The 57,671-nt window shown below is 55.6% G+C and carries 48 protein-coding genes, 1 tRNA gene and 4 pseudogenes (1 of these 53 cut by a window edge); 18 read left to right on the top strand and 35 right to left on the bottom strand.

Annotated elements, in window-relative coordinates:
- Positions 1 to 318 precede the first annotated feature (318 nt).
- From imuA to LT85_RS09825, 3 genes are read left to right on the top strand one after another with little or no spacing between them, the layout of a single operon-like run.
- On the top strand, positions 319 to 1,104 hold the full coding sequence (gene imuA, locus LT85_RS09835) for a translesion DNA synthesis-associated protein ImuA (protein WP_052135003.1): 786 nt from the start codon (positions 319 to 321) through the stop codon (positions 1,102 to 1,104).
- Entirely contained in the window at positions 1,037 to 2,527 is a 1,491-nt protein-coding gene (locus tag LT85_RS09830) for a Y-family DNA polymerase (RefSeq protein ID WP_038488023.1), read from the top strand. The genes imuA and LT85_RS09830 overlap by 68 nt, the downstream gene beginning before the upstream one ends.
- A 23-nt stretch (positions 2,528 to 2,550) precedes the next feature.
- On the top strand, positions 2,551 to 5,730 hold the full coding sequence (locus LT85_RS09825) for an error-prone DNA polymerase (protein WP_052135001.1): 3,180 nt from the start codon (positions 2,551 to 2,553) through the stop codon (positions 5,728 to 5,730).
- Between the two features lie 2 nt (positions 5,731 to 5,732).
- Here the strand turns inward: LT85_RS09825 and LT85_RS09820 are convergent, their stop codons facing one another.
- From LT85_RS09820 to LT85_RS09810, 3 genes are all read right to left on the bottom strand, one after another.
- Complete coding sequence (locus LT85_RS09820) at positions 5,733 to 7,103, bottom strand: MFS transporter (protein WP_052134999.1); 1,371 nt, start codon at positions 7,101 to 7,103, stop codon at positions 5,733 to 5,735.
- Positions 7,104 to 7,223: 120 nt separating this feature from the next.
- On the bottom strand, positions 7,224 to 7,853 hold the full coding sequence (locus LT85_RS09815; RefSeq protein ID WP_038488018.1) for a glutathione S-transferase family protein: 630 nt from the start codon (positions 7,851 to 7,853) through the stop codon (positions 7,224 to 7,226).
- Between the two features lie 78 nt (positions 7,854 to 7,931).
- Positions 7,932 to 8,642, bottom strand: a complete 711-nt coding sequence (locus tag LT85_RS09810; RefSeq protein WP_038488015.1) for an HAD family hydrolase — start codon at positions 8,640 to 8,642, stop codon at positions 7,932 to 7,934.
- Between the two features lie 135 nt (positions 8,643 to 8,777).
- Here LT85_RS09810 and LT85_RS09805 point away from each other — a divergent pair, with 135 nt between their 5' ends.
- Positions 8,778 to 9,200, top strand: a complete 423-nt coding sequence (locus tag LT85_RS09805) for an ACT domain-containing protein (RefSeq protein WP_038488012.1) — start codon at positions 8,778 to 8,780, stop codon at positions 9,198 to 9,200.
- Positions 9,201 to 9,224: 24 nt separating this feature from the next.
- Here the strand turns inward: LT85_RS09805 and rarD are convergent, their stop codons facing one another.
- From rarD to LT85_RS25895, 4 genes and pseudogenes are all read right to left on the bottom strand, one after another.
- On the bottom strand, positions 9,225 to 10,145 hold the full coding sequence (gene rarD, locus LT85_RS09800; protein ID WP_038488009.1) for an EamA family transporter RarD: 921 nt from the start codon (positions 10,143 to 10,145) through the stop codon (positions 9,225 to 9,227).
- A gap of 27 nt (positions 10,146 to 10,172) precedes the next feature.
- Complete coding sequence (locus LT85_RS09795) at positions 10,173 to 10,373, bottom strand: hypothetical protein (protein WP_038488007.1); 201 nt, start codon at positions 10,371 to 10,373, stop codon at positions 10,173 to 10,175.
- Between the two features lie 244 nt (positions 10,374 to 10,617).
- A complete protein-coding gene (locus tag LT85_RS09790) occupies positions 10,618 to 11,496 on the bottom strand; it encodes a DUF7164 domain-containing protein (protein ID WP_038488004.1) in 879 nt (292 codons plus the stop codon).
- A gap of 109 nt (positions 11,497 to 11,605) precedes the next feature.
- Positions 11,606 to 12,086, bottom strand: a pseudogene (locus LT85_RS25895) (EamA family transporter); the annotation flags it as partial.
- A 226-nt stretch (positions 12,087 to 12,312) separates the two neighbouring features.
- Here LT85_RS25895 and LT85_RS09780 point away from each other — a divergent pair.
- Complete coding sequence (locus LT85_RS09780; protein WP_081992226.1) at positions 12,313 to 13,107, top strand: substrate-binding domain-containing protein; 795 nt, start codon at positions 12,313 to 12,315, stop codon at positions 13,105 to 13,107.
- A 31-nt stretch (positions 13,108 to 13,138) separates the two neighbouring features.
- Here LT85_RS09780 and LT85_RS09775 read toward each other — a convergent pair whose 3' ends face one another.
- The 9 genes from LT85_RS09775 to LT85_RS09735 form a co-directional block, all read right to left on the bottom strand.
- Positions 13,139 to 13,711: a carboxymuconolactone decarboxylase family protein gene (locus tag LT85_RS09775; RefSeq protein ID WP_038488001.1), complete on the bottom strand. Its 573-nt coding sequence runs from the start codon at positions 13,709 to 13,711 to the stop codon at positions 13,139 to 13,141.
- Between the two features lie 2 nt (positions 13,712 to 13,713).
- Positions 13,714 to 15,057 carry an aspartate aminotransferase family protein gene (locus LT85_RS09770; protein ID WP_038495704.1) on the bottom strand — a complete coding sequence of 448 codons (1,344 nt, stop codon included), beginning with the start codon at positions 15,055 to 15,057 and terminating at the stop codon, positions 13,714 to 13,716.
- Between the two features lie 55 nt (positions 15,058 to 15,112).
- On the bottom strand, positions 15,113 to 15,688 hold the full coding sequence (locus LT85_RS09765; RefSeq protein ID WP_038487998.1) for a GNAT family N-acetyltransferase: 576 nt from the start codon (positions 15,686 to 15,688) through the stop codon (positions 15,113 to 15,115).
- Positions 15,689 to 15,825: 137 nt separating this feature from the next.
- Positions 15,826 to 16,485: a methyltransferase family protein gene (locus LT85_RS09760; RefSeq protein WP_038495701.1), complete on the bottom strand. Its 660-nt coding sequence runs from the start codon at positions 16,483 to 16,485 to the stop codon at positions 15,826 to 15,828.
- Positions 16,486 to 16,756: 271 nt separating this feature from the next.
- The gene (gene gltS / locus LT85_RS09755; RefSeq protein ID WP_038487995.1) at positions 16,757 to 17,968 is read right to left on the bottom strand and encodes a sodium/glutamate symporter; all 1,212 of its coding nucleotides are present in this window, start codon (positions 17,966 to 17,968) and stop codon (positions 16,757 to 16,759) included.
- 394 nt (positions 17,969 to 18,362) lie between these two features.
- Positions 18,363 to 18,917 carry a TetR/AcrR family transcriptional regulator gene (locus LT85_RS09750; RefSeq protein ID WP_038487992.1) on the bottom strand — a complete coding sequence of 185 codons (555 nt, stop codon included), beginning with the start codon at positions 18,915 to 18,917 and terminating at the stop codon, positions 18,363 to 18,365.
- A 35-nt stretch (positions 18,918 to 18,952) separates the two neighbouring features.
- On the bottom strand, positions 18,953 to 19,423 hold the full coding sequence (locus LT85_RS09745; protein WP_038487989.1) for a DUF1348 family protein: 471 nt from the start codon (positions 19,421 to 19,423) through the stop codon (positions 18,953 to 18,955).
- A 172-nt stretch (positions 19,424 to 19,595) separates the two neighbouring features.
- Positions 19,596 to 20,120, bottom strand: a complete 525-nt coding sequence (locus LT85_RS09740; RefSeq protein WP_038487987.1) for a GNAT family N-acetyltransferase — start codon at positions 20,118 to 20,120, stop codon at positions 19,596 to 19,598.
- 133 nt (positions 20,121 to 20,253) lie between these two features.
- On the bottom strand, positions 20,254 to 21,171 hold the full coding sequence (locus LT85_RS09735; RefSeq protein ID WP_038487984.1) for a LysR family transcriptional regulator: 918 nt from the start codon (positions 21,169 to 21,171) through the stop codon (positions 20,254 to 20,256).
- 124 nt (positions 21,172 to 21,295) lie between these two features.
- Here LT85_RS09735 and LT85_RS09730 point away from each other — a divergent pair, with 124 nt between their 5' ends.
- A complete protein-coding gene (locus LT85_RS09730) occupies positions 21,296 to 22,513 on the top strand; it encodes an MFS transporter (RefSeq protein ID WP_038487981.1) in 1,218 nt (405 codons plus the stop codon).
- 77 nt (positions 22,514 to 22,590) lie between these two features.
- Here the strand turns inward: LT85_RS09730 and LT85_RS09725 are convergent, their stop codons facing one another.
- The gene (locus LT85_RS09725) at positions 22,591 to 23,925 is read right to left on the bottom strand and encodes a PLP-dependent aminotransferase family protein (RefSeq protein WP_038487978.1); all 1,335 of its coding nucleotides are present in this window, start codon (positions 23,923 to 23,925) and stop codon (positions 22,591 to 22,593) included.
- A gap of 91 nt (positions 23,926 to 24,016) precedes the next feature.
- Here LT85_RS09725 and LT85_RS09720 point away from each other — a divergent pair, with 91 nt between their 5' ends.
- The 3 genes from LT85_RS09720 (at position 24,017) to LT85_RS27115 (ending at position 25,631) form a co-directional block, all read left to right on the top strand.
- Positions 24,017 to 24,634 carry a DJ-1/PfpI family protein gene (locus LT85_RS09720; RefSeq protein ID WP_038487975.1) on the top strand — a complete coding sequence of 206 codons (618 nt, stop codon included), beginning with the start codon at positions 24,017 to 24,019 and terminating at the stop codon, positions 24,632 to 24,634.
- A gap of 228 nt (positions 24,635 to 24,862) precedes the next feature.
- Positions 24,863 to 25,189, top strand: a complete 327-nt coding sequence (locus LT85_RS09715; protein ID WP_038495698.1) for a hypothetical protein — start codon at positions 24,863 to 24,865, stop codon at positions 25,187 to 25,189.
- A 223-nt stretch (positions 25,190 to 25,412) separates the two neighbouring features.
- The gene (locus tag LT85_RS27115) at positions 25,413 to 25,631 is read left to right on the top strand and encodes a GDCCVxC domain-containing (seleno)protein (RefSeq protein WP_081992223.1); all 219 of its coding nucleotides are present in this window, start codon (positions 25,413 to 25,415) and stop codon (positions 25,629 to 25,631) included.
- 412 nt (positions 25,632 to 26,043) lie between these two features.
- On the opposite strand, the gene LT85_RS09710 is transcribed toward LT85_RS27115, so the two are convergent.
- Positions 26,044 to 26,826 carry an SDR family NAD(P)-dependent oxidoreductase gene (locus tag LT85_RS09710; protein WP_038487972.1) on the bottom strand — a complete coding sequence of 261 codons (783 nt, stop codon included), beginning with the start codon at positions 26,824 to 26,826 and terminating at the stop codon, positions 26,044 to 26,046.
- 252 nt (positions 26,827 to 27,078) lie between these two features.
- Here LT85_RS09710 and LT85_RS09705 point away from each other — a divergent pair, with 252 nt between their 5' ends.
- Complete coding sequence (locus tag LT85_RS09705; RefSeq protein WP_052134994.1) at positions 27,079 to 27,474, top strand: helix-turn-helix domain-containing protein; 396 nt, start codon at positions 27,079 to 27,081, stop codon at positions 27,472 to 27,474.
- Positions 27,475 to 27,506: 32 nt separating this feature from the next.
- On the opposite strand, the pseudogene LT85_RS26890 reads toward LT85_RS09705, so the two are convergent.
- Positions 27,507 to 27,626 (bottom strand): annotated as a pseudogene (locus tag LT85_RS26890) (IS3 family transposase); the annotation flags it as partial.
- 253 nt (positions 27,627 to 27,879) lie between these two features.
- On the opposite strand from LT85_RS26890, the gene LT85_RS09700 reads away from it, so the two are divergent.
- The gene (locus LT85_RS09700; RefSeq protein ID WP_052134992.1) at positions 27,880 to 28,968 is read left to right on the top strand and encodes a YeiH family protein; all 1,089 of its coding nucleotides are present in this window, start codon (positions 27,880 to 27,882) and stop codon (positions 28,966 to 28,968) included.
- Between the two features lie 129 nt (positions 28,969 to 29,097).
- Here the strand turns inward: LT85_RS09700 and LT85_RS09695 are convergent, their stop codons facing one another.
- Positions 29,098 to 30,864, bottom strand: a complete 1,767-nt coding sequence (locus tag LT85_RS09695; protein WP_038487969.1) for a hypothetical protein — start codon at positions 30,862 to 30,864, stop codon at positions 29,098 to 29,100.
- A gap of 278 nt (positions 30,865 to 31,142) precedes the next feature.
- On the opposite strand from LT85_RS09695, the gene LT85_RS25885 reads away from it, so the two are divergent.
- Both LT85_RS25885 and LT85_RS09690 read left to right on the top strand, forming a co-directional pair.
- Positions 31,143 to 31,439, top strand: coding sequence for a spore coat protein U domain-containing protein (locus tag LT85_RS25885; protein WP_367379803.1), 297 nt, complete (start codon positions 31,143 to 31,145; stop codon positions 31,437 to 31,439).
- Between the two features lie 280 nt (positions 31,440 to 31,719).
- Positions 31,720 to 32,286: a phasin family protein gene (locus LT85_RS09690; RefSeq protein ID WP_038487966.1), complete on the top strand. Its 567-nt coding sequence runs from the start codon at positions 31,720 to 31,722 to the stop codon at positions 32,284 to 32,286.
- A 312-nt stretch (positions 32,287 to 32,598) separates the two neighbouring features.
- Here the strand turns inward: LT85_RS09690 and LT85_RS25345 are convergent, their stop codons facing one another.
- A complete protein-coding gene (locus LT85_RS25345; protein WP_052134990.1) occupies positions 32,599 to 33,024 on the bottom strand; it encodes a transposase in 426 nt (141 codons plus the stop codon).
- Between the two features lie 175 nt (positions 33,025 to 33,199).
- Positions 33,200 to 34,042, bottom strand: a complete 843-nt coding sequence (locus LT85_RS27490) for a YadA family autotransporter adhesin (RefSeq protein WP_367379802.1) — start codon at positions 34,040 to 34,042, stop codon at positions 33,200 to 33,202.
- Here LT85_RS27490 and LT85_RS27485 point away from each other — a divergent pair.
- Positions 34,005 to 36,206, top strand: a complete 2,202-nt coding sequence (locus LT85_RS27485; RefSeq protein ID WP_052134989.1) for a hypothetical protein — start codon at positions 34,005 to 34,007, stop codon at positions 36,204 to 36,206. The two genes, LT85_RS27490 and LT85_RS27485, sit on opposite strands and share 38 nt — an antisense overlap.
- On the opposite strand, the pseudogene LT85_RS27480 reads toward LT85_RS27485, so the two are convergent.
- Positions 36,194 to 38,224: pseudogene (locus LT85_RS27480) on the bottom strand (beta strand repeat-containing protein); the annotation flags it as partial. The gene LT85_RS27485 and the pseudogene LT85_RS27480 overlap by 13 nt on opposite strands.
- Before the next feature lie 1,229 nt (positions 38,225 to 39,453).
- Here LT85_RS27480 and LT85_RS09670 point away from each other — a divergent pair.
- The 3 genes and pseudogenes from LT85_RS09670 (at position 39,454) to LT85_RS27475 (ending at position 42,567) form a co-directional block, all read left to right on the top strand.
- Positions 39,454 to 40,464, top strand: a complete 1,011-nt coding sequence (locus LT85_RS09670; RefSeq protein WP_038487963.1) for an AraC family transcriptional regulator — start codon at positions 39,454 to 39,456, stop codon at positions 40,462 to 40,464.
- Between the two features lie 692 nt (positions 40,465 to 41,156).
- Positions 41,157 to 42,199 (top strand): annotated as a pseudogene (locus LT85_RS09665) (IS481 family transposase).
- 104 nt (positions 42,200 to 42,303) lie between these two features.
- Positions 42,304 to 42,567: a tyrosine-type recombinase/integrase gene (locus tag LT85_RS27475; protein ID WP_081992220.1), complete on the top strand. Its 264-nt coding sequence runs from the start codon at positions 42,304 to 42,306 to the stop codon at positions 42,565 to 42,567.
- Between the two features lie 139 nt (positions 42,568 to 42,706).
- Here the strand turns inward: LT85_RS27475 and LT85_RS09660 are convergent.
- The 12 genes from LT85_RS09660 to LT85_RS09605 all read right to left on the bottom strand — a co-directional run bounded on the left by LT85_RS09660 (position 42,707) and on the right by LT85_RS09605 (position 55,538).
- Positions 42,707 to 42,796, bottom strand: a tRNA-Ser gene (locus tag LT85_RS09660).
- A gap of 148 nt (positions 42,797 to 42,944) precedes the next feature.
- The gene (serS, locus tag LT85_RS09655) at positions 42,945 to 44,246 is read right to left on the bottom strand and encodes a serine--tRNA ligase (protein ID WP_038487961.1); all 1,302 of its coding nucleotides are present in this window, start codon (positions 44,244 to 44,246) and stop codon (positions 42,945 to 42,947) included.
- 365 nt (positions 44,247 to 44,611) lie between these two features.
- Complete coding sequence (locus LT85_RS09650; RefSeq protein ID WP_038487958.1) at positions 44,612 to 46,243, bottom strand: ABC transporter substrate-binding protein; 1,632 nt, start codon at positions 46,241 to 46,243, stop codon at positions 44,612 to 44,614.
- Positions 46,240 to 47,244, bottom strand: a complete 1,005-nt coding sequence (locus LT85_RS09645; RefSeq protein WP_081992217.1) for a peptide ABC transporter ATP-binding protein — start codon at positions 47,242 to 47,244, stop codon at positions 46,240 to 46,242. Before LT85_RS09645 ends, LT85_RS09650 begins: the two co-directional genes overlap by 4 nt.
- Positions 47,241 to 48,278, bottom strand: coding sequence for a dipeptide ABC transporter ATP-binding protein (dppD, locus tag LT85_RS09640; protein WP_038487955.1), 1,038 nt, complete (start codon positions 48,276 to 48,278; stop codon positions 47,241 to 47,243). Before dppD ends, LT85_RS09645 begins: the two co-directional genes overlap by 4 nt.
- A 13-nt stretch (positions 48,279 to 48,291) precedes the next feature.
- Positions 48,292 to 49,212, bottom strand: a complete 921-nt coding sequence (locus tag LT85_RS09635; protein WP_038487952.1) for an ABC transporter permease subunit — start codon at positions 49,210 to 49,212, stop codon at positions 48,292 to 48,294.
- Positions 49,209 to 50,219 (bottom strand): ABC transporter permease subunit, encoded by a 1,011-nt coding sequence (locus tag LT85_RS09630; RefSeq protein WP_038487948.1) that lies wholly within the window; start codon positions 50,217 to 50,219, stop codon positions 49,209 to 49,211. The genes LT85_RS09635 and LT85_RS09630 overlap by 4 nt, the downstream gene beginning before the upstream one ends.
- Before the next feature lie 98 nt (positions 50,220 to 50,317).
- Positions 50,318 to 51,928, bottom strand: coding sequence for an ABC transporter substrate-binding protein (locus tag LT85_RS09625; protein WP_052134986.1), 1,611 nt, complete (start codon positions 51,926 to 51,928; stop codon positions 50,318 to 50,320).
- Between the two features lie 142 nt (positions 51,929 to 52,070).
- Positions 52,071 to 53,459, bottom strand: a complete 1,389-nt coding sequence (locus LT85_RS09620; RefSeq protein WP_038487942.1) for an aminopeptidase P family protein — start codon at positions 53,457 to 53,459, stop codon at positions 52,071 to 52,073.
- 243 nt (positions 53,460 to 53,702) lie between these two features.
- The gene (locus LT85_RS09615; RefSeq protein ID WP_052134983.1) at positions 53,703 to 54,317 is read right to left on the bottom strand and encodes a helix-turn-helix domain-containing protein; all 615 of its coding nucleotides are present in this window, start codon (positions 54,315 to 54,317) and stop codon (positions 53,703 to 53,705) included.
- A gap of 346 nt (positions 54,318 to 54,663) precedes the next feature.
- Complete coding sequence (locus tag LT85_RS25335) at positions 54,664 to 55,197, bottom strand: transposase (RefSeq protein WP_156117481.1); 534 nt, start codon at positions 55,195 to 55,197, stop codon at positions 54,664 to 54,666.
- Between the two features lie 125 nt (positions 55,198 to 55,322).
- On the bottom strand, positions 55,323 to 55,538 hold the full coding sequence (locus tag LT85_RS09605; protein ID WP_038487939.1) for a hypothetical protein: 216 nt from the start codon (positions 55,536 to 55,538) through the stop codon (positions 55,323 to 55,325).
- A 648-nt stretch (positions 55,539 to 56,186) separates the two neighbouring features.
- On the opposite strand from LT85_RS09605, the gene LT85_RS25330 reads away from it, so the two are divergent.
- A protein-coding gene (locus LT85_RS25330; protein WP_052134978.1) for a hypothetical protein crosses the window boundary here: on the top strand, positions 56,187 to 57,671 show its 5' portion. It continues 273 nt past the right edge of the window; 1,485 of the gene's 1,758 nt are visible here — the first part of the coding sequence; the start codon lies at positions 56,187 to 56,189; its stop codon lies beyond the right edge, outside the window.

Raw genomic sequence — 57,671 nt, 5'->3', positions numbered from 1 at the left:
CAGGGCGCGCCGGGCTTGCAAGCCCGGGCCGTTCCGCAGGCAGACGACAGTGTCGTCTGAAACCCCTGCTACACCCTCCTAGCCGTACTGTTCGTACTGTCTTCGTCGGCGCGCCTAGCCAGCTGTGTTTGCAACAGCCTCTAAGTAGTCGCCGATAGTAGTCGCCGATATTTACGCCTTTTCCATGCCAAACGTAATGGAATCTTTATCTGGCTAAGATTCGCTGCATGGATTGACTAAGTCAGGATTGAATTTATACTGTACATATATACAGTATAATTTATCATCCCTTAAGTCATCCATTGTTTCAATTTCGTCATGTCTTACTCTGCCAGCGCCTTCTCCAGCCATGCCGCTGCGGTTCAATCAGTCGTTTCGACCTTGCCGCATGCCTTGTGGCGCGCAAATCAGATGGGGTCTTACCAGGGCTTGGTCACGGCTTCCGGCCATGCATTGCTGGACCGGGAACTGCCAAACGGAGGCTGGCCACATGCGACGCTGATCGAACTGCTGCTGCACCAGGCCGGCTGCGGCGAAATGCGTCTGCTGCAACCGGCGCTGGCGCAGATTGCCCAACAGCGCCGGATCGTGCTGCTGCAACCGCCGCACCTGCCGCAGATCGCCGCCTGGAATAGCGCGGGGTTGCCCGGAGAGAAATTACTATGGATCAAGGCCGCGCGTAGCACTGATGCCCTGTGGTCGGCGGAACAGGTCTTGCGCAACGGCAGTTGCGGCGCACTGCTGGTATGGCAATCGCAGATTCGCAGTGAAGCTTTACGTCGCTTGCATCTGGCGGCGCAGGCCAGCGACACCATGCTGTGGATGATCCGCCCCTTGAACGCCGCGCACGAATCGTCACCCTCCCCTTTGCGCCTGTCATTGCAGCCGGCGCGAAATGGCGTCGAAATCCAGCTGCTCAAACGCAAAGGCCCCCAGCACGAACAGGCTTTTTACCTGCCCTTGCCTGCGATCATTCCTGAAATCACGCCGGTGGCGGCTCCGGTTATTTTTCTCAACCCTTCGGCATCACCTCACCATGGCTCTCTGGATAGGCATACATCTTCCACTGCTCGCGCTGGAAACCTTGCGCCCGCGCTGGGCTAAGCCCTGCATGCTCGCCGTCATGGAGCACGACCAGGTGCTGACCATGACAGCCAGCGCGGCTGCCGGCGGCATACGGCCGGGCATGCGCCGCGGCGGCGTGCTTGCGCTGGCGCCGGAGGCCTTGCTATGCGAACGCGAAGCGGCGCGAGAACAAGGCGCACGCGACGACATCGCACTGACGCTGTTGCAATACACGCCCGAAGTAACGCACGCTGAAGAGAATTCGCTGCTGCTTGACGTCAGCGCCAGCTTGAGCGCTTTCAGCGGGCGGCTTGCTCTGTGCCGCCGCATCCGCGACAGCATCCAGACGCTCGGCTTCACGCTTCAGTTAAGCATGGCGCCGACAGCCCAAGGCGCGTGGCTGCTGGCCCGTTACCGCTGCCAGCACCGCACTCCGCCGTTACCCAGGCAACGGCGCAGCCTGCACATCGCTGGCATGCAGCGGCGGCTGGATGCCTTACCGTTCATGATCTTGCCGGCAGTGCGTCCCTATCAGGATTGGCTGGCGGGCATCGGCTGCAAAACCTTGGCCGATCTGCGCAAATTACCGCGCGCCGGTTTGCAGCGACGCAGCGACAAACAGGTGCTGGAAAGCCTGGACCACGCCTACGGCGCGACGCCGGAAATATTTGAATGGGTACAAGCGCCGCTTTCCTTTTCCGCCTGGCTGGAATTGCCAGACCGGATCGAACACGCCGAAGCGGTGCTGTTTGCGGCGCGCCGCCTGATTTTGCAAATGATAGGCTGGCTGGTGGCGCAGCAACTCGCGGTCTCCTGCTTCGTACTGTCGCTGGAACATGAACGCGGTCGCCAGGCGATTGCGCCAACCGCATTGGAAATCGCATTGGCGGAACCGGCCTGGCATGAAGAGCACCTGTTGCGTTTGCTGAAAGAGCGGCTAGGCCGCTTGCAACTCGATGCGCCGGTCATCGCCTTGCGCCTGCAAGCCACCCGCGTAGCGCCGATGCTGCCGCCGACTGCTTCACTGTTTCCCGAGCCAGGCGGTACGCCGGGTGCTTATGCACGTTTGCTGGAATTATTAAGCGCACGGCTCGGCAGTGAAAACGTGCTGCAGCCTGCAGCATACGCCGATCACCGGCCGGAAGTCGCCAACGCCTGGCAAGCCGCCACCGACCAGCTCCGGCGTGCATCTGACGACACCATCCGTAGCGTCCAGCCGCAACGCCCGTTCTGGCTGTTGAAAACGCCGCTAGCCTTGACGACCCGCAACCACCGCCCTTTCTACAGCTCTCCTTTACGGCTACTTGTCGGACCTGAACGTATCGAATGCAGCTGGTGGGACGGCGTGGCGGCGGTACGCGATTACTTCGTCGCCGAAGGCGAAGAGGCCGCCTGCTATTGGATTTACCGGGAACGCAGCGGCGCCGAAGTCCGCTGGTTCTTGCACGGCCTGTTCGCCTGACTGCAAACAAACAGGTAGCCATCATGGATGAAATTTCCCCTATTGCACCGTCATCAGTGGTTATTCCCGGCGTGCTGCCAGAATACGCCGAGCTGCAATGCGTCTCGAATTTCAGCTTCCTGCGCGGCGCCTCACACCCCGAGGAGCTGGTGGAGCGTGCGGCCCAGCTTGATTACCGTGCGCTGGCGATCACCGATGAATGCTCTCTGGCAGGCGTGGTGCGCGCGCATGTAGAAGCAAAAAAGCACACATTGCAACTGCTGATAGGCAGCCAGTTTCAATTGCATGACGCCGATGGCAGTCCAGTGTTTTCATTGATTGCACTGGCGCAGAATCGCGAAGGCTACGGCAATCTGTCGGAACTGATCACACTGGCGCGCAGCCGCGCCGGCAAAGGCCACTATCTGTTGCGGCCGCAGGATCTGGACAATCCTGACGCCGACCATGCCCACTTGCGCCAGCTACCCGACTGTTTATTGATTCTGTTGCCGACACAAAACATAACCCACGATACGCTGGCGCGCCAGGCCGCCTGGCTGCACATCAATTTCCCCGGCCGCTGCTGGATCGGCCTGACTTTGCTGCATCAGGCTGGCGATGAACAACAACGCGCAGTGATCGAACAAGTAGCGCAGATGCAAGGCCTGCCGATCGTGGCTACCGGCGATGTCTGCATGCACCGGCGCTCGCGCAAGCCCTTGCAAGATACGATGACGGCAATCCGCATCGGCAAACCGGTGACGGCTTGCGGTTATGCACTCGCCCCGAACGCGGAGCAGCATCTGCGCGCCCGTCTGCGGCTGGCCAATCTCTATCCGGCGGCGGCGCTGGCGGCGACCGTGGAAATCGCCGGGAAATGCCATTTCTCGCTGGATGAGCTGCGCTACGAATACCCAGATGAAGTGGTGCCGGCGGGCCATACCGCAGCCAGTTACCTGCGCCAGCAAACCTATATCGGCGCACGCAAGCGTTATGCCGATGAAATTCCGGCTGCGGTGCAAAACCAGCTGGAAGATGAACTGGAGATCATCCATGCATTGCAATACGAATCGTATTTCCTGACGGTGTACGACATCGTCGAGTTCGCCCGCAGGAAAAGCATTCTCTGCCAGGGACGTGGCTCGGCGGCCAATTCGGCGGTGTGCTACTGCCTCGGCATTACCGAAGTCGACCCGTCCCGCAGCACCTTGCTGTTCGGTCGCTTTATCAGCAAGGAGCGCGATGAGCCGCCCGATATCGACGTCGATTTCGAGCATCAGCGGCGCGAAGAAGTCATCCAGTACATCTATGAAAAATACGGCCGCCGCCGCGCCGCGCTGACCGCCGTGGTGATCAGCTACCGGCCGCGCAGCGTGTTGCGCGATGTCGGCAAGGCGCTTGGGGTCGATCCGGGCCTGGTCGACCAAGTCGCCAAATCACAGCGCTGGTGGGATGACAAACAACAGTTGCAACAGAATTTCAGCGAACTTGGCATCGCGCCAGGAACCGCGATTGCCGAGCACTGGGCCGGACTCTCGCATACGCTGATGGGTTTTCCGCGCCATCTGTCGCAGCACCCGGGCGGCTTCGTGATCTCGCGCGGCAAGCTGTCGCGGCTGGTGCCTATTGAAAACGCTGCGATGGAAAACCGCAGCGTGGTGCAATGGGATAAGGACGACCTGGATGCGCTGCGCATTCTCAAGGTCGATGTACTGGCGCTAGGTATGCTGTCGATGTTGCAGCGGGCGCTGGCAATGGTGGCGTTCCAGCGCGGCGAAGTCTTTGAAATGCAGGATATTCCGCGCGAGGACCCGGTCACCTACGAGATGATCTGCAAGGCCGATACGATAGGCGTGTTCCAGATTGAAAGCCGGGCCCAGATGAGCATGCTGCCGCGGCTAAAACCGCGAAAATTCTACGATCTGGTGATCCAGGTCGCCATCGTCCGGCCGGGGCCGATCCAGGGAGGCATGGTGCATCCTTTCCTGAAAAACAGAAAATTGAATAAGGAAGATATTGTCTATCCCAAGGATGCATTGAAACCAGCATTGGAACGCACCTTGGGTATACCGATTTTCCAGGAACAGGTGATGCAGATCGCCGTCATCGCTGCCGGCTTTACCCAAGGCGAAGCCGATGAGTTACGCCGTTCGATGGCGGCATGGAAGCGCAAAGGCGGCCTGGAAAAATTCGAACGCAAGCTGATCGATGGCATGGTCGCCAAAGACTATGACGAGAGTTTCGCCAGAGCCATCTTCAGCCAGATCCAGGGTTTCGGCGAATACGGCTTTCCGGAAAGCCACGCCGCCAGTTTCGCTTTGCTGGCCTACGCCAGTTCCTGGCTCAAATGCCACGAGCCGGAAGCCTTCCTGGCGGCATTGCTGAACAGCCAGCCGATGGGGTTTTATTCGCCTTCGCAACTGGTGCAGGATGCGCGCCGGCATGGCGTCGATGTGCTGCCGGTGGATATCAACGTCAGCAACTGGGAAGCCACGCTGGAATCAACCGCAGCCGCCCGGCCGGCCGTCAGGCTGGGACTGAACCTGGTACGCGGCCTGCGCTTCGAGAATGCGGAAGAAATTGAAGCGGCGCGCGCAGTGCGCCCTTTCGGCGATCTCCAGGACATGGCTTTGCGCAGCGGGCTCAGGCGCGATCAGTTGCAAGCGCTGGCGGCCGCAGGATCGCTCGCACCGCTATCAGGAAACCGCCGCCAGGCCTTATGGCAGGCGCTGGTCAGCGCGCCGGAAAAAGGCTTGCTCAGACAAACCCAGGTCCATGAAGAAGAATTGCAGCTGACGCCGCCGGGAGAAGCGGAAAATATCGTCAGCGATTACCACACGCTGGGACTGACTCTGGGCCGTCACCCGCTGGCGCTGCTGCGCGCCAAACTCAGCGCCAAACGCTTCCTGCCAGCCGATGTGCTAAACACGTTTGCCAATGGCCAGCTGGCGCGCGGCTGCGGCATCGTCACGGTGCGCCAACGGCCAGGTACGGCCAAGGGCGTGGTGTTTGTCACCCTGGAAGATGAAACCGGCACCGTCAATGTGGTGGTCTGGCCCGATCTGGCCGATCTGCAACGCAAGGAATTGCGGGCAGCGACCTTGATGGGCGTATATGGGGTCTGGCAAACCCAGGATGGCGTCAGCCATCTGGTGGCGAAACGCCTGCTCGATCTGTCGCCGCTGCTGGGCAAGCTGGATACCAGCAGCCGCGACTTTCACTAATGTTATTTCTGCTGCGGCATGTGCATATGATCGGGATGCAGGTCGAGCATCTGGTCGATGCCGGCGCCAGGATCTTCGCTGCCGTCTTCCTGGACCGCCACCGCCCGCTGCAAACCGTCTTCGCTGGCCAGATCGCGCTTGCGCTGCCAACTCACCGCCACCAGCCCGCCCACGCCCAGCACCGCCAGGCAAGCCGCCGGCACCAGCATCGGCGTGACATTGCTCTGTGTGACCTTGCCGACATAAGGCATCAGGTTCTGGCCAAAAAAACCACCCAGGTTGCCGATCGAATTAATGGCGGCGACACTGGCCGCGGCGCGCGCGCCTTGAAAAAACTTTGGCGGCAAGGACCAAAAACAAGGGTACAACAGCGTGATGCAAGCGCCACCCACCACCAGCGCGCCAAAACGCAGCACATTGGAATCCAGCAGCGCGCTGGAAGCGAAACACACCAATCCCAGCAAACCGATGGCAGCGATTGCCTTGTACACGACCCGGTCATGGCGCAGCTTCCCTGGCAGCCATAGCAGCAGCAATACGGCCAACCCCCACGGCATCATGTTGAGCAAGCCATTGATGGTGGAGCTGACGCCGAAGCCCTTTACCAGCGTCGGCAGCCAGTAGGTGACCCCGTACAGCGAGGTCGACATCAGCATGTAAGTAGCGGCAAACAGCAGCACGCGCACATCCCACAAGGCTGCCAGCGGATTGCCGTGCGTAGCATTGGCCGGCGCATCGCGCCGCATCATGTCGTTCAGCTTGGTTTTCTGCGCAGCCGACAGGAATTTGGCTTCATCGATCGAACCCGGCAGATATACCATCACGATCAATGTCAGCAATATCGCCGGTGCGCCCGTAGCGATGAAAACCCACTGCCAGCCCGCCAATCCCAGCGTACCGTTCAGGTTCAGCAACAAGCCGCCGACCAGTGCGCCCAGCATATTGGCCAAGGCGCTACCCAAGGTAAACACACCCAGCACCCGGGTCCGGTATATCTGTGGAAACCAGAGCGTGAGGTAGTAGATCACGCCTGGGTAAAAACCCGCTTCAGCTACACCCAACATGAAACGCAGCACATAGAACATGGGTAGCGAACTGGTAAACCCCAGCAATATCGTCACCGCCCCCCAGGTAAACATGATGCGCGCCAGCCATACCCGCGCACCGTATTTGTGCAACGCCAGCGTACTGGGAATTTCAAACAGCAAATAGCCGATGAAAAACAGAGAAGCGCCCAAGCCATAGGCCGCCTCGCTCATATGCAAGGCGTGCACCATGTCGAGCTTGGCAAAACCGACATTCTGGCGATCGATGAAAGACACCAGGAACATCACGATCAGCAATGGCATCAGACGCCATGCCACTTTCTTCATTAACTGGTCTTCAGACAACTCACTTTGTGACTGCACGATGGGTCTCCGTTTTCTTGTGTGAATCCGTGGTCTTCGCCAACGGACGAGGTACTGAAAAATTGTTGTGAAATCAATTCGAAATCAGTTACTCCAATGACGCCGCCATACCGGCGCCACTTTGGGATGGGCTTCTATGCGCTTGATCAGTTCGAGAAAAGCCGGCCTTGCCTCAGCAAGATGTGCGCGCGCTCCCGACCATTTGGAGACCACGGCAGCCAGCAGGTCCAGCGCACCGGGTTGGTCGCCGTTCAGGAAGGGATTAGGTGGATAGGTATCGGCAAAAATTTCCCAATAGCGATGCAAGCGCTCGCGCGCGCCTTGGCGGATCTGTTCTTTGATTGCCTCATCGGCATTGACGCACCAGCGTTCCGGGTAATCGATCACGCCGATGGCGGCATAGCAGTTGGTTGCGATAAACACCAGGCCTCTGATTGCCTGCGCGCGCTGCGCTTCGTTGTCGGGTAAAAGCCGGGCAGATGGGTGGCTGAGCCCGAGATGCAGCAGGATCGCCGCGCTTTCGCTGAGTACGCTGCCATCCGGCAGTTGCAGCGTGGGAATTTGTCTGAGGGGATTGCATTGCTGCAGTTCATCCAGCGCCGAGCCGGGTTCCCAGGAAGCGGCGTCGACCTGGCGGTAAGGTAGCCCCGCCAGTTCCAGCGCGAGTTCCACCGCTGCGGAGCCTGTGCCCTTGAAGCCAAAGAGTGTGTACATGCATCCCCGCCAATCCATCTTTTGGAAGATAAATTCTAACAGGGAGTTGCGCCGTCATGTCAGATCAGGCTGCGCTCTTCAGACGGCGACCCTGAGCTCTCGGGAATCTGGCAAGTCCATGGCATGCCGCACCCGCCCGCAAAACTCTTCGGGGGAACGGGAAATAATTTCATCCGGCACGCTGAATTTCTTGATCAACCGCTTGTAGCTTTCAAAGCCATAGGAAACCATGAAAGGATGCATGCCGGACCCGATCGCGGCCAGGTAATCCTTGTGCTCGTCGCCACAGATATAGCCGCGCGCCGGATTAATGTCCATGCGCTCCCTGATCGACCGGAATTCCTGCATTTTTTCCAGATGCAACGGCACATGCGCAAAAAAGTCGAAGGCATCGATGTCGATATCATGTCGCCGGAACAACAAGCGCAGCGTCTGCTCAGGATCATTGGTCATGTTGCGCGTCACCAGGCCGACAGCAATATCGGGGGCCGCAATCAGGCTTTGCACCAATTCGGCAATTCCCGGATAGAGCTTGGCCTCTTCTCGGTAAACTTCGGTCAGCGTGGCAATCAGTTGCTTGCGATTCTGCTTGCCTATCTGTTTTTTCAGATTGGACGGAAATTCTTTCAAGCCGCCCAGGTATTTGAACAAACGACGCCGCTTCTGGAATCTTTCTTCATCGCCGATCTCCATGCCGTGCCGGGAAAACGTCTTGTCGATAGCGCTATAGGCATCAATCGTGGTGCCGTCTGCATCGAGAATGATCAATCGCTTGCTGTTTTTGTACATTATCCATCCGTCAGGGAGAAGCAACACATCCATGCGTCGTTCTTGCCGTCAACATATAGCAGTCTTATGACAGCACGATGACTTCAGGGATTGGCCGTGTATCATGGCGGCTGACAAACTTCCCCTTCCCAGACGATGAGCGCCATCACCGATCTCGATACCCTGCTCGGCTCCATGAGCCCGATTGCCAGCGACGGACTGTACGTTTTCTGCTGCATACCGAACGCCAGCTATGGCGCCCATGCGGCGCTAGCGCCGATTGCATCGTTCCAGGAAAAAGAAGGCCTGACGCTGATTCTGCGGCAGCAGTCCGCCGACAGCGCCGGACTAGCCTATGACGGCGCATTCGCCATGATTACGTTGAATGTTCACTCCAGCCTTGCCGCCGTCGGGCTCACTGCCGCGGTGGCGACCGAGCTGACGAAGTCCGGCATCAGCGCCAACGTGCTTGCCGCCTGCTTTCACGATCACGTATTTGTACCCGCCGCGCGGGCCGACCAAGCGCTGGCGGTTTTGCGCTCGCTGGCGCAACGCCATGCCGGCAATAGCGTCGCATAAAACAATTCAGCCAGAATAAGCAAATCAGGGAATTGCTTCAGAGCGTCGCGTCGCGCGTTCCTTGCGCAACAAGCGCACGCTGTGGACCGCGGTCAACGCCACCGCGCACCAGATGGGGATATAGGTCGCCAGTTGCCCCGGCGCCAGAGCTTCCCCGAGAAACAAGAGCGCAACGCCAACCAGCAACACCGGCTCGACATAGCCAAGGATGCCGAACAAGGCCATTGGCAGCAACCGGCTGGCGCCCAGATATGCGCCCAGCGCCACAGTGCTCAGCAGCCCCAGGCCAGGCAGCCACAACAGCCACATGTCCGGCCGGTGCGCGATCACGGCGAAGGAATCTCGCGCGTACAGCATGGCTAGCGCAAACGGCAGCAGCAAGGCAAGCTCAAGCGCAAACGCCACCACCGGATCGGCATTTATCTTGCGACGCAAGATAAAGTAAGGCGGATAACCGAGCGCAACCACCAGCGTCGGCCAGGCAAAACTACGCGTCATCCACAGCTCATGCAGCACGCCCACCAAAGCGCAGGCGACCGCCAGCCACTGGAAGATATCCAAGCGCTCCTGATAATAGAAACGGCCGACCAGCACCATCGTCAATGGCAGCAGAAAATAGCCCAGCGACACTTCCAGCGCACGGCCGTGCAACGGCGCCCACAAGAAAATCCAGAGCTGCACCCCAAGCAAAGATGCAACTATCAACAACGCAAGGAAAGTCAAAGGTTCACGCCGCAAGCGCTGCAGCAAGGCGCGCGCCTGCGGCCAGCGGCGGCGCAAGACCAGCAACGCCAGCGCGCCTGGCAAGGTCCACACCACACGCCAGGCAAAGATATCCAAACCATCGAGCGGCGCGAGCAACTTGGTATAGCCGGACAGCAAGGCAAACAGCATCGACGCGCCTACCGACAAACTGATGCCGCGCCCTATTTCATGCTGGTTCATTGAATCCGATCATGCAGCACAGAGTGATCACGCCAACGCTTCCTTGGCAGCCTGCTCCGGCGTCAAGCCGTCATAGAACTGGTCGGTAAACCATTCCACCTGCTCTTCGATATGCTCTTGCGCCTGCTCGATCGTCGCACCGCCCGCCACCAGAAAACCCTCGACTTCGATACACCAGTTGATCAACGCCAGCGTTTCGGCATCCAGCTCTTCATTCTTTTTTGCCATCATTTTTCCAGTCAAAACCATTAAATTATGGCAGCCTGACAACATGCCGCTTGCGACTCATCGCTAGCGGCATGTCCGCTGCCGCCGGTATTTTACTCGCCTCAGGGCCTGTCGGTGCTTAGCCATCGATATGAACCTGGCTTCCAGCAAGCCTGCGAATTATTGACAGTGAACGATTTCGATTTCGCTGGAAAAAATTATTCCAAGAGTCGATAAAAATTCCGTCATACACCGACCAGTCAACTTATCGAGAGCCAGCTTCCACGCTTGATCTCACGTGATCAACCTCAGACAATGCCAACCAATGACAATAGCCGCCGAGGGTAGCCCGATCGATTTCGTCCAAGGGAATATGCGCGTATTTGCCAGCACGGAAGTCGCGTTTGGACCAATACTCCTCAGTATGCCAGGCATGAATATGCAAAACATCGCTTCCCAATGCGCGGCCGACATGCGGGAAATGGTCCAGAAATCCTATCGAACATTGCTGTGGATAGGTGCGGCGCAACGCCAACTCTCCGGCGTACATGGTAAGAACGTTCTTGCACCATCCCGGCCATTCGCCTTGAAATTCGTGAAATTCCTCGCGCAGCAGTTTCTGGCAATAATCCATCTGAGCAAGAATGAAATTGGAAACAAATTCACTTGGCCCCAGCAACGAAGCACCGACGTTATGCAAGCCGGAATGGGGGAAACCCCAGCGCAGGCTACATTCAGTCAATTTTTTTCGGACTTGTTCGTCATAGGCGTAACCGCCGAATCCAAAACACAATCCGCTCGGCCTGAAATCAACCATTGCAGGGGTCACGAATGTATCGCAATCTGTCTTCAGGATGAATTCGTATTTCTTGCAGATTTCAAGCACAGCTGGCTGACACAGGTTAGCAACGGAATTGATGTAACCATAGCCAGCCCATTCGCTATTGTTATCAGCATATGGCGCACTCGGAATGACCGTGATTTTTTCATCTTTTGGCAGCGCGCCGATCGCATCCGGATGGCACACCGCGATAAGATCGCTGCGCGCAAACAGACCGGAATAAATCATGCTTTTATATAACCAATGAAATTCCTCGATCGTTTCTTTCTTATTGTCGACATACACCACAACGCCTAAATCCATGGCAAATCCTTCAAATTAATCAAATCTGGTGCGTTTGTAACAGCTCTTAGAACAAATATATCAATTGCGCTCAATAGCCAAGAGATTTTAAGTGGAACCGTGACAATTCTTAGTATTTCGCATCAAAGATAGGAATATAGGTCGCCAGTTGTCCCGGCGCCAAAGCCTCCCCGAAAAACAGGAGCGCAACGCCAACCAGCAACACCGGCTCGACATAGCCAAGGATGCCGAGCAAGGCCATTGACAGCAACCGGCTGGCGCCCAGATAACGCCCAGCGCCACCGTGCTCAGTAGCCCCAGGCAAGCTCAAGCGCAAACACCACCACCGGATTGGCGTTGATCTTGCGACGCAAGATAAAGTAAGGCGGATAACCGAGCGCGACCACCAGCGTCGACCAGGCAAAACTACCCGTCATCCACAGCTCATGCAGCACGCCCATCAAAGCGCAGGCGACCGCCAGCCACTGGACGATATCCAACCGCTCCTGATAATAGAAACGACCGACCAGCACCATCGTCAATGGCAGCAGGAAATAACCCGGCGACACTTCCAGCGCACGGCCGTGCAACGGCACCCACAAGAAAATCCAGTCAAAACCATTAAGTTATAGCAGTCTGACAATATTGTGCTTACGGGTCATCGCCAGCGCCATGCCTACCGCCGCCGGTATTTTACTCGCCTCCGGGCCTGTCAGCGCGTCATGAAGGCAACTGACAGGGTTGCTCCCCCAGACAGCGGCCAGTCTTCCGGATAAGATATTCTTACGCAATTATGAAAAAATTCCGCGCGCCGGAATTTAACAACAGGAAGCCGCTATGCGCCGCAAAATGCAATTTTCCCTCTGGCTGGCCGGACTTGTCCTTGGCATTGCCCAGTTTTCCGGGAATGCCCGGGCTGAAGACATCAACGTCATGAACTCCGGCGGCTTTAGCGCTGCCTACAAGGCGCTCGCTCCCGGATTCGAACAAACTACCGGCAATACGCTGACAACGGCCTGGGGGCCATCGATGGGAGCGGCTCCTGAAGCGATTCCCAACCGGCTGGCGCATGGCGAACCGGCCGATGTCGTGATCATGGTCGGTTATGCCCTGGATGATTTGATCAGACAAGGAAAAGTGCTTGCCGACAGCCGCCAGAACTTGGCGGATTCCCGGATTGGCATGGTAGTCAGGGCGGGCTCCACCAAGCCGGACATCAACACAATAGCCGCCCTCCGGCAAACCTTGTTGAACGCCAAGTCCATCGCCTATTCGGACAGCGCCAGCGGCGTCTACATAGAAACCAAGCTATTCAAGCTGCTCGGAATTGAAGACCAGGTCAAACGCAAGGCGCACATGATCCAGAAAACGCCGGTAGCCAGCCTGGTCGCCAAAGGGGAATATGAACTTGGATTCCAGCAGGTCAGCGAACTGTTGCCGGTGAGCGGTGCGGATTTCGTCGGGAAAATCCCGGAGGAAGCGCAAAGCATTACCACCTTTGCCGCCGGCATTCCCATCAACGCCGCGCATCCTGATGCAGCAAGAAGCCTGATTCACTACCTGGCGTCGCCGGCTGCACAGGATGAGATCCGGCGCAGCGGAATGGATTCGCTGTCATCCGCATCAAAGTGACAACCCGGGGATGTAAGCGGCGCAAATCTCCTTACGTACCGGGCGGCTCGGCAAACGGCAGGCTGAGCTGCCCTTCTGCACGCATTTCAAATACATTCAATGTCATCGCCACCAGCCCGTAATAACCAAGCAGGGCCACCAGGTTCACAACCACTTGCAGACCGAAGCGGCTGCAGGCTCGCTCGTAGACAGTAGCGGATACGCGCTTATCCTGATATAGCTCGTTCGCAAAGCGCCAGATCAATTCATCGTCGCCGTCGCTGAAGTGCGGGATGCCGCCAAGACGTATCTGCTCCGCCAGCGTCGGCGACAAACCCGCTTCCAGTGCAATCGGCAGATGGATATACCACTCTGCCTGCGATTGCCAATGCGCAGCCGTCGTCAAAATCGCCAACTCGGACAAGCGCAACGGCAAGCCGCTTTCATAACGGCAGAACGCGCCAAGACGCTGTGCCAGGTCGCCCAGCTGCGGGCTATGGATCCAGGCCACGAACGGGCCATTCAAACTCTTCCTCGGTCCTGCCAGGATGGCATCCAGCAGGGCTCTCTGCTCAGGACTGGCCTGCTCCGGCTCAAACGCCGGCAAACGGCTGGGTTGATGCATTGTCAGCTCCCGGGCGCCGTTGCATAGCCGGTCGCGGCGTCTATCGCCGGCGCCAGGCGATGGACGATTTCATCGATATCGATGGCGTTGCAAATGAATGGCGGCGCCAACAGTACATGGTCGCCCTGCCGGCCATCGATAGTACCGCCCATCGGATACACCAGCAACCCCCTGGCCATGGCTTCCGCTTTGACTTTGGCATGCGTGCGTTGCGCAGGCGCCAGCGGCTGTTTGCTGGCGCGGTCGGCCACCAGTTCGACGCCGACAAACAAGCCGCGGCCGCGAATATCGCCGACATGCGGATGCTCGGCAAAGACTTCGCGCAAGCGCTGTTGCAACTGTTCTCCACGCTGGCGGACATTGGCCAGCAAATTTTCTTCCTGGATGACGGTTTGCACCGCCAGCGCTGCCGCGCAAGCCGTAGCGTGGCCAATATAGGTATGGCCATGCTGGAAAAAGCCGGAACCCTCCACCACGGCGTTGAATATCTTGTCCGAACAGATCATAGCGCCTATCGGCTGATAGCCGGCGCCCAAACCTTTGGCGATGATCACGATATCCGGTTCGACCCGGTCTTCCTCACAGGCAAACAGATATCCGGTGCGACCCATGCCGGACATCACCTCGTCCAGCATCAGCAATACGCCGTATTTGTCGCACACTGCGCGGATTTTCCTGAAGTAGTCGGCCAGCGGCGGCACCGCGCCGGCAGTGGCGCCAACGACGGTTTCGGCGACGAATGTAGCCACCTTATCGCTGCCGATCTCCAGGATTTTCTGCTCAAGCTCATCGGCCAGCCTTTGCACATACTGCGCATCGGACTCACCAGCCAATTGATCGCGATAAGCATAGCAAGGCGCAACGTGATGCGCCGGAATCAGCAAGGGCAAAAATGCTTCGCGACGCCAGGCATTGCCACCGATGGAAAGCGCCGCCAGCGTATTGCCGTGATAGCTCTGACGGCGCGCAATGAAAAACCGGCGCTGCGCCTGCCCTATCTCAACGTAATATTGGCGCGCCAGCTTGAGCCCGGCCTCGACCGCTTCCGAACCGCCGGAGACAAAATAGACATGGTTCAGACTGCCCGGCGCAGACGCCGCCAGCATGCTGGCCAACTCTTCGGCAGCCGCAGTCGTGAAGAACGAGGTATGCGCATACGCCAGCGTATCGACTTGCGCCTTGATCGCGTTGACTACCCGTGGATGACCATGACCCAGGCAAGAAACCGCGGCGCCGCCGCAGGCATCGATATAGCGCTTGCCGCTTTGATCGATCAGTTCGATACCCTCGCCACCGACCGCGACCGGCAAGCTCTGCCGGGGATTTCGATGAAATATATGCGTCATGTGATCCATCCTTGAATCGATTCTCAACGTGCAACAGGCAATCTGACGGTGCGGTCTAAGCTTGCAGGCGTGCTTCCAAATTCATCTTCACCGCAGCCCACTCGTCATCGATGATGCTAAAGCGTACCGAGTTGCGCTTGCGCCCGTCCTGCATGATTCTTTCGTTCCGGATGATGCCCTCTTGCTTAGCGCCGAGCCGCAAAATCGCCGCACGCGATTTGTCATTGATTTCATCGGTTTGGAACTGGACGCGTACGCAGTGCAGTTCTTCGAATGCGTAACGCAGCATGAGATATTTGGCCTCTGTATTGACGAAGCTGCGCTGCCACGATGCTGCAATCCAGGTATGGCCGATTTCCGCTTTGCGGTTGTTGCCGTCGATTTTCCAGAACCGCGTGCAGCCGATAACCTGGCCGCTGGCTTTCATTTCCGTGACAAACGGCAAAACCGTGCTGGCCCGGCATCCATTGAGAGCGGTCTCAATGTAGGTATCGACAGTCAGGGCCGAAGGCACGACTGTAAAAGGAAGATTCCATAACTCGCCGTCCGACGCTGCCGCAACAAGCGCGGCGGCATCGGATTCCTGCAGAAGCCGGAGCTGGATACGAGAACCGATGAGTGGTAAAGGCATTTGTGGCTCGATGACAGGTATTCATAGAGGAGTCGTCAATATACATGAGGCGCAAGTGCCGGCATAGGCGCCACAATTATGCACTCCATCCGGCTCGGCGGTTTGCGATGCCTATCCTCTTGCAGCGATGGCTTGCCTCAATAAAGCCCTGGAATCAGGCGCGCAGTACGGGCGCAGTAGGCGTCGTATTCGGCGCCGAACTGGCTGTGTAGCAGCGCTTCTTCCGCGCGTATACGGGCGATCAACGGCACCAGCAGCAGCACAGCAAGCATTACGCCGACGCCGGAACGAAAGGCCAATGCCCATCCCACTGCATTAATCATCATGCCCAGATAACTGGGATGGCGGATGACGCCGTACATGCCACCCGTCACCAGGCTATGGCCCGGCTGGATCACCACCAGGCCGCTGAAACGCAAGCCAAGTATGAACACCGGCCACAGCCGCAACACGCCGCCGATAACAAAAAGAATCACCCCAAGCCAGCGCATCGTATCGCCGCCAAATGTCAAGATTCCGATCCGGTCGGCATAAGCCGGCAACCAGGCCGACAATACGCCGATCAGAGCGAAGACCGGCAAGACCCAGCGATTGCCGCGATCTTCGCGTTCAACCGAACTCAAATTGCCGCGACTGAAAAGCCCGACGCCAGACATGATGAGAAATACGATAGTAAGGAAGACCAGCGGCGGATGCGAGAAAAAAGCAGAAAAGCCGCCACCGCCGAGAATCGCGAGCCCCAGGTAAGCCAGGGTCGCCACGATGTTGAAGAGAGCCAACCGGTTTGAGACGCGCATGACCGCCTCCCGCATAAGAACTCTCTTGATTATAGTCGCCAGTGACTGGACGGCATTCCCGATTCAACCCGCCTCGGCTAGCTTAGAGGCTGTTGAAAAATCAACCTGGCGTTGTTGCCCTTGCAGGGCGCGCCCGGGCTTGCAAGCCCGGGGCGTTCCGCAGGCAGACGACAGTGTCGTCTGAACCCCCTGCTGCACCCTCCTGGCCGTACTACTCGTACTGTCTTCGTCGGAGCGCCTAGCCATCTGTGTTCGCAACAGCCTGTTAGTGTCAGTTATATATCGGCAACGCCAGGAACAGTTTGATGACAATCGCATTCGCAATATCGATGAAGAATGCGCTCACCATCGGCACCACCAGAAACGCCAGCGGCGAAGGACCGAAGCGGTCTGTCACCGCCTGCATGTTGGCAATCGCGGTCGGTGTCGCGCCCAGGCCAAAGCCGCAGTGACCGGCCGCCAGCACGGCCGCGTCATAGTTCTTGCCCATGATGCGGAACGTCACGAAGACGGCATAAGCCGCCATGGCTGCGGCCTGCACCGCCAGGATCAACAAGACCGGTAACGCCAGCGACGCCAGGTCCCACAGGCGCAAGCTCATCAACGCCATCGCCAGGAACAGGGACAAACTGACATTACCCAGCAACAAGATGGCGCGCTCGAAAATCTTGTAGCCGGCCAGCAGCGACAAGCCGTTACTGAGCAAAACGCCGACGAACAACACACAGACAAAAGTCGGCAATTCAAACGCCGTGCCATTCAATTGGTTGGCAATCAGCGTGCCGGCCGAAAGACTGACCGCGATCAATGCCAGCGCTTCGATGAAGGCTTGCGGCGTGATCAGCTGTTCGGCTTTAGGCTGCTCGAAACTCAACGGCGTTCTGTCGTGATTCGCCGTCGCAGACTCGGCACCCGGCAATTTGACGCGCTTGACCAGAAACCCGGCCACCGGCCCGCCGATCAAGCCACCCAATATCAGGCCGAAAGTGGCGCAGGCAATCGCAATTTCGGTCGCTGCCGCCAAGCCGTGGCGCTCGGAAAACACCCGGCCCCAGGCAGCGCCCGTACCATGACCACCCGATAGCGAAATAGACGCTCCCAGCAAACCGATCAGAGGGTCGAGTCCCATCATCTTTGCCATGCCGATGCCGATTGTGTCCTGCAACACCAGCAAACCCAGCACTACAACCAGGAACAATGCCAGCGTACGGCCGCCGGCTTTCAGGCTGGCAAGATTGGCGTTCAGGCCGATGGTCGCAAAAAAGGCCAGCATCAACGGCCCCTGCAGGCTGCCGTCGAATTGCACCTGAACACTCGAGAAACTACGCAGTGCAAACAACAGCAATGCGATCAGCAAACCGCCCACAACCGGCTCCGGAATGCTGTAGGTCTTCAGCAGCGAAGAAGCCGACACCAGCTTACGACCCAGCAACAGTACCAGCGATGCAGCGACTAATGTTTCCAGGGTGTCCAAGTTAATCATCTATTTCCTTTCGTTTCTTAAACAGGTAACAATGCAAGGCATGCGCGATGCCCGGCCAGACTTCGCCGCCACGAATCTCCGCGCGGGAGAACGTTTTTTGAATTCAGCAATTATTACCAATTGGAAATATTTGAGAATAGCGCATTGCCGCTCGGATCACTTGCGGCAGGACTTATTTCGATACCATGCTGCGCCAGAAGCCAGTCAGAACGCCTGGCAAGCTTACAAACAAGAAACAAAGAAATACGTCAAACGCTCGGTCTGACAATGCAAAAAAATCGCGGCAATGCTGTCATAAAATCAATGGCAAGGCAATATCAAAACAACTAATGCACCATGCCTGGCAAGGGCCTGCACGACGTCGCGCCAGCGAAGCCCGACGATGCACAGGACTTTATATCAGCCGTTGCCTCAAGCGCTGCATGGCAGCCATGAACACGGCTGGACGATCGAAGGCGCGCGCCAGCACCAGCGCACCCTGGATGCCTCCCACCACCTCCTCGGCCAGAGCCGCGGCATTGGCGGCATCTTTGCCAGCGCGCAGCAACGCCGCTTCCAGCGCAGCAACCCATTCGACAAAATAGCTTTTGACCTTCTCGGCAAAACGATCGCGCTCATTGCCAAGCGCGAACACGCCAACCAGACACACTTTCCGACCGGACAGGAAGTAGTGGCCTACTTCGCGGAACATATCGTCGATAGCGCTTGCAGCATCCGCGCCTTGGCGTAACGGCACGAACACATGAGTACGGAACCAGACATCGATTTCACACAGCACGGCCTCGGCCATCTCTTCTTTCCCACCCGGGAAAAAATGATAGATACTGCCCTTGCCCAGCTTGGTCCCCTCGGTGATGCGTGCCAGGCTGGCCCCTTCGAAGCCGTAGACGCGGAACACTTCCGCCAGCATAACCACCACATCACCCCGTTCCGCGATCATTCTTGCCATCTTGCTTCCTGTTCGTTCCTGTCCGTTCCTGTTATTCAAAAGCCCATATCGCTCAGCCCCGGATGGTCCGCCGGCCTTGGCCCGTTCAGGTCCCAATGGAATTTGCGCTCGCTAGCCGGAATCGGCGCTTCATTGATGCTGGCGTGACGCCAGCGCATCAGGCCGTCCTCCGCAAACTCCCAGTTCTCGTTACCGTAGGCGCGATACCACTGACCCGAATCGTCATGGTATTCATAGGCAAAGCGCACCGCAATACGGTTGCCGTCAAATGCCCACAATTCTTTGATCAGGCGGTATTCCAGTTCGCGCGCCCATTTGCGGCTCAACAGCCCGACGATGGCGGCGCGACCCTGGACAAATTCCACGCGGTTGCGCCACCAGCTGTCTTCGGTATAGGCGAGCGCGACTTTTTCCGGGTTGCGTGTGTTCCAGCCGTCTTCGGCCAGACGTACTTTCTGGATTGCGCTGTCGCGGTTGAAGGGCGGGAGAGGTGGTCGTGTGCTCATGTGTGTACCTTATAAAGTTAACGTTGAAATGGCGTACCGAAAATGCGACTCTTTACCGATCGGTACAGTTCGAGTGTAGTCACTGACGCCAGACGAAACAAGGGGAATTCGCAAGAGCTGTACGTCCAGTCAACTGTGCTCTGAATTTACAGTCCGGACTGTATCCCTGCTATTAGCTAACGGGGTGTTGGTTACCCGCCCAGTACAGGAGACTCATCGGTTCTCCCGGAACATCATCCAGACTGCCAATCCGTTTCATAGGCAGCTTTTCGAGTACGCGGATTGATTGGGCATTAATAGGGCGCACGATGGCATAGGCGTCGGACTGGCCATGCTGATCGAAGGCACATCGGAGCGCAGCGCGGCCTACCTCTGTTGCATAACCCATGCCCCAGGCTTCCGGCGCAAAGCGATAACCCAGGTTCAGCCTCTCATCTTCAATGTACTTGCGAAACGCAACACCGCCAAAACCGATGACTTTCTCAGGCTCATGCAAGGTTGCAATCGCCCATTGACCGAAGCCATGTTGCTCCCAATGCGCCATCCATCCGCCGAGAACAGACCTGGACTTTTCTATGTCGGGGTGAGGACCAAAGGGGTTATACAGATTGGTCAGCGGATCGCCATAGATATCGAAGAGCCGCCGGTCATCGGCCTTGGTGGGTGGTCTGAGCAGGAGTCGTGTGGTTTCAAGCATGAGAGTGAATTGATGGCTAACGCGTTGCAATATGCACTTTGCAAAATCCGACCAGCCGCTCCGAGATTGACGAGCCGACTCTGTCGATCACCGTAAAAACCGGTTGATTCTAGCTCACATCGTGGACCGGCATTTACTCTCGCTGCTGCAAATCCGGATCGCCTTCAAACAGCGAATTAATCCAACTGGCGAATACCTTGACCTTTGGAGACGCCATACGGCCTTGCGGGTAAAGCAGGGAGATGGGCATGGCAGTTGGAGGCCACTCTCCCAATACTTCGACAAGCGCCCCGCTCTTCAAGTGCTCGCGCACCTGGTACGCGCCTGATTGCGCCAATCCCAGGCCCTGTAGTGCGCAACAAACGTTAGCGTCAGCATCATTGACTGCGACCGGCCCGCTTATCTCAACTTTCACCACTTTTTGGTCTGTCACGAACTCCCAATCGAAAGCACGCCCCGTTCTTCCCGAAAAGTGAACAATGCTTTGATGGAACTGGAGATCCGAAATACTGGTTGGCGTACCGTATTTCGCCAGGTACGACGGCGCTGCGCAGGTCACAAAGCGCATGTTGCCTACTTGACGCCCAATCAATGAAGAGTCCTGCAGCCGTCCGACACGCAGTGCGCAATCGATACCCTCCTGCATGATATCGACAAGCCGGTCAGTCAAGCTGATAGTCAGCTCCACCTCAGGATACATGGCATGAAAGTCTGCGATATGCGGCAGAATCAAGTTTCGCCCGACCGTGCCAGGCAGATCGACCCGCAGTTTTCCTTTCGGCGCTTTCGAATCTGGCCCAAGAAACAACAGCTCGGACTCCTCTATGGCGCCAAGTATCTCAACACATTTTTTGAAATACTCCGCCCCGTCGGGCGTCAATGACAGGCGGCGGGTAGTCCGCTGCAGCAATTGCGTACCGAGGAAGGCCTCCAGGTTTTTCATGGTCGCCGTCAGCGACGCACGCGGCAAATCCAATGTTTCGGCAGCTTTCGAGAAGCTGTTTGCTTCTACGATACGTACAAAAGTCTGCATGGCTTTCACTTTGTCCACATCGCCTCCGTATCGATTGTTCACTTAATATGAAATGTATAGGAGGATTATGCACTAATTATCTTTCAACGCGTTTTACCTACAATGACCTCGGTCGATGTATTCAACGTCTGAGGAATTCAACATGAGCAAAAATGCCAGTCACGAACCCGATATTTCACCACGCATGGTCCTCTTGCTGGCGATTGCTTCGGGTCTTATCGTTGCAAACCTGTATTACGCACAAACCCTTGTCGGGCCAATCAGCAGCGCAACCGGCTTATCGGCAGAAGCCGCCGGCTTGATTGTGACGCTGACGCAGATTGGTTACACGATCGGCCTGCTGTTCATCGTCCCCCTGGGCGATTTGCTGGAAAACCGCCGGCTCATTTTTAGCGCTCTCGTGTTTACGTCTGTTGCGTTGATGGTCGCTGCGTTCAGCACCAGCGCTTGGATGTTCCTGGCTGCCGCGCTCGCAATCGGCCTGGGATCCGTTGCCGCCCAGATCCTTGTACCGTTCGCAGCGCACTTGTCTAAAGAGTCAACCCGTGGACAGACCGTTGGCAAGGTCGTCAGCGGGCTGCTGCTGGGGATCATGCTGGCGCGCCCGGTCGCGTCCCTGGTCGCCGACCATACCAGCTGGCACGTGGTATTTGGCGGCGCATCAGTGATCATCATCGCTCTCGCAGTTCTGCTACGCAGCAAACTACCGATGAGAGTGCCAGCTTCCCCAATGCCTTATCACAAACTCATGGGCTCGCTGTGGACGCTATTCACCACCACCCCGGTACTTCGTCGCCGCGCCGCATATCACGCTGGCCTGTTCGGTTCATTCAGCCTGTTCTGGACTGTCACCCCTATGATGTTGGCCGGCCCTGAATTCCATCTTTCTCAAACCGGCATTGCCATCTTCGCACTGGTGGGAATGGCCGGCGCCGTGGCCTCGCCGATCGCTGGCCGGCTGGCAGACGCTGGCCATACGCTGGTGGCAACCGCCATCGCGCTGGGCCTGGGCATCACAGGCTTCGTCCTTCCGATGTATGCGCCGGATTCCCGCACTATTGCACTCGCATTGCTGGTGATCGCGTCGATTGTCCTGGACATGGGCGTTGCGGCAAATCTCGTGCTGGGCCAACGTGCGATCTTTAGCTTGGGCGCGGAGCTGCGCAGCCGCCTCAATGGTATCTATTTCGCCTTGTTCTTCGCAGGCGGCGCGCTCGGTTCCGCGCTGGGCGGCTGGGTATTTGCGGCTTACGGCTGGCATGCCGCACTGCTGACTGGCATGGCATTTCCCGGCATCGCGCTGCTGTACTGGGCAGGCGAGTACTTTGAACATGTACTTGATCGCCGCGAACCAGCGTAACTACCGCCGGCAAAGGGTGCCCCGACTGGAAGGCTGGGCATCCTTTTTTAAATACTGTCTCCCGGCCGTTAAGTGGCTCAGTAAGCGTAATCGCCGATGATCTTTTTGACTTTTTCAAGCGCCACTTTGAGCGTATCCACATCTACCGACCCGAGTGCGAGACGGATCGCATGCGGAACATGCTCGGAGGTTGCAAAAGGCTCTGCGGTCGATACCGAGACATTCTCGTGCAAGAGCGCCATCGCCACCTGATCGGCCCTCGCCTCATCCGGCAAGGGAAGCCAGAGAAAATAAGATGCGGGATGGCCGACATAGTGCAAGCCACGCAGAGCTTCCCGGGCTATCGATTGCCTGCACATTGCATCGCTGCGCTTCTCTGCTTCTAGACGGGTGACGGTGCCATCTTCGAGCCAGCCACAGGCGATCGCGGTCATGACGCTGGGTGTATTCCAGGTTGTAGCCCTGATTGCGCGCTCAATCATGGGCACCCATTGCGGTGGAACGGCGACAAACCCAACCCGCAGCCCGGTAGCAATACTCTTGGAGAGTCCGGATATGTACACGGTCGTTTCTGGCGCCAGCGCTGCCAGAGGAGCCGGCGCATCTTCTGCAAGGAAAGCATATGCCGCGTCCTCGATAATGAGCAGCCCGTGTTGGCGCGCAATCGATACCAGCTTTTTTCGCTGGCCGATGCGCATCACCCATCCCATTGGGTTGTGTAGCGTCGGCATCGTATACACGGCACGTACGCGACGGTTCCGGCACAATTGGTCAAGCGCATCCAGATCAGGGCCGTCCCCTGACGACGGAATGGCCACGAGTTCCAAGCGATGCGCTTCGGCGAGCACTTTGAAACCCGGATAGGTCAATGCATCGGTTGCGACAACGTCGCCCGGATGCAGTAGCGTCATGACCGTTGCAGCCAAACCATGCTGCGCGCCGCTCACGATCAAGATCCGCTCAGCTTCGACCGATAGTCCCCGGCATTCAAGATGACGCGCCACGATGGCGCGCTCATGCTGGCGTCCGGCATGCGGCTGGTAGCGCAGCAGCGCCTCCAGGTCGCCAGAAGAGGCGAGCTGACGGAGGGCATCGCTTAGCAGCCTGGTCTGGCCAGGCAGCGACGGATAGTTGAAATTGAGATCGATCATGCCGGCCGCAGCCGCATGCTGGTCGATGCCTTGACCTGGAGGCAGCGCAGTTTCTCTGACAAATGTTCCCCGGCCGGTTTCCCCACTGACCAAACCCATCGCCTCTAACTCTGCATAGACTCTGGAGGCAGTGACCAGAGCCAATCCTTCTTTCGCGGCGAGCTGCCGGTGCGTAGGCAAACGCGTACCAGGCGTCAAAACGCCGGCGCGGATATCTGCGGCAAATACATCAACCAAGCGTTTGTATCGAGCGTGCGCCATGCGTTATGTATCCATGACAATAATTTGATTGTACTGATTGTCGGGCATACCATGCGTTAGCGCAATCGAACTTGAACAGGAAAACGACATCATGCATATCACCATCCTCACCTTCGATGGTTTCAACGAACTCGACTCCCTCATTGCCCTCGGCGTGCTCAACCGCATAAAAAAGCCGGACTGGCGCGTATCCATCGCCAGCCCCGCCAAGCGAGTGCAATCGATGAACGGCGTGGTCATCGAAGCGCATGCATCTCTTGACGAGGCAAGACATGCGGATGCAGTCATCATTGGCAGCGGCATGCAAACGCGGGAAATCGTTGCAAACGCTTCCATCATGGCGCAATTGCAGCTGGATCCTTCCCGGCAGCTACTGGGGGCGCAATGTTCCGGCACGCTCGTGCTAGCCAAGCTTGGGCTGCTCAATGGCGTTCCTGCATGCACCGACCTGACGACCAAGCCGTGGGTTCAGGATGCCGGCATCGAGGTATTGAATCAGCCCTTTTTCTCCAAAGGTAATGTCGCCACTGCCGGCGGTTGCCTGGCGTCTCTCTATCTTGCTGCTTGGGTGATTGCTCGCTTGGAGGGCATCGACGCAGCGCAAAGTGCAGTACATTACGTTGCGCCGGTCGGAGAGAAAGAAGAATACGTATCGCGTGCGATGAAAAATATCAGTCCGTTCTTGCTTGATACTGCTCTCACAGCTTGAGAAAAGCGAGATATATGGAACAGCAAATCTGCTTTGGGCCGGATAGCCGGGAAAGCGATATGACCGTGCAAGGGAGCCGATTTCAGATACAAGCAACAATTCGATACACTTGATACACATGATCGGTTATCAAACTGGCCGTCTTAAGGTGTAATGAAAGCCTGGCATCAACCATCGGTGCCTTCATCATTCAACCCAGAGGAGGTTTTCATGGTTAACACAAAAAAAATGACCAAGGTTGCAGGCGCAATAACGTTGCTGGCCTTCGGTGCAATGTTTGCGACAAGCAGCTTCGCCGAAACCACCTGGCAAAAAAATCATCCACGGCGCACCGAAGTCAATCATCGCCTGGCAAACCAGAATGCGCGTATCCATCAGGAAGTAAAAAGCGGACAAATAACCGGCGCGCAAGCAGCGGGCTTGCACAAAGAGGATCACCAGGTCAGACAGGAAGAGCGCAGCATGGCATCGCAGGACGGCGGCCATATCACCAAGCAAGAACGAAAAACACTGAATCAGCAGGAAAATGGCATCAGCCAGCAAATCGGCAAATAAACAGACAGGCCTCACCTCCTCAGGCTGCCGGAGAGTGCGTATCGTTCTTGAAAGATGCGCACTCTCCGGCGGCCTTGATTTACTTCAATCCCGATGTCTTTACGTTAAATAATATTCGCGCACTGCCGCCTAGTACATAAGCTCATGGCAGGATGATTCCAGCACGCCTCTTCGTCTCCTGCTACTCTTAATATCCGTCAATCACTAAAAAAGTGACGTAGCGATGAGCGCCATCGTTCTCGAATCCATACTAACCTGTCCGCACTGTGGCTTCGCAAAGCAGGAAACCATGCCCATGGATGCCTGCCAGTTCTACTACGAGTGCAGCAACTGCAAGGCTCTGCTTCGCCCCAATGCGGGCGACTGCTGCGTATTCTGTTCGTTCGGCTCTGTGAAATGCCCGCCGATCCAGCAGCAACGCGACTGTTGTGCGCGCAGCTGAAACACGCATAGTTCGATATCTGGCGTTGTACCCTTCTAAAAAACTGCGCCAAAATGCGTCGCTTTCTTGCGCAGCATTTCCGTTCTTCCCAGGCTGGCTTTCGCTAAGCGAATCTAATCAGGACGGCGTAAGATGTGATCTCAAGTAGTACGAGATTGGGTATATATGAAGTCGGTACTTTGGAGCGCTATCGTTGTTACGTTGATCGCTACAGCGGCGGTTTGTTCTTATATTGAATATCAATCCGGCGACCTCCATAACAATAGCGCGTCTATACTTTGGGACAGACCGGATTGAGACTTACCCAACCCTGCAAACCGATCAGTTAATGTTGAAAACCAGCGAGCGCAGGCCACGCATAAATATTCTTTGTTTTGGTGTCGCTGGAAAACCTAACCCTCTCCCCTCCGCATCATCGGCAGCCGTAGCCAGCCTCAATCACCAGCTCCGTCCCGCTGACAAACCGGCTCGCATCCGACGCCAGATACAGAATCCCCGCCGCCACATCCGTCGCTGAACCCCGGCCCGTCAGCATCTGCACTTCCGCCAGATCAACCAGCCTCTGCGTCAGGTCGCCCTGCTTGCGCAAAGCCTCCACCTGCGCCGGTGGCCGTGAAAACCCCGGATGGATCGTATTGACCCGGATATTGCGCGCCGCATAGCGCATCGCATTCATGTTGGCCATCCGCAGCGCCGCCTTCGCCGCATGGTCCGCCGCTTCATGCCGCTCATCCTCCAGCGCACACAAGGACAGCACATTGACGATAGAACCGCCACCGGCCCGCTCCATCGCCGCGATCACATGCTTGGTGCACAAAATGCTGCCATTGACGTTGGCCGACATGGCCTTCTCCCACTGCGCCAGCGAGAGTCCCTGCGCCGACGGATTGTCCGCATCGATGCCGGCGCTGTTGACCAGAATATCGATACGGCCGAAATGGCCCTCCACCGCCCCCATCACTCGCCGCACCGCGTTGCTGTCACTGACATCAAGCGACCAGAACCTGGCTCGGCCCTGAGCGCTGCCAAGCAACCAGGCGACGACCTGGCCCTCCTGCTCGCGCACGTCCAGGATAGCCAATCGGGCGCCGGCGGTGGAGAGAGCGCAGGCGATGTGGAGCGCGATGCCGCGTGCAGCGCCTGTGACCAGGGCGACTTTGTTTTTGAGGGAGAAGTAGGCGTTGAGTTGGTTCATGGGGCCTCGTTACTTGGGATGCACCTAGAAAAACATTACGTCGCCTAGGCCGATAAGGACTAATAGATGTGCGAGTTGCTTCTTTATTTCTCAGTGAGTTGATAATCATTAAACAACCTTCTGAGACTATAGCCATCTTGATGTACCCATGTCAACGGAAATTGAACAAAATGAGTTGATAGCCACCCTGATCTGGCCTTACGAATTCCATGTCTATAGTCAACCATTCCGGTTGTCATAGAGGAATATCGAATGCCCACTAAAGAAGAACTTGTCAATAAGAAGATTGGCAAAACAATCGCTAAGAAGCGGAAAATCGCTGGCTTCTCTCAAGAAGAAGTGGCAGAACACTTGGGACTAGGCAACGAAGCGGTTTCGCGCATTGAACGCGGCGTAGTAGCACCGAGCGTATACAGGCTCTACGAGTTTGCAGACATGTTTGAATGTGGAATTGAAACGTTTCTTATCGAGGGAAGTCGCCGCCCAACAGATCAGGTTGAATATATGACTCAGTTACTGTCGAAGCTATCATCGGCAGATCGCCAGTTGATTATTGCAACTATGGAAAGGTTCGCAAAGCGCCTTGCTAGGAAGGGCGTTAATAATACTCAGAGAGAGGAATCTGACGATTCGCAGTTCTTACTGTAGCTACCAGTCATGAACCGATGTGCCGGTATTCAGTTGTACCGATGCATCGGATAGTGACTGATGCCCTGACATGCTTGCTGTGCTGTCTTGTAACCCACATTCGCCTCCCCCTCCGATTTCAGGCTCCTGAACAATCTTTCCATCGATGAATTGACGCCCCTATGGCTGGAAATCATTGACGACCGTGTCGGCAACAAGGCAACGATCATCACTAGCCAATTCCCCTCCTGCCTTCTGGCCTTTACACACTTGATCACACTGGTATGTCGCTGTAAGTAGCTGTGCGGTTACGGTGCGCCTTGTCCACAACGGCGTCCGGTGGATTGGCTTCCTACCTGCAAAACAGGTTAATCAGAGTCAAAATATGCGTTGGACTGAGTAGATGAATATTGAGATATTGAGCACATGGAAAATGCTAAATCTCAGATTCAACCCGTACTATCTCGAAAAACCAGCGAGTCGCTCATTCCCGGAGTACTGCTTTGTCTTGGCGTTACAGCTATTGCAATGGCCCTGCAATCGGCGGAGGAGATGTTTATGGGCCGGGCGTGGCTGGAATCGCTCGTACTCGCCATCCTCCTTGGCACTTGCATCCGTAGCTTTTGGGCACCCGGTGCGCGGTGGCTGGCAGGTATCAAGTTCAGCTCCAAAACACTGCTGGAAATTGCTGTTGTCCTGCTAGGCGTCAATGTAAGCGCTCGAATGATCTCGGACGCGGGAGGAAGTCTGCTATTCGGGATTATTGCCGTTGTCTTTCTCTCTATCCTGATTAGCTATGGATTTGGCCGCGCATTTGGACTTCCGCACAAGATGGCTGTACTCATTGCTTGCGGCAATTCGATTTGCGGCAACTCCGCAATTGCGGCTGTTGCGCCAATCATCGATGCGCATAATGATGATGTTGCCGGGGCGATTGCTTTCACAGCAGTGCTGGGAGTTGCAGTTGTCCTGGGGCTGCCTATGCTCGCCCAGGCCTTCCAAATGAAGCCTACAGCTTTCGGTGTTTTGGCCGGCTTGACTGTCTATGCCGTGCCACAGGTGCTGGCGGCGACCGCACCAATCAGTTCTGTGTCTGCCCAGATCGGCACACTTGTGAAATTAGTGCGCGTGTTGATGCTTGGCCCGGTTGTGCTGATGCTATCAGTACTGGCAGCTCGCGGTCGCCGGAAGACTGAGAGCCTGTCCAGCGTCTCCTTCGTAAAACCGGGCAAGGCGCCTCGACTCGGCGACCTGGTGCCATGGTTCATCGTTGGCTTCATTGTGATGATCGGGTTGCGCTCAGCAAACGCAATTCCTCACGCGCTCCTGCTGCCAATCGGCCATATTTCGAACTGGCTGACAGTCATATCTATGGCAGCGCTGGGACTCGGTGTGGACGTGCGACAACTGGCCAGAGCAGGCCTGAGCGTTACGACGGTGGTGACCCTGTCACTCCTCGCATTGGGTTGTATCGCCTGGGTATTGATTCAAACCCTCGGTTTGAATGCGATTTGACTCTACTCAATTCTCGTTTGTTGAAATTTTCAGAAAACCGTGCAGGCGAAATATAACCAAGGCGAGAGGGGCATGTCCGGCGAACGCTTCACGAATGCGATTACTAACCATGAAATTCTGACCACACAATTAGTGGACTGTAAATATTCCTTGAATCCCCTGACCGTTTACCGCCGGTTGATTGGATCCACCGACCATTATCGAAAAACCTGTCACCGCACCGCTTTCCTGACTTTGAATCGCCAGGTTCGAAACAACCAGCTTCAAGTTGAATGTGCCGGTGATATTTTGCAAGCTGGGGGTTGCTTGTCCAGAACTGCTTGACTGCGCCTGAACGGCAGCAAAAATGCGCTGCAGTATATTGCCGACACTGAACGTCAGCTCATTGTTTGCGATGGACACGAACTGCTTGGCGGTCACATTAGGCAGCGTCATGTTGGCGCCGACGCCGTGACTGGTTCTACTATAGATATACAGTTTGGCGCCTGCCGGCACCGATATGGACAATTGCTGATTGCTATCGACCGTCACGTCAGCCTGATCCAATATGAATTGCAGCACTCGTCCGCTATTGCCGGTATCCGTCAATTCTGCACCCAGGCTTATCCTGGTTGTCATCGCGCCGCTACCGTTTTTCGGAATAGGCGCGCCATTCACGATAAACCCTAGACTGATCGTATCAATCAGCGACGGCTTCTGGGTCAAGGTCACACCGCTCATGAATTGACTCAGTGTGTAGCTATTGCCGTCCAGCTTGATGCTGTCGTTTTGAATCGCCAGATAGTTAGAGGGTTGGGACCAACTGGATACGGTGACGGACGGCACCGGGATACCGGCTCTGCCGGCTTGCACCGACGTATCCAGCAACACGGCCGCACCTGCCGCCGCTGCATTGGCCGAGGACGTGCCGACCAGTTGCGCCAGATCGGCATTCAGGTTCGTCAGATCGACTTTATTCTGGTTGCTAGTGGTCAGCAAAGCCGCGAGCTGAAACGTCGCGTTAGCGATTGTGGGATTCGACTGTAGAGACTTGGTCAGATCAGCTAACGCCGCATCGGATGACTGGGCCAGAGTTGTTGCCTCAGTGGCGACAGCGCCCGAAATGAGCGCAGACACACTGACTGGGCTATATGCGCCGATGCTGTCTTTGACTCCATCCAACACCGGATTTGCGGTTGTCGCGATATTCGTTACCGACTGCAGGACGATTCCCGATGCCAGCAAAGGACTGACGCTACCACTGCCGTCAATAAGCTGGGATGAAGAGCTGGCCGTCAATGTTGTGACTACGGCTTTGCCCACCTCGCTATAAATGGCCTGTATCGCTGATGGACTGGTGTTTTGAGCCAGACTCCCCAACGTATCAGCCACTTGCTGGATAATCTGTTGCATTGCCAAGGTTGATTTCAAAAGGTTCGCGTTCAGCGGCCCGCCATTGGCATTTTTAGCGGCAGGATCGATACGAGTTACGTCTGTACCGGCCGGCAACCCTAAGGCACTAGCCACTTGGATGGCAGTCAAGCCACCATTCGCCATCAAACTGGTGAGCGGCGTCACCACGACACTACCGAAGGGAGCCGTGAGGAGCCCCCTGAACGATAAGCCGGTGTCGATGCTGGTGCCGCCGCTGACAACCATTGGGCTCGCACACGCCGGCGAAAACGTGAAATTCCCTTGCATGTCTGTGATCGCAGTGACCTCGCCGGCATCAGCCACGCCATTGTTGTTCGTGTCGCACAGGACCGATGCAGCACCCAAATAACCGTCCACCGCCTTGCCAGCAGCTGTCGCGACGGGCACTGGCGCCGGTGACACTGAACCTTCGTCGCCACCTCCACATGCAGCCAGAACCAAAACAATCACAAGCGACAGCGAAATATTTTTCTTATCGCGCATCTTATTGCTCCAATGTTTGGCGGGACCAACATCTGTCGGCGGACGGAAGTGACCAAATGGCGACGTAAATCATTGGCATGGCCAGTAATCCCGATAGTCAGGTCAAGCACTTTGCAATCATTGCATTTTAGATGCCATGATTTCCATTAGACAAGATATGCAACGCTTCGGATTATCGCTAGCTGTCAAAATTACGAGGCGGTGCTGACGGGTGTTGGAACAGTCGTCCGTAGCCATGTCTGCCCTCTAAATGAAGGCGACAAACATTTCCGGAATTGATGGACATGGGAGGGAAACCTACCGTCGAGATGCTAAAACACACCGCAAAAATACGATGTAAATGGCATATTCATAGGCCACTCCTCCGGTGGCGGTTTCCCAGCCTACCTCAACTATGGCCTGTTTTCCGATTCCGGCATACGGTAACCTGGGGCAATACCGCTGCGACAGCGCCTTCCGGAGTGACTGCCACCGGCACGCCCACTTCGATCGCTATTTACGCCAGCATTCCGGCCGCCCAGTCCCAACCTGCGGCTACCTATACCGATGCCGTCGTCGCCACAGTGACTTTTTAGGTACCGTGTTTGTTTCGCCATTCCTGACCAGTGGCGTGCAATACCGGTTGTAACCTTTTGCGGACAGGTACAAGTCCAGTCCAATTATTCCATTGCAAGCATAAATTTCAATTTATGAAATTTATATTAACCCAAGGAAATATTGACTTACAATTAAATTGCTGTGCCGCACAATATCCTATGGACTAGCGATACTTTGTGGTCAACAGCAAGCTCTTAACAATTTTTACCGTCTTTCCCATGCCATCTTTTTCACAAATTGCCCCTTTAAGGAGAAGTTATGTCTACCGTTGCAGAGCAGTTTTCAGCCGCCACTAAAGCAAATTTTGAAGCTAATCTCGCGTCGTATGCCGATTTCACAGCCAAAGTATTTGCTGGCATGGAAAAGCTGACAGACCTCAATCTGAGCATCGCTAAAGCGTCACTAAAAGAGTCAACCGACATTACCCAAAAATTGTTTTCCGCCAAAGATCCGCAGGAATTTTTCTCGTTGAGTGCCGCACTGGCTCAGCCGAACACCGAAAGAAGCGTAGCTTACAGCCGTCATTTCGCCAGCATCGTTTCTGATACACGTGCTGCGCTGATTAAAGTCACCGAAGCTCAAATTGCAGAGGCCAGGCAAAAGGTCATCAAGTTCGTTGATCAGGTGACGGAAAATATGCCATCGGGTACAGAAAGTACGTTTGCTTTTTTCAAAACGGCGATCAGCAACACCAATGCCGGCTATGAACAGCTATCCAAGAGCGCCACACAAGCCGTTGAGGCCATCGAAAGTAATGCCGCCGGCGTTGTCGACCATCTGTCGCAAGCTACAACCCATGGCGCTACACGCTCAGTAAAGAAGTAAACTTAGCGACCATCAATGCCACAGCATTTGAAGATCGAAATCGTGATGAGTGTTTGATCTTCACTATTCGTGCTGAAAACTTCCAATCTGTAAGGCAACCGACAAAGAAGAGTTTGACCGGATGATGGCAGCCCGGGATCAATTTAAGCATTAAACTGCAGCGATAACGGCACACTATGTCCGGCATCGTCGCGGCAAATTGGTGATCCCGATTAAGTGAATTATGGAGCCTGGAAAAACAAAACGCCCCGATTAACAGGGCGTTTTATTTAGTTCTTAATGTACTTTACCGATTATGACTCGCTCCCTAAATTAGTACGGAATCGATATTTTAGGGTCAGGATTACGCCGATGCTGGTGCACACTGTCTCCTCGCCGAACAAGCACGCTATATCTATCCCGCTGATCTTTTCGAGCTGACTTCTGCACCAACTGACAAATCATTTCATCCCCATATGCAGCAATTGTCTGCATTAACGCCTGTAATTCCGGCGCACTATGCAAATCCTCTACTAAACGGCGCCAGACGCCACTTACATTCCATCGCTTGAAGCGGATGTAAACAGTATTCCATTTCCCGAATCTAGCAGGTAATTTATTCCACGCACGCTGCTCAGTCACTCGCCATAGTACTGCATCGATAAATAGGCGATTGTCACGGCCATTGACCCCACAGTCACCCTCTTTGCCCAGCAACAACGGTTCCAATTTTTCCCACTGTACGTCTTGAAGAATCATGATAAGTTTCTATAGATGAAATTACGGAATTGATTTAAAGCGACAATTCCGCATCAAAAAATAGTAATTAGTCGAACTAGTAAAGTTTGCTTAAAATTATGAACATCGCTGCGCCTCAATTCGCGCGGACATGAAAGATCATGCCCGCGCAGATTTGCTTACCTGACAGAAAATCTTATTTCCACTTGAAGCCGATACCGATGTTGAGGCCGACGTTGCCACCAGTAGTAGTACTGATGCCGCCTCCCCAGGCACTGTTTCCGGTTTTACTGATCGCCTTGAACTGCAAAGCCAACGCGCCATAACCCCGGTAGGAACCCAGCCCGACGCCGACACCCTTGTCGCCAGCCTCCAGCGTCGGCATGACCGCACCTGACATCGCCATGCTCATGGCGATACCCGAATAAGCGATGCGCTGGACGTTGCCAAGCTGGTTCTGCACATTGTTCAATTGCGACACATTGACCGCATCGGTCGGATTAACGCCCGCAGCAACGTTGGTGATCCGACGTTCGTTGCCGGCAGAACCCACCGACACCGTATTCGCCTGATCCGCCACAGAACCTGCGCCCAAGGCGATAGAGTTGTCGGCGACCGCCTGGGCGTTGGCGCCAAGCGCTACCGAGTTATTGCCTGCCGCCAGCGAGTTGTAGCCAATGGCCACGGTCGGATCGCCGGTTGCCTGGGCGTTGTAGCCGAGAGCAACTGCACCAGCCGAGGAAGCTAACGCGCGGAAGCCCACCGCAGTGGTATTCGCGGCGGTCGCTTGCGCATTGGAACCATAGGCACTCGCGCCATCCTGGGTCGCCTTGGCGCACAATCCGGACGAAGTGCTGTCGATGCCATTGGCTGAACCACAAGTCGCTACGACCACCGATTTAATCGCCGTTCCCGATACGCCTTGCGTCTGCGCCGTACCGTCGCCGTTGCTGGCGCCGATCAGCGTGGCGCCGATCGCCATTCCGGCATTCGCCGCATAGGTGCTGTTCGCTATCAGCGGTGCAACGCTTGTCGACAACGAGGCAATATTGCTGTTGGTGCTGCTCAAACCAGTCGACAGAGAGCTGATGCTGCTAGTGGCGGTACTCAGTCCCGTCGATGTGGAAGTAGACAGGGAGCTGACATTGCTGTTGGTCGTGCTCAGGCCGGTCGAAGTTGAAGTCGACAGTGATGTCACGTTGCTGTTCGTCGAGCTCAAGCCGGTCGACAGCGACGAAATACCCGTCGATGCAGAAGTAGACAACGACGCCACAGTGCTATTCGTTGCGCTCAGACCGGTCGACAACGATGCGACATTGCTATTGGTTGTGCTCAAGCCTGTCGACAGCGAAGAAATACCGCTCGCCGCTGTGCTCAGACCGGTCGACGTTGATGTCGACAGTGAAGCTACCGTGCTGTTGGTCGTACTCAGGCCCGTCGATGTTGATGTAGACAACGAGTTCACATTGCTGTTCGTTGTGCTCAAACCCGTCGACAGCGAAGAAATACCGCTTGCCGCTGTGCTCAGGCCGGTCGACGTCGAGGTCGACAAGGAAGCTACCGTGCTGTTGGTCGTACTCAGGCCCGTCGAAGTTGACGTAGACAACGAGTCCACATTGCTGTTCGTTGTGCTCAAGCCTGTCGACAACGAAGAAATACCGCTCGCCGCTGTGCTCAGGCCGGTCGACGTCGATGTCGACAAGGAAGCTACCGTGCTGTTGGTCGTACTCAGGCCTGTCGAAGTTGATGTAGACAACGAGTCCACATTGCTGTTCGTTGTGCTCAAGCCTGTCGACAACGAAGAAATACCGCTCGCCGCTGTGCTCAGGCCGGTCGACGTCGATGTCGACAAGGAAGCTACCGTGCTGTTGGTCGTACTCAGGCCAGTCGAAGTTGATGTAGACAACGAGTCCACATTGCTATTCGTTGTGCTCAAGCCTGTCGACAGCGAGGAAATACCACTCGCCGCTGTGCTCAGGCCGGTCGATGTCGATGTCGACAATGAATTCACATTACTGTTCGTTGTGCTCAAGCCCGTCGACAGCGAAGAAATACCACTTGCCGCTGTGCTCAGACCGGTCGACGTCGAGGTCGACAAGGAAGCTACCGTGCTGTTGGTCGTACTCAGGCCTGTCGAAGTTGATGTAGACAGCGAGTCCACATTGCTGTTCGTTGTGCTCAAGCCCGTCGACAGCGAAGAAATACCGCTCGCCGCTGTGCTCAGACCGGTCGACGTCGATGTCGACAGGGAAGCGACCGTGCTGTTGGTCGTACTCAGGCCTGTCGAAGTTGATGTAGACAGCGAATCCACATTGCTGTTCGTTGTGCTCAAACCCGTCGACAGCGAAGAAATACCGCTCGCCGCCGTGCTCAGGCCTGTCGAAGTTGATGTAGACAACGAGTCCACATTACTGTTCGTTGTGCTCAAGCCCGTCGACAGCGAAGAAATACCGCTTGCCGCCGTACTCAGGCCGGTCGATGTCGATGTCGACAAGGAAGCGACCGTGCTGTTGGTCGTACTCAGGCCTGTCGAAGTTGATGTAGATAGCGAGTCCACATTGCTGTTCGTTGTGTTCAAACCCGTCGACAGCGAGGAAATACCACTCGCCGCCGTACTCAGGCCGGTCGATGTCGATGTCGACAATGAATTCACATTACTGTTCGTTGTGCTCAAACCCGTCGACAGCGAAGAAATACCGCTTGCCGCTGTGCTCAGGCCGGTCGACGTTGATGTCGACAGTGAAGCTACCGTGCTGTTGGTCGTACTCAGGCCCGTCGATGTTGATGTAGACAGCGAGTCCACATTGCTATTCGTTGTGCTCAAGCCCGTCGACAGCGAAGAAATACCGCTCGCCGCTGTGCTCAGGCCGGTCGACGTCGATGTCGACAGGGAAGCGACCGTGCTGTTGGTCGTACTCAGGCCTGCCGAAGTTGATGTAGACAGCGAATCCACATTGCTGTTCGTTGTGCTCAAACCCGTCGACAGCGAAGAAATACCGCTCGCCGCTGTGCTCAGGCCGGTCGATGTCGATGTCGACAATGAATTCACATTACTGTTCGTTGTGCTCAAGCCCGTCGACAGCGAAGAAATACCGCTTGCCGCTGTGCTCAGGCCGGTCGAAGTCGAGGTCGATAGCGAAGCCACATTACTGTTGGTCGTGCTCAAACCTGTCGATGTCGACGACGATAAAGACGACAGCTGACTGAAATTCACTGCATCAGTCGGATTCACGCCAGCCGCAACATTCGTCAGAGTAACGGGCGTTGTGGCTCCGGCACCTCCCAAGGTAACGCTGGTATGACCAGGATTGTCATACTGAACGGAATTCGCCACGCCTGTTGACAAGGATGCGATTCCGGTCGAAGTCGAGGTAGACAATGAAATGACATTACCATTGGTCGCACTCAGACCCGTAGACAAGGACGAGATGCCACTGGTTGCCGTGCTCAGGCCAGTAGACAACGAGCCGATGTTGCTGGCGTTGGTGCTGATGCCCGTCGAGGCCGACGTCGACAGCGAAGTCACGTTGCTGTTAGTGGTGCTCAGACCAGTCGACAACGAACCAATGTTGCTGGCGTTGGTGCTGATGCCGGTCGAGACCGACGTCGACAGCGAAGTCACGTTGCTGTTAGTGGTGCTCAGACCAGTGGACAGCGAAGTGATACCAGTCGAAGCCGAGGTCGACAAGGAAGTCACATTGCCGTTCGTAGTGCTCAGACCAGTCGACAACGAGGTGATACCGGTCGAGGCTGAGGTCGACAACGAAGTCACGTTGCTGTTCGTGGTGCTCAGACCAGTCGACAGCGAAGTGATACTAGTTGAAACCGAGGTCGACAAGGAAGTCACATTGCTGTTCGTAGTGCTCAGACCAGTCGACAACGAGGTGATACCTGTCGAGGCTGAGGTCGACAACGAAGTCACGTTGCTGTTCATGGTGCTCAAGCCAGTCGACAGCGAAGTGATGCCGGTCGAAGTAGAAGTTGACAACGAAACAATCTGGCTATTTACCGAGGACCCTATAGAGAACAATTGACTGCCGTTTACAGCGTCAGTGCTGCTTGCATTAATCCGTCCAGGAGCTACATTTACAATCCGTTTCTCTGCACCGACAGAACCAATAGATACAACCCCACTAGCCGACGCACCATCACCTACCCAAGATGCAGCGCCAGCGCCATAAGCATAAGTGGCCGATCCGGCAGCGGCACTTGTGGTCTGATTCGCCAACTCGGCCGCGCCCACTGTCGCTCCGCTACCAAGCGCTGTAGAACCAGTACCAACCGCAGAGATAACTTGAGCACCAGTACCAATCGCCACTGCATTACTCACGGCTGCTGTCCCTCCAGCTGAAGCCTGACTTCCAATCGCGATGCTGTCGCTACCCGTGGCTTGAGCACCCTGCGTAGCGTTTCCTCCTAAGGCGATTGAGTTCGCCCCCGATGCAATCGTAGCATTTGCAGGGGTACCAGTGCCGCCATATCCCATTGCGATGGCACCACGATTAGTCGCCTGCGAACCAATACCTGTGGCCGTACTGCCTTGTCCCGTTGCTTGGTTGTAAGCCCCCATGGCAACACTCCCGGCACCAGATGCTGTGTTCGCAATGCCCATCGCAGTACTTGCCGCACCACTGGCCGTATTGTTCATCCCAACGGCACTTGCACCGGCACCATACGCATTATTTGCGCATCCCATCGCCAAGGAACTATAGCCGAACGCATTGGCACCACTGTTTGCGGCAGTAGCCGTAGTAGCGGTAGATGGAGCGTCAATCAACGCAGCATCACCGTTGGATGGGGTGGCATAGTTGACCGCAGTCGTTTGTTGAGTAAGACTGGTTAGCCAACTCACCGCACTTGTACTAAATGTACTTCGAGTAGTATTCAGACCGATGCAATCGTCGTCACCCGCGATCACGACGCCAGTGTTACTCGCTGCTTGGACACCGCCATAAAGGCCAGTGGTACTCGTGGTCAGACCGTTAGAAACAGTCCATCCTTGTGCATTACCAATCGATGCAGCGTATGTTGGCGCTCCAGCAAAAACGCCGAGGGCCGCAACCAAGGTAACCAGAGCGAATCGCTTGAAAGCTTGTGCAATATCATTGCCAATGATCACTTCATTTTTGGCGCTCCGTTTGCCAGATGTTGACGCTAGTTCACTTACGGCAACCCACGTGCCTAGAGACTCGTTCCAGATACTGCGATATATTTTGTTCATTGTCCTTCTCCACGTTCATCGTCATTTATTGCCACTACTTCCAGCAGCATTTCCTCAACATATTTCGCCTCGCAGCTAGCCACTGCCTTGCTGTCGCGGAAGTGTCTTTTCCATGAATTTTTCATTTCTTGAGAAAATATTTTTTGGCCTTGAAACACAAAGTAGAAAAGCGTGAAGGTCTTAAAATTTCCATAAAAAATAACATTCGCTGACGGACGGGATGCTAAGCGGGACGCAACGGGAAATATTGGCAAAAGTGGACAAATTAATTAACATTTATGTCCAAATTTGATCGATTGGGATAAAGAAGTTGCAGGATTTCTGACAATCGTAGAACTAAAAATATTTTTAGATCGATGTCAAATAAAGGACGAAACTCAGAGAGAAAGCCGATGAAAATTAAGCTAGCGGGATGCTTAATAAATTGTTTATACCATTTGTTATGGCGTGCAAAAATCTTTCAAAGTGGCAAATAAATATTCATCAAAATGAAACGTAAACGATTGTTAAATCGCGCCGACAAACAATTTCCCGCATGGAATTTTGTAGGACTTTTAATACACCGTTGTACGATGACTTGATTATTATTTACAGCTTCTTATCACGGTGCAAGTAATCCTAGGACGATGGTCTATGTCCCCAGAAAGAATGCTTAGAAGAGAGATAGGCGTATGTATCAGACCTGATCTAATGGGGGGGTTCGATCATCGAGCATTGATGACCACAGTCACTAACGTTACATTGGGATATTCAGGAGAGGGAGTCCAGACTATGCGCTCATCAAACTCTTCTACCAGGCCTTGCGCAACATCATTCAAAAGTGGACACGGCCTCTTGCCTCGTTGAAGGAATTTTTAACAAAACAAGTGCAACAAAAACAACAACTCTTATCATTAACTCATTGAAATAACATCAAATACGAATACGCCTTTAAGAAGAGCGAAGAAAAATATTAATAATATATTTCACTTTATTACAATTAATATCGCAGAGACGTTTTCACATTATCTTCATATTGAAAAAATTAAACACTTGATTACTAAATTAGATATTTAAATTGGCGCTTACAGCAATAAAAATTAATAACTTCAATTTGCAAAAATGCATAATTTTATTTCGTTGATAACAATACAATAAATTACTATGTCTGGTTTTCAGCACTGCATTAAGGCAACAGAATCAATTCCGCCTTAACAACAGCGCTTGGCCATTTCATTGAAGGATAATAATTGACTACCTCTGCAGGCGGATTTATTTCCAGCGCTTATGTCCGAACGCTATTTGAATACTTAAAAAATAAAGGGGTCGATGCTTCGACGCTGCTTGGCGTGGCTGAACCCGAACCCGTCGATCACATGCTTTTGCGTTATCCCATGCAGCTCTGGCGCTCCTTTTTGCAAGCCGCGGCAACGCATCTGAAAGATCCTTACCTCGGCCTGAAATTAGGGCAAACGATCAGAACAGATCATTACGGGGTGCTCGGCTATATCATTGCTTCCTGCCCCAATCTTGGATTGGCATTGCTGCGTTTTCAAGAATACGAGCGTCTTCTATATGAAGCGGACGGGTATTCCATGCAAACTCTGGTCGACGGCTCCGATCTGATATTGAAATGGTCTGGACATAAAACACAAGATCAAGACAGGCTCTCTCACGAATTTGGAATTGCCGCACTGTATAAAATAGCTTGTGAAATAGCCGATGGAACGCCACGCCTGAAAGAAGTTTGCTTTGTCAATTCCGAGCCGCCTGACATCAGCCTCTACACGGATTTCTTCGGATGCAATGTATCGTTTAATCAGCCCGCGACGACCTTGCGCACACCGATAGAAAATTTGAATTTGCCCCTGCGCCAGCCTGACGCGACATTGATCCATATCCTGGAAAAACAGGCCGAAGGATTTCTGGCGCAATTACCGAAGGAAAGCAAATTTGTGATGCATGTCCGGCGCTGCATAGCAAATCTGATTCACAGCGGTGAGCCAGGGCTTGAGCAGGTCGCGAGTGCGCTTTCCATCACGCCTCGGACTCTACGGCGGCGCCTTCATGAACATCAAACAGCCTTTCGTGAACTCCTGGACGATATTCGTAAACATATGGCGGAACAGTATTTGCGCGATCCAAACCTGCAACTGACTGACGTAGCGCAATTACTGGGCTATACGGAACAAAGCTCCTTTCAACGCGCATTCTTGCGTTGGACAGGGACCACACCAAAAACATTTCAAAAGGAAACGTAAGGTTGATGTCTGTCCGCCCCAACAGTTTGAAGGATACTTCCGATAGGTATGATGTCACTATCGGAGGTATTACATGGCAAGTGAAGGATGATTCTTTTCTGAGCGCGAGGCAGTCTAGCTGGCTGTCCAGCCGGGTGCTAGCAATGCTAGGGATGCCAGAAATCTAGGTATTAACGCCAACATGCCGGCCTACGCGAGCGCAATCCTGTCTGCGGACGATCTTATCGTCCGACTCACGGCCTATTTCTGAGGACAATGATGATGACCAACAATCCTATCGCCATGTCCAAGGCGGAGATTATTGTGTGCGGGAAGACAACGTAGAAAAAAAACGAAATATTGTTATCTGGGCCGGCCTTCGCTTGACTTCAGATCCATAAACTAAGCGTTGATAGAGTACGCACTGTTAAGACACGTTTTCAAATAAAAATCTATGCGTCGGGAATAAAACCTGGCCTATGACGGTATGAGTTGAAGGTTTCCTCACCTTTACTTCCAAATACAGATAGGGAGCAACACATGCAGTCATCAATTCAAAAATCCTATACAAAAATTGCCATTGCGTTACATTGACTTTGTAGTAGTTCCAACTTGATCGTACAGTAAGGCCTTGCCAAAGGGTGGGGTTACCCGGTTTGATAGAGGTGCGAATCTTTATTAAACCAGCGCGTAAGCGCCCAAGGAGTAACCCCATGAGTAGTGTTCCTCAGAATGTCATTAAGCACAAAGTCGGCCTGTTGAATCTGGCGACAGAGCTTGGCAACGTATCCCGTGCCTGCAAGGTGATGGGATTTTCCCGCGACACGTTTTATCGCTATCAAACGGCAATGGAAGCCGGCGGCGTCGATGCTCTAATCGATGCCAATCGCAAGTAACCTAATCTCAGAAATCGCGTGGAAGAAGCAACGGAAACAGCGGTTGTGGCGTTCGCATTGGAACAGCCGGCCTTTGGCCAGGTCCGCGTATCGAACGAACTGCGTAAACGCGGTATTTTTGTTTCTCCCTCCGGTGTTCGGTCGGTCTGTCTGCGTCGCGATCTGGAGTCATTCAAGAAGCGGCTATTGACGCTAGAGCGCCATGTTGCCGAAACCGGTGACGTGCTCACTGAAGCGCAAGTCGTAGCCGCTGGAGAGGAAACAGGAAGACGACGTGGCTCACGGCGAGATTGAAACGGCCCATCCAGGTTATCTCGGCAGTCAGGATACGTTCTATGTTGGCACCATCAAGGGCGTGGGACGCATTTATAGCAGACCTTCGTCGATACCTATTCGAAGTGGGCTGCAGCCAAGCTCTACACTACGAAGACGCCGATTACCGCTGCTGATTTGTTGAACGACCGGGTCTTGCCGCTCCTGGCAGAGCAGGACATGGGATTGATCCGTGTACTCACCGATCGCGGCACGGAATACTGTGGCAGGCCGGAAGCGCATGACTATCAGCTCTATCTCGCTCTGAACGATATCGAACACACTAAAACCAAAGTACGCCATCCGCAGACTAACGGCATCTGCGAGCGCTTTAATAAACTATTCTGCAGGAGTTTTACCAGGTCACCTTCCGACGCAAAATTTATCGATCGATTGACGAACTGCAAAACGATCTCGATGAATGGCTGGCTTACTACAACAACGACCGCACACATCAAGGCAAGATGTGTTGCGGCCGGACACCGATGCAAACTTTAATCGATGGAAAGGAGGCGTGGCACGATAAAATCACGACATTGAACAACTGAATTTGACCTGACAACTGTATACGTCAAACCGGGTGACTGTCAGATCAGATCGCGATTACTACTAAGGGCTGAGGTTCGCGGGCAGACGTTTTATCTGATATCTGATGGACACAAAAAACGGAGACCCTCGGATACCCTCGATTCACCCTCGGATTATGGTGTGCGTAAGGCGCTTCAGCAAGCTGACGCCTAAAATCAGTATTCAGTGTTCATTCCAGCGCGCCCGGACAGTTTGCAGGATGCCACATATTCACTTCCACGATTTGCGGCATAGCGCCGCCAGCGAGCTCATTAACGCCGGTGTTGACCTGTTCACCGTTGGTCGGGTACTTGGTCATAAAGTACCCGCGCAGCACACAACGATATAGCCATTTGGCAATTGATACGCTGACGGTTGCAGTGGGAAAGATTGGCAGGAAATCGGCATGATGGCAAAAAAATCCCCTCATGACGCAAAAACGCCCCGATTTACGGGGCGTTCAATATTACGTAAGTGCTTGATTATATTGGCGGAGAGGGTGGGATTCGAACCCACGGTACGATTTAACGTACGCTTGATTTCGAGTCAAGTACATTCGACCACTCTGCCACCTCTCCGGTTTTCGGTCGACTTGCTGTGTTTAATGCAGCAAAGCGCAAGATTATAGCAGGCTTTTTTTGACTAGGGAAAGCCTTTTTAACACCTCGGCTATACAAGTAATCCCGAGGCTGCTCCCCAATCAAAGAAGCCTGTCAAATCAATTACTTATGCGCTCAGCTTGGTGAGGCCACCCATGTAAGGATGGAGCACTGCCGGGATGTCTACACTGCCGTCTGCCTGCTGGAAGTTCTCCAGGATCGCCACCAGGGTGCGACCAACCGCCAGGCCGGAACCGTTCAGGGTATGCACCAGCTCGGTTTTACCTTGCGCATTGCGGAAACGGGCTTGCATCCGGCGCGCCTGGAATGCCTCGAAGTTGGAGACTGAGGAGATTTCGCGGTAAGTATTCTGCGCAGGCAGCCAGACTTCCAGGTCATAGGTCTTGGCGGCGCCGAAACCGATGTCGCCGGTGCACAGGGAAACCACGCGATACGGCAGGCCGAGTTTCTTCAGGATGTTTTCGGCGTGGCCGACCATCTCTTCCAGTACTTCGTAGGATTTTTCCGGATGAGCGATTTGGACCATTTCGACTTTGTCGAACTGGTGCTGGCGGATCATGCCGCGGGTGTCGCGGCCGTAGCTGCCGGCTTCCGAGCGAAAGCATGGCGAATGCGCGACCATCTTGAGCGGCAGCGTTTCGCCGGCGAGGATTTCATCGCGCACGATATTGGTCAGTGGCACTTCCGCCGTTGGAATCAGATACAACGCGGCTGCATCGGCTGCCTGCTCGCCTTCTTGGCCGCCCTTCTTGACGGCAAACAGGTCCTCTTCAAACTTCGGCAGCTGGCCGGTGCCACGCAAGGAATCCGCGTTGACGATATACGGTGTGTAGCATTCTGTGTAGCCGTGCTCGGCGGTCTGGGTGTCGAGCATGAACTGGCCCAGCGCACGATGCAAGCGGGCAATCCCGCCCTTCATGACGGAGAAGCGCGAGCCGGTGATCTTGGCGGCGACGTCGAAATCCAGGCCCAGGGCGGCGCCGATGTCGACGTGGTCGCGCACCTCAAAATCAAACTTGCCTGGCGTGCCGACCTTGCGCACTTCGACATTGGCGGCTTCGTCGGCGCCGACCGGCACCGATTCGTGCGGCAGGTTCGGCACTGCCAGCAAGAAGGTGCTGACCTGCTCCTGTACTTGGTCCAGGCGGGTGGCAGATGTCTTCAACTCATCGGCAATGCCCGCGACTTCCGCCATTACAGCGGAGGCATCTTCGCCCTTGCCTTTCAGCATGCCGATTTGCTTGGACAACGAATTGCGCTGGCCTTGCAGTTCTTCGGTGCGGGTCTGGATTTGCTTGCGCTCGGCTTCCAAGGCATTGAAGCTATTGACGTCGAGCTTGAATTTGCGCGTGGCCAGACGGTCGGCGGCGCTGGCGATGTCTTTGCGAAGAAGTTGGATGTCGATCATGGACGTAGGTAAATGGACGAAAGAATAAGCCACCATTGTACCAAGCCCGGCCGGTCCTCGGCCAGCCAATATCAGTAAGCAACAATTGCCAAAAATACATTGCAAAACGGGCGGCGCAGCGACAGGCTTTGTCCCTCGCCGCCATGCGCAGGCCGCGCCCATCAAACTTATTTAATCCCAGGACTTACGCAAAATCGTCCTGGCAAGGGTGTAGCCGGGGATTCGGACAGCATGCTGTCCGCCTGCGCAACAACACCCACATGCAGGCGGGCATGCGCCCTGCGAGGGCATCGACGAAGACAGTACGAATGTACGGCCAGGAGATGCAACGCGGCCAGGGCGGTTTTTCGTAAGTCCCGGCTCGGTTACTTGCTCAGATCAACCTTGCTGAAGTCATGCAGTGCAAACGCCGACATCTTGAAACCAATGACCTGCTTGCGTATCGGCGTATGCGTCAGCGAATGCGCCAGCGGAATCCAGGGCGCTTCTTCATGCGCGATCACCTGCGCCTGCTGGTACAGCTTGCTGCGCTCAGCCTGATTGGTGCTGAGTTTGGCCTTTTGGATCAGCGCTTCAAAACTCTTGTTGCACCAGCGCGCGGTATTACCGCCGCTACGCACAGATTCACAACCCAGCAAGGTCGCGAAGAAATTATCCGGGTCGCCGTTGTCGCCCGACCAGCCGAACATCATTGCATGTTGCGCTCCCTGCTTGCTACGCTTCAGGTACTCGGTCCATTCGTAGGTGTTCAGCATGGCCTTGACGCCGATCTTGGCCCAGTCGGCCTGGATCAGCTCGGCCATGCGCTTGCCGTCCGGGTTATAGGGACGAGTCACAGGCAAATACGACAGCTCGACTTCAACGCCATTCGGGTAACCCGCCTTGGCGAGTAAAGCCTTGGCCTTGACCGGATCGTAGACATAGTCCTTGATCTGGTCGTCGTAAGACCATAGCGTCGGCGGAATCGGATTCTTGGCGATCTGGCCGGCGCCCTGATAGACCGTTTTCATGATGGTCTGTTTGTCGGTCGCCAGGTTCAGGGCCTGGCGCACCAGTTTATTGTCAAAGGGCTTTTTCTCTACATTGAAAGAAATATAGCCGACGTTCAAGCCTTCCTTGGTCAGCAAGGTGATCGCCGGATCGGTTTTCATCAGGTCGATGTCGGCCGGCTTGGGGAACGCCATTACCTGGCATTCGTTGGCTTTAAGCTTGGCGTAACGCACCGAGGCGTCCGGCGTGATCGCGAAAATCAGGTTGTCCAGTTTCGGCCGGCCATCCCAATAAGCATCGAACGCCTTATAGCGGATCACGGCGTCTTTCTGGTAAGAGACGAACTGGAACGGGCCGGTGCCGATAGGCTCACGGTCGATCACGTCAGGCGTGCCTGCTGCTTTCATCTTGTCGGCGTATTCAGCCGACAGGATCGAAGCGAAATCCATCCCCAGGTTGGCGATGAATGGCGCCTCCGGATGCTTCAGCTTGAAGACCACTGTATATTCATCGACTTTGCTCACCTTGTCGACGATCTTGTCCATCCCCATGTCAAGGAAGTAGCTGAAGCTGCTGCCTGTCGCCAGCTTATGGAACGGATGGTTAGCATCAGCCATGCGATTGAATGAAAACAGCACGTCGTCGGCGTTGAAATCGCGGGTCGGCTTGAACTTGGCGCTGCTGTGGAATTTGACGCCTTTGCGCAATTTGAAGGTGTAGGTCAGGCCGCCATCCGACACTATCCATGATTCCGCCAGCCCCGGGATAATCTTGGTTGTGCCCAGTTCAAATTGCACCAGCCGATTATACAAAGGCACCGATGAGGCATCGAAGGTAGTGCCGGTGGTGAACAACTGCGGATTGAAACCTTCCGGGCTGCCTTCAGAACAAAACACCAGCGTCTTGGCGGCAATGGCAGCGTTGGCGCTAACGCCCAGCAATGCCGCCATGCCGATGGCGACGGCCAGCTTCAACTTGTTGGTCCTGATCATGCGGCTCCCGGTCATTGAATTTCCTCTACCCGATGGCAAGCCACGAGGCTGCCGTCGAACTCGCGCAAGAGCGGCACTTCCTGGCGGCAGCGCTCGATTGCATGCGGGCAGCGGTTATTGAAACTGCAGCCCGGCGGCGGCGCCAGCGGCGACGGCAACTCGCCCGGCAACATCATCTTTTGCTGGCGCTGGGCCGGATCGATACGCGGCGTACTGGCCAGCAGCGCCCTGGTGTAAGGATGCAACGGCCGGCTGAAGACCTGCTGCTTGTTGCCGTGCTCGACGGTTTTACCGAGATACATGACCAGCACGTCGTCGGCGATGTGCTCGACCACCGACAGGTTATGCGAGATGAACAGATAGGCGACGCCGCTAGCCTGCTGCAGATCCATCAGCAGATTCAGCACCTGCGCCTGGATTGAGACATCGAGCGCGGAAACCGGCTCGTCGGCCACAATCACCTTGGGATCCAGCATCAGCGCGCGCGCAATCGCCACCCGCTGCCGCTGGCCGCCGGAAAACATGTGCGGATAGCGGCCGTAATGCTCCGGCCGCAAGCCAACCTTGGCCATCATGGCGCGCGCCTTGTCTGCGCGTTCACTGCTGTTCAACGCGGTGTTGATGATCAACGGCTCTTCCAGCATCTGGCCGACTTTCTTGCGCGGATTCAGGCTGGCGTAGGGATTCTGGAATACCATCTGCACCAGCGGCCGCACCCGTTTAAGGGTGGCGTGGTCGGCATCGGCGATATTGGCGCCATCCATCCACAACTCGCCGCCGGTGGGCGGTTCGATCATGGTGATCTGGCGCGCCAGGGTCGACTTTCCGCAACCCGACTCGCCCACCACCGCCAGGGTTTTACCCGGCTGCAGGGTAAACGAAACGCCATCCAGCGCGCGCGCAGTCGCTTTCGGCTTGAACAGACCTTGCGACACGCTGTAATGTTTGACCAGGTTTTTAGCTTCGAGCAACGTCACCTGATTGGCGATTTCACTCATGTTTGAATTCATCATCATGCAACCCCACTGCTTAACATTGCTTCAGTTTTTTTGCGGGAAATTTCGGCCCAGCCGTTGCTCGGCTGTCCGGCATGATCAAGCGGGAAATGGCAGCGCACCTGATCCTGCCCTGCTCCCAGTAATTCAGGCCGCGCCTGACGGCAGACGTCTTGCGCATACGCGCAGCGCGGGCTGAGCAGGCAACCGGTTGGACGGTCGTACTGCCCCGGCACCACGCCAGGGATGGTTTGCAAACGGGCTTGGCCGATATTGTGCTCAGGCAGCGCCGCCAGCAGCGCCTGTGTATAGGGATGCTTGGGAGCGTTGAAGATGTCCGGCACGCGGCCGGTCTCCACCACCTGCCCTGCATACATCACTATCACTCGCTGCGCAGTCTGCGCCACCACGCTCAGGTCATGCGTAATCAGCATCAACGCCATGCCGCGATCACGCTGCAACTGCAGCAACAACTCCAGCATTTGCGCCTGCACCGTGACGTCCAGCGCGGTAGTCGGCTCATCGGCAATCAGCAAGCGCGGATTACACGCAATGGCGATCGCCACCATCACCCGCTGGCTCATGCCGCCGGATAACTGGTGCGGATAGGCATCCAGCCGCTGTTCGGGATCGGGAATGTCGACCTGCTTCAGCAGCGCCAGCGCTTTGGCGCGCAGTTCCTTCTTCGATCCGCCCTGGTGTACACGCAAGGTTTCCATCAACTGGTAAGCCACCGTGAAAGATGGATTCAGGCTGGTCATCGGATCCTGGAAGATCATTGCGATGTCCTTGCCGAGCAAGCCACGTCTTTGCTTCTCCGGCATGGTCAGCAAATCGCGGCCGTCGAAAGCCATGCGCTCACCCTTGACCCGACCCGGATAATCGATCAGTCCCATCAATGCCAGCGAGGTAACGCTCTTGCCGGAGCCGGATTCGCCGACGATGCCGACCACTTCGCCGGCCTCGATATTCAGGTCAAGGCCATCCACCGCGGTAAACGGCGCTGCTGTCGAGCCGAATTCAACCCGCAGTTGTTTGATTTCTAAAAGTGCCATGATCAGTCGCGCCTTATCGTTTCAGTTTCGGATCGAGCGCATCGCGCAAACCGTCACCCATCAAATTGAACGCCAGCACCGAGATCAGAATCGCCAGGCCCGGGAAAGCCACCACCCACCACGCGCTCTGGATGAATTCCATGGCGCTGGCCAGCATCGAGCCCCACTCCGGCGTCGGCGGCTGCGCGCCCATGCCGAGGAAACCGAGCGCTGCCGCATCCAGGATCGCCGACGAGAAACCGAGCGTGGCTTGTACGATCAGCGGCGCCAGGCAGTTCGGCAGCACGCAGTTGAACATGATGCGCAAAGTGCTGGCGCCGGCGATACGCGAAGCGCTGACGTAGTCGCGCGACATTTCGCCGATCACCGCCGCCCGCGTTTGCCGCGCGTAATGCGGCAGCATCACTACCGCGATCGCATACATCGCATTCATCAGGCCAGGGCCGAGAATGGCGACCACGGCGATCGCCAGCAGCAAGCTGGGCAAGGCCAGCATGATGTCCATCAAACGCATGATGGCGATTTCCACCATGCCGCGGAAGTAACCTGCCAGCAAACCCAACAATACGCCGGTCGTCAGCGACAACGAGATCGAGACTAGGCCGATCAACAGCGACAGGCGGACGCCATGGATCAGGCGCGACAGCATGTCGCGTCCGACCGGATCTGTGCCGAGCAGGAACTGGCTACTGCCGCCCGCTTGCCATACCGGCGGCACCAGCGTCGACTGGCGGAATTGTTCGATGGGCGAATGCGGCGCAATGACGTCGGCAAACAGCGCCATCAAGACCATGGCGACGATGACAGCCAGGCCGATGACAGCACCACGGTTCTGGCTGAAATAACCCCAGAATTCACGCAGCGGATGCGGTGGCGCGCTGGCCGCCGCCTTGGCAGACGGCGCGGCGGCCGGTGTTGTGTTTACAGTGTTCATGAGCGATGGCGAATACGAGGATTGATCACGCCGTACAGCAAATCGACGGCCAGGTTAACGAGAATGATGGTGATCGCCGACAGCAGGATACCGCCCTGCACTACCGGATAATCGCGCCGCTGGATCGCCGCCACCAGCCACTTGCCAATGCCGGGCCAGGAAAAGATGGTTTCCGTCAGGATCGCACCGGCCAGCAAGGTACCGACCTGCAGGCCGACCACTGTGACCACTGGAATCAGTGCATTGCGAAACGCGTGGATGCCCACGACGCGCCAAGGCGATAGTCCTTTGGCACGGGCTGTGCGTACATAATCTTCACGCAAGACTTCCAGCATGGCGGAGCGCGTCATGCGCGCAATCACGGCCAGCGGGATGGTGCCAAGCGCGATGGTGGGGAGAATCAGATGCGACAGCGCGGACTTGAAGGCGCCGCTATCGTCCGACAGCAGACTGTCGATCAGCATGAAGCCGGTGACTGGCGGCACATCGAACAGGATATCAATGCGGCCCGAGACCGGGGTCCAGCCGAGGGTGACGGAGAACAACAGGATCAGCAGCAGCGCCCACCAGAATACCGGCATCGAATAACCGGTCAGCGAGGCACCCATCACCGAATAATCAAGCACGGTGTTGCGCCTCAGGGCGGCCAGTATGCCGGCCGGCAAGCCGATGATCAACGCAAACAGGATCGCGCAAAAGGACAGCTCCAGCGTTGCCGGGAACAGGGTCTTGAATTCGCTCATCACCGAGGTGTGGGTCATGATCGACATGCCGAGGTCGCCCTTGAACAGATTCCCCAGGTAATTGAAATACTGCATGTAGATCGGCTGGTCGAGTCCCAGGTCGTGCGCCATTTGCGCATAGCGGGCCGGGTCCATGCCGCGCTCGCCGGACATGGCTTCGACGGCGTTGCCGGGGATCAGATGTATCAATAAAAACACCAGCAGCGTGATGCCGAGAAAGGTCGGAATGACCAGGCCGACACGACGCAGGAGGAATCCAAACATGGGAATGCCTATCGTGATTAAGAATTGCGTGTGCTACAAAAAACGGGGCAGGCCCCGCCTATGCGCTCTGCGCCAGGCGGCCCTGCCCCGCTACAGCTTTATTTGCCCGCCAGATCAACCTTCTCGAAATGATGGTGCGCAAACACCGCCATCTTGAAGTTCAGCACTTCCTTGCGGATCGGCGTGAAGCGCACCGAATGCGCCAGGTCGATCCATGGCGCTTCTTCATGCAGGATCACCTGCGCCTGTTCGTACAGCTTGGCGCGCTCGTCCTGCTTCGGCGTCAGCTTGGCTTTCTGGATCAGGGCTTCATAATCCTTGTTGCACCAGCGCGCGGTATTGCCGCCGCCCTTGACGCCTTCGCAGCCCAGCAACGGTGCGAAGAAGTTGTCCGGATCGCCGTTATCGCCGGACCAGCCGAACATCATCGAATGCTGGTCGCCTTGCTTGCTGCGCTTCAGGTACTCAGTCCATTCGTAGGTGGTCAGCTTGGTCTTGACGCCGATCTTGGCCCAGTCAGCCTGGATCAGCTCTGCCATGCGCTTGCCGTCCGGGTTGTAAGGACGAGTCACTGGCAGATACCACATTTCGACTTCGACGCCGTTCGGATAACCGGCCTTGGCCAGCAAGGCCTTGGCCTTGACCGGATCGTAGGTGTAATCCACGACCTTGTCGTTGTAGCCCCACAGGGTTGGCGGAATCGGGTTCTTGGCCGGGATGCCTGCGCCCTGGTAGACCGTCTTGAGGATGGTTGCCTTGTCGACTGCCATGTTCAGCGCCTGACGCACCAGTTTGTTGTCGAACGGTTTTTTCTCGACATTGAACGAGATGTAGCCGATGTTCAAGCCTGGCTTGGTCATCATGGTGATGGCCGGATCGGATTTCATCAGCTCGATGTCGGCCGGTTTCGGGAACGCCATCACCTGGCATTCATTGGCCTTGAGCTTGGCGTAGCGCACCGAGGCATCCGGCGTGATGGCGTAGATCAGGTTGTCCAGTTTCGGCCGGCCACCCCAATAGGCATCGAAGGCCTTGTAGCGGATCACGGCGTCTTTTTGGTATGACACAAACTGGAACGGGCCGGTGCCGACAGGCTCGCGGTCGATCACGTCCGGCGTGCCGGCCTTCTTCATGTTATCGGCGTATTCAGCCGACAGGATCGAGGCGAAATCCATGCCCAGGTCGGCGATGAACGGCGCTTCCGGATGCTTGAGCTTGAAGACCACGGTGCTGTCGTCGACCTTTTCCACCTTGTCGATGATCTTGTCCATGCCCATGTCCGAGTAGTAGCCGAAGCTCTGGCCGGCGGCCAGCTTATGGAACGGATGGTTGACGTCGCCCATGCGGTTGAATGAAAACAGCACGTCGTCGGCGTTGAAATCGCGAGTCGGCTTGAACTTGGCGCTGCTGTGGAACTTGACGCCCTTGCGCAGCTTGAAGGTGTAAGTCATGCCGTCATCGGATACGGTCCAGGATTCCGCCAGGCCGGGAATCGGCTTGGTTGTGCCCAGTTCGAATTCGACCAGACGGTTATACATCGGCACGGATGAAGCATCGAAAGTGGTGCCGGTGGTATACAACTGCGGGTTAAAGCCCTCCGGGCTGCCTTCAGAGCAAAACACCAGGGTCTTGGCGGCTGTCGCATAACCGGCAGTAGCGCACATGACGGCGAGCAGCGCGGCCTTGGCAATCAATTTTCTTTTCATCATAGGTCTCTTTCGTTAGGTTATGGTGAAACTGATGCATTTAACAACAATTAACATCGAGTGCACAAGCATGAATGTGCAGTACTTTCAATTGCCAGTCTTATGCGGCAACCAACCATTGCAATCTACAATCAAAATGGCCAGCTCAGGCGGCCATCAAGGTTTCAATTTCAGCACAGGTTTTAGGAATCGCCGGTCCCAGCACGCGCGCGCCGGTGCTTGTCACCAGCACATCGTCTTCAATCCGGATGCCGCCAAAATCCAGGTATTCGCCGAACTTTTCATAATTGATCAGTGTGCTGTGACGCGCCTCGGCCTGCCAGCGCTTGATCAGCGCCGGAATAAAATACATGCCCGGCTCGACCGTCACCACCATGCCTGCCTGTAACGGCTTGGCCAGGCGCAGATTGCGCAGCCCGAACAATTCGCTGCGGCTGACGCTGGCGTCGTAACCGACCCGAATTTCGCCGAGACCTTCCATATCATGCACATCCAGCCCCATCTGATGGCCGAGACCATGCGGAAAACAAATCGCGTAAGCGCCTGAGTCGACCACCTGCTCCGGCGTGCCATGAAAAAAACCAAGCTCGGACATCGCCGCTACCATATGACGGGCGGCCTGCTTGTGCACTTCGAGATAGGAAATTCCCGGACGCATGAGACCGATGGCGAACAGTTGCGCCGCCAGCACGATCTCATACAAGCTGCGCTGGCGTTCACTGAAACGTCCTCCGACAGGAAAGGTGCGTGTGATGTCGCTGGCATAACCGAGGGCGCTGGAAGCGCCGGAATCGTTGACCACCAGATCGCCCGCCTGCAAGCGATTGTGATGGTCGCGATTATGCAAGATTTCTCCGCTACGGGAAAAAATCATCGGGTAAGCGTTTTGCAAATCATGGCTACGCATGATGCCTTCCATCGCCGCTACCACCTGGTACTCAAAAGTGTCCGCCTTCGCCAGTTGCATGGCGGCGATGTGCATGTCGCGCGTCACGCTGAGAGCGCTTTCGATTTCTGCGATTTCGGCTTCGCTCTTGATTTCCCGCAGTGCGATCACCGCCGCCATCAAGCTCTCGGAAGCACCGGCCCGACATTCTTCCGCAGTGCAGTCCAGCAGCGCGGCCAGCTCCAGTATGGTTTCGCCACGATATGGCGGCAGGTAATGAATCGTGCGGCCCTGGCGGCGCGCCTGCGCCACTACCTCGGCCAGAGCGCTATAAGGCTGTACGCGATCGACGCCTGCAGCCTGGACGCGCTGCGCCAACGAATCCTGCGGCCCGTCCCAGATCATGTCGTCCAGGCTGGCGTCATTGCCAAACACAATGTCCGCGTCGGCTTCAATGTCGATCAAGCCAGCCAGGCCGGGTTGATTCAAACCAAAGAAATAGGAAAACGAGGAGTCCTGGCGAAACCAATAATGGTTGTGCAAATAATTGATGGAGACATCGACGTTGCCCGGAAACAGTAGCAAGCCAGAGGAAAAATGCTGTTTCAGCAAGCGTCGCCGTCCGGCGTAGACCGATGCTTCAAACATGGCTGCCTCGCAGTACACCGGCGTTGCCGCAGCAAGCTCTGCTCAATAACCGTTCGCCCAAATCCAGATAGTTCGTGTACACCATTGCCTTTACCACTCCATTGCATTGCAATTATTGAAATTTATTGTTACGCCCCTGCTTTCACAGCTAGGCCAGGCGCTCGAAACACCGCTAGTAACGTCTTTTTGCAACTGCAAAAACCATGCCACAAGGCAGCCGGAATAGCCGCCCGAACCGGGACGTCAAAAGAATTCAGTACCGCGCAGCAGATGTTTCTGCTCTTTGGGTTCCGTCGTTTGCGGGCCGTCGAACAAGGATACGGTGCCGACCCAGATCACTTCAGACACCTCGTTTTCATGTGGCAGCGATTCGATGCTGTGAGGGATGTTGGCGTCGAAGTGCAGGCTGTCGCCGACATTGAGCACATAGTTGTCAGTACCTACCGTGTAACCGACCCGGCCGCTGAGCACGAAGACCATTTCATCGCCTTCGTGCGAGACCATTTCTGACTTGTACCCGGCCGGCATGGTGAATTTCACGGAATGCACCTGACTGCCCGGAAACACTGTCGACAGCCGCTCATATTTGACGCGGCCACTGGCCACGGAATAAGGCTGGCGCTGGCCACGGTAGGTATCGGGTTGCAATTGCGCTGGTTGCTGGATCAGGTCGCCAATCGAAACGCCCAGCGCTTTGGCGATCACCACCAGCGAGGTAATCGAAGGGCTGGTCAGATTACGCTCTAGCTGTGAAATGAAGCCTGCGGTTAATCCTGTTTCAGCGGCGAGTTCCACCAGCGTCTTGTTGATGGCATGACGCCGCGTGCGGATCGATATCCCCAGCTCTGGTATTTCCATTCATTGTCTCCGGCCTGTCCTGCTGTCTCACAAGATCAGGCAGCGCGATCTGTGCCGCGCCTGCCTGACGGTTTTTTTAATATTTATATATTTGATATGGCAAAGCGATCGTGACTACCGCCGCCGTTTCATCGGTCAGGCGTCGGAAATTATAGTCAGACTAAAACTGGAGTCAAGGATCTTTTGCAGATTACCTTAGAACTGAGAAAAAATGGCAGGACGAGATGATTGCCGCAGCCAGCAGCAAATCAGATGCAGGACACGGCTGGAAAGCAGAGATGCTTGACCAGCATGTGTAATAAGTGCAGCGCCATCGCACCAGAACGACAGCGCAATCGCACCCAGTTTATTCCAGAGCTTCGTTTTTGACTACCAGCCGCAGCCAGTGCAAAGTCGAGTCATCTTCCACAGGCATCTGCGCTTGTTCCGCCGCATGCTTGATCGCAGCATCGTAGGCTTGTCGGCTAGTGCGCCTGGACGCCCTCTGTTTGATGCGCAAACTCCATTCATCGCCATAGCTGACGATGTTTTCAAATGCGGCACGCAGCTTTGGATCATCGCCAATATTGTCTGCGAGACGGCGCCAGAGATTGCTCTGGTTCCAGCGCATGAAGCGCATGTAGGCAGTGTTCCATTTACCGAAGCGCAATGGCAGGTCGCGCCACAGCCGGCGATTGCTTGTAATCCACAATACTGCGTCGATGAACAGCCGGTTGTCGCGGCCCCTGGCGCCCGCATCGCCTTCCCTTCCTCGCAACATAGGCTCCAGCGCCTCCCATTGCTCATCTCTCAGCTTCACGTTCAGCGCAGTATTGTGCTTTTCCCCCGAGACGCTTGCATTCCCGGAATGGCTCCGGTTAACTCCGTAGATTGTCGACATGGCAGCTAAAACCTTCTTCGTTCTAATGATTTAACATTTACTTCCCCTTACCTTGCCTGCCCCGCGAGAACGAAAAAAGGGCCATATCGGCCCAAAATAATTTGTAACTGCTCATTGGACAGGCCTTAGGCTTGCCGCTTCGCTACCATAGCGCTCTGGCGCTGGCTGTTTTTCTGACAACGAAAACATATCCAGCGCTTGGTGTTGTTACGAACGACGAAGTCACCGTCCGTCGCCGCCACTTCGCCCTGGTGGTGTGCACAAAAGCGCTTACCGGTGGCCTCGGCTGTGGCCTGGGTCAGCAGCGACAGCCGGTCGGATCGATCCATATATGCGGTCATTTTCAGCTTCCCCTTCTACATCGGCATATCAGAAAAATAATATATCCCATGGCGCCATGGGAATCTGGCCGACAGCAGCCAGCCACCGCCGCAGGCGCTCAGCGTGAGACCAAACACAGCGATGCACACCGGGTATATAACAGACTTTGATCTCACCGAATTTCTCCTAAAATCGTTCTCGTTTCCGCGCCAGAACACCTAGGCGCAATCGGTCTTCTTCTTTTATTCCGTCCCCAGATCTCAGGCGGCAGGAATACAAGTCGCGCCCTGTTCGCATGTCCCGTCGCACACTTCGGTGCTTTCACTAGTGATGCCAATCCAGAAAAGAAAAAGGGCCACGATCGGCCCCGATTATTTGTAACCATTTGATACAGCGGCTTACAACGGCTATTACCCGGCAAAAAACGTTCACGCCATTTGGCCCTTTTTATGTTTTCGAGGGGCAATAAATATAAGGTCTGTTGATTAAATCTCCACAAGGTGATTTCCATTGGCGACCGAGTGCTCGCTTCTCAACTATAAATCGGGAGTTTTGCATATGGGTGATTACAGGGATCGGCTGGGTTCGGCATCGCATTTCTTTGCAGCCGGTGGCGGTACAGCGCCGGAAGTTGAAATGACTACTTCCTTTCACTATCAAGGACAGAGATGACTGACAAAAATCAAGCAAAGAGCAGGACTGCCGCCACCGCATTCGCCGCATTGTCGGCGCTGTTGCTGGCCACAGGCTGCGGCGATGGCAACAATTCCGTGGCAAGCGCCAGTTCCGATGCCGCCCAAAGCCAGCGTATGAGCCCGGCGCGGCAAGTCACTACAGCCGCCACAGCCAGCGTATCCGGCAAGATCACCTATGATTTCGTACCGGCAGTATCCAACAAGGGCCGGCAAGGCCAGTGGCTGGCCAGACTGGACTATGCAAGTACCGTACAGAAGCCGGCGCGCAATATAGTGGTCGAACTGCTCAACGACAAAAGCGGCAAGGTATTGCTGTCGACGACAACCGACGACCAGGGAAACTACAGCTTCCAGGCCCCTCTCGACACGGCAGTCCATGTCCGCGCCAAAGCACAGATGCTGCGCAGCGCCGGCAAGACATCAGGACCCAGCTGGAATTTCGCGGTGCGCGATAATTCATCGGACGGCTATGGCACGGCGGTCGACGGCGCAGCCTTGTTTGCCATGGACGGCGCCAGCTTCAACAGCGGCAAGAAAGCCAGCATCCATGACCTCAATGCGGCATCGGGGTGGGATGCGGCTAGCGCGAGCTACGCCAACTCGCGCAGCGCGGCGCCATTCGCCATCCTCGACACCATCTACAGCGCCAGCCACAAGGTGCTGGAAGCCGACCAGAACCTTAGCTTCCCGCCGCTCAATATCTTCTGGAGCCCGGGTAGCGACGATGGCACTTTCTTCGGTAGTCAGAATGGCAAATCCTATTCCAAAGGCTTGCATATTCGCGGCCACGAAGACGTCGACACCGATGAGTACGATGCCGGCGTGATTGCGCATGAATGGGGGCACTATTTCCAGGCCACATTTTCGCGCGACGACAGCATCGCTGGACCGCACAGCGGCGACAATCTGCTCGACATGCGGCTGGCCTTCAGTGAAGGCTGGGGCAATGCGTTTTCGAGCATGGCGCGTAGCGATCCGATGTACGTAGACACCCAGGGACAGGCGCAAGCCAACGCAGCGGTAGTGTTCAAGGTTGACGAAATTCCGGACAACGTCGCCAAGGCCTGGTTTGGCGAAGTCGCGGTACAGTCGGTACTGTACCGACTGCATCAATCGCCGGACATCGGATTCAAGCCGATTTACCAAGCCATGGCCGCGCAAAAGAAATCGCCCGCTTTCACCAGCCTGTTTTCCTTCGCCACTTCGCTGCGCGGCAGCATCAATCCAGCCGGCCAGGCCACGCTGGATAATCTGCTAGCGGAAATCAATACCGCCAACAAGAACCAGCTCGACATGTTCGGTCTCGGGCAATTTGCGTTGCCGCCGTCGATCGTCGCCGGCAACAAGGATTTTGTGCTGCCGATCTATGCCACCCTGGAAGAAGGCGTCAAACTCAAGCCCGCCAAGGATGCAACCGTATGCACCACCGGCGCCTACGGCAAAACCAACAAGCTTGGC

This window comes from Collimonas arenae, assembly GCF_000786695.1.
Taxonomy (GTDB): Bacteria; Pseudomonadota; Gammaproteobacteria; order Burkholderiales; family Burkholderiaceae_D; genus Collimonas; species Collimonas arenae_A.
This window is presented reverse-complemented; position numbering and strand designations above follow the sequence as displayed.

Bases quoted from the DNA above. Each gene is read 5' to 3' on its own strand.
- imuA (WP_052135003.1), top strand. From the start codon at position 319: ATGTCTTACTCTGCCAGCGCCTTCTCCAGCCATGCCGCTGCGGTTCAA.
- LT85_RS09830 (WP_038488023.1), top strand. From the start codon at position 1,037: ATGGCTCTCTGGATAGGCATACATCTTCCACTGCTCGCGCTGGAAACC.
- LT85_RS09825 (WP_052135001.1), top strand. From the start codon at position 2,551: ATGGATGAAATTTCCCCTATTGCACCGTCATCAGTGGTTATTCCCGGC.
- LT85_RS09820 (WP_052134999.1), bottom strand. From the start codon at position 7,103: ATGAAGAAAGTGGCATGGCGTCTGATGCCATTGCTGATCGTGATGTTC.
- LT85_RS09815 (WP_038488018.1), bottom strand. From the start codon at position 7,853: ATGTACACACTCTTTGGCTTCAAGGGCACAGGCTCCGCAGCGGTGGAA.
- LT85_RS09810 (WP_038488015.1), bottom strand. From the start codon at position 8,642: ATGTACAAAAACAGCAAGCGATTGATCATTCTCGATGCAGACGGCACC.
- LT85_RS09805 (WP_038488012.1), top strand. From the start codon at position 8,778: ATGAGCGCCATCACCGATCTCGATACCCTGCTCGGCTCCATGAGCCCG.
- rarD (WP_038488009.1), bottom strand. From the start codon at position 10,145: ATGAACCAGCATGAAATAGGGCGCGGCATCAGTTTGTCGGTAGGCGCG.
- LT85_RS09795 (WP_038488007.1), bottom strand. From the start codon at position 10,373: ATGGCAAAAAAGAATGAAGAGCTGGATGCCGAAACGCTGGCGTTGATC.
- LT85_RS09790 (WP_038488004.1), bottom strand. From the start codon at position 11,496: ATGGATTTAGGCGTTGTGGTGTATGTCGACAATAAGAAAGAAACGATC.
- LT85_RS09780 (WP_081992226.1), top strand. From the start codon at position 12,313: ATGCGCCGCAAAATGCAATTTTCCCTCTGGCTGGCCGGACTTGTCCTT.
- LT85_RS09775 (WP_038488001.1), bottom strand. From the start codon at position 13,711: ATGCATCAACCCAGCCGTTTGCCGGCGTTTGAGCCGGAGCAGGCCAGT.
- LT85_RS09770 (WP_038495704.1), bottom strand. From the start codon at position 15,057: ATGACGCATATATTTCATCGAAATCCCCGGCAGAGCTTGCCGGTCGCG.
- LT85_RS09765 (WP_038487998.1), bottom strand. From the start codon at position 15,688: ATGCCTTTACCACTCATCGGTTCTCGTATCCAGCTCCGGCTTCTGCAG.
- LT85_RS09760 (WP_038495701.1), bottom strand. From the start codon at position 16,485: ATGCGCGTCTCAAACCGGTTGGCTCTCTTCAACATCGTGGCGACCCTG.
- gltS (WP_038487995.1), bottom strand. From the start codon at position 17,968: ATGATTAACTTGGACACCCTGGAAACATTAGTCGCTGCATCGCTGGTA.
- LT85_RS09750 (WP_038487992.1), bottom strand. From the start codon at position 18,917: ATGGCAAGAATGATCGCGGAACGGGGTGATGTGGTGGTTATGCTGGCG.
- LT85_RS09745 (WP_038487989.1), bottom strand. From the start codon at position 19,423: ATGAGCACACGACCACCTCTCCCGCCCTTCAACCGCGACAGCGCAATC.
- LT85_RS09740 (WP_038487987.1), bottom strand. From the start codon at position 20,120: ATGCTTGAAACCACACGACTCCTGCTCAGACCACCCACCAAGGCCGAT.
- LT85_RS09730 (WP_038487981.1), top strand. From the start codon at position 21,296: ATGAGCAAAAATGCCAGTCACGAACCCGATATTTCACCACGCATGGTC.
- LT85_RS09725 (WP_038487978.1), bottom strand. From the start codon at position 23,925: ATGGCGCACGCTCGATACAAACGCTTGGTTGATGTATTTGCCGCAGAT.
- LT85_RS09720 (WP_038487975.1), top strand. From the start codon at position 24,017: ATGCATATCACCATCCTCACCTTCGATGGTTTCAACGAACTCGACTCC.
- LT85_RS09715 (WP_038495698.1), top strand. From the start codon at position 24,863: ATGACCAAGGTTGCAGGCGCAATAACGTTGCTGGCCTTCGGTGCAATG.
- LT85_RS27115 (WP_081992223.1), top strand. From the start codon at position 25,413: ATGAGCGCCATCGTTCTCGAATCCATACTAACCTGTCCGCACTGTGGC.
- LT85_RS09710 (WP_038487972.1), bottom strand. From the start codon at position 26,826: ATGAACCAACTCAACGCCTACTTCTCCCTCAAAAACAAAGTCGCCCTG.
- LT85_RS09705 (WP_052134994.1), top strand. From the start codon at position 27,079: ATGCCCACTAAAGAAGAACTTGTCAATAAGAAGATTGGCAAAACAATC.
- LT85_RS09700 (WP_052134992.1), top strand. From the start codon at position 27,880: ATGGAAAATGCTAAATCTCAGATTCAACCCGTACTATCTCGAAAAACC.
- LT85_RS09695 (WP_038487969.1), bottom strand. From the start codon at position 30,864: ATGCGCGATAAGAAAAATATTTCGCTGTCGCTTGTGATTGTTTTGGTT.
- LT85_RS25885 (WP_367379803.1), top strand. From the start codon at position 31,143: ATGGACATGGGAGGGAAACCTACCGTCGAGATGCTAAAACACACCGCA.
- LT85_RS09690 (WP_038487966.1), top strand. From the start codon at position 31,720: ATGTCTACCGTTGCAGAGCAGTTTTCAGCCGCCACTAAAGCAAATTTT.
- LT85_RS25345 (WP_052134990.1), bottom strand. From the start codon at position 33,024: ATGATTCTTCAAGACGTACAGTGGGAAAAATTGGAACCGTTGTTGCTG.
- LT85_RS27475 (WP_081992220.1), top strand. From the start codon at position 42,304: ATGGACACAAAAAACGGAGACCCTCGGATACCCTCGATTCACCCTCGG.
- serS (WP_038487961.1), bottom strand. From the start codon at position 44,246: ATGATCGACATCCAACTTCTTCGCAAAGACATCGCCAGCGCCGCCGAC.
- LT85_RS09650 (WP_038487958.1), bottom strand. From the start codon at position 46,243: ATGACCGGGAGCCGCATGATCAGGACCAACAAGTTGAAGCTGGCCGTC.
- LT85_RS09645 (WP_081992217.1), bottom strand. From the start codon at position 47,244: ATGATGATGAATTCAAACATGAGTGAAATCGCCAATCAGGTGACGTTG.
- dppD (WP_038487955.1), bottom strand. From the start codon at position 48,278: ATGGCACTTTTAGAAATCAAACAACTGCGGGTTGAATTCGGCTCGACA.
- LT85_RS09635 (WP_038487952.1), bottom strand. From the start codon at position 49,212: ATGAACACTGTAAACACAACACCGGCCGCCGCGCCGTCTGCCAAGGCG.
- LT85_RS09630 (WP_038487948.1), bottom strand. From the start codon at position 50,219: ATGTTTGGATTCCTCCTGCGTCGTGTCGGCCTGGTCATTCCGACCTTT.
- LT85_RS09625 (WP_052134986.1), bottom strand. From the start codon at position 51,928: ATGATGAAAAGAAAATTGATTGCCAAGGCCGCGCTGCTCGCCGTCATG.
- LT85_RS09620 (WP_038487942.1), bottom strand. From the start codon at position 53,459: ATGTTTGAAGCATCGGTCTACGCCGGACGGCGACGCTTGCTGAAACAG.
- LT85_RS09615 (WP_052134983.1), bottom strand. From the start codon at position 54,317: ATGGAAATACCAGAGCTGGGGATATCGATCCGCACGCGGCGTCATGCC.
- LT85_RS25335 (WP_156117481.1), bottom strand. From the start codon at position 55,197: ATGTCGACAATCTACGGAGTTAACCGGAGCCATTCCGGGAATGCAAGC.
- LT85_RS09605 (WP_038487939.1), bottom strand. From the start codon at position 55,538: ATGACCGCATATATGGATCGATCCGACCGGCTGTCGCTGCTGACCCAG.